General features: G+C 32.6%; 55 protein-coding genes, 4 tRNA genes and 1 pseudogene (1 of these 60 running past the window's edge). 33 read left to right on the top strand and 27 right to left on the bottom strand.

Translation table 11 applies throughout. The features are described from left to right. On the bottom strand, nt 1-466 hold the 5' portion of the coding sequence (locus RT228_RS15385) for an L-threonylcarbamoyladenylate synthase (protein WP_006258856.1). It extends 104 nt beyond the left edge of the window; 466 of the gene's 570 nt are visible here — the first part of the coding sequence; its start codon is at nt 464-466; its stop codon lies beyond the left edge, outside the window. A gap of 348 nt (nt 467-814) precedes the next feature. Here RT228_RS15385 and RT228_RS15380 point away from each other — a divergent pair, with 348 nt between their 5' ends. The 7 genes from RT228_RS15380 to RT228_RS15350 all read left to right on the top strand — a co-directional run bounded on the left by RT228_RS15380 (nt 815) and on the right by RT228_RS15350 (nt 3,613). Continuing rightward, on the top strand, nt 815-1,237 hold the full coding sequence (locus tag RT228_RS15380; protein ID WP_016361618.1) for a PaaI family thioesterase: 423 nt from the start codon (nt 815-817) through the stop codon (nt 1,235-1,237). Nucleotides 1,238-1,353: 116 nt separating this feature from the next. Then, on the top strand, nt 1,354-2,412 hold the full coding sequence (locus tag RT228_RS15375; RefSeq protein ID WP_006258854.1) for a chorismate-binding protein: 1,059 nt from the start codon (nt 1,354-1,356) through the stop codon (nt 2,410-2,412). 34 nt (nt 2,413-2,446) lie between these two features. Further along, nucleotides 2,447-3,163, top strand: a complete 717-nt coding sequence (gene bshB1, locus RT228_RS15370) for a bacillithiol biosynthesis deacetylase BshB1 (protein ID WP_006258853.1) — start codon at nt 2,447-2,449, stop codon at nt 3,161-3,163. A 79-nt stretch (nt 3,164-3,242) separates the two neighbouring features. Beyond that, a tRNA-His gene (locus RT228_RS15365) sits at nt 3,243-3,316 on the top strand. 26 nt (nt 3,317-3,342) lie between these two features. After that, a tRNA-His gene (locus RT228_RS15360) sits at nt 3,343-3,416 on the top strand. 25 nt (nt 3,417-3,441) lie between these two features. Further along, nucleotides 3,442-3,515: transfer RNA gene (locus tag RT228_RS15355), tRNA-His, on the top strand. Nucleotides 3,516-3,539: 24 nt separating this feature from the next. After that, nucleotides 3,540-3,613 (top strand) — tRNA-His (locus RT228_RS15350). A 44-nt stretch (nt 3,614-3,657) separates the two neighbouring features. Here RT228_RS15350 and RT228_RS15345 read toward each other — a convergent pair. Next, complete coding sequence (locus RT228_RS15345; protein ID WP_006258852.1) at nt 3,658-4,833, bottom strand: PDZ domain-containing protein; 1,176 nt, start codon at nt 4,831-4,833, stop codon at nt 3,658-3,660. 188 nt (nt 4,834-5,021) lie between these two features. Between RT228_RS15345 and pncA the strand changes: the two genes are divergently transcribed. The 3 genes from pncA to RT228_RS15330 all read left to right on the top strand — a co-directional run bounded on the left by pncA (nt 5,022) and on the right by RT228_RS15330 (nt 6,850). Next, nucleotides 5,022-5,633, top strand: coding sequence for a bifunctional nicotinamidase/pyrazinamidase (pncA, locus tag RT228_RS15340; RefSeq protein ID WP_006258851.1), 612 nt, complete (start codon nt 5,022-5,024; stop codon nt 5,631-5,633). 3 nt (nt 5,634-5,636) lie between these two features. Further along, nucleotides 5,637-6,179 carry a hypothetical protein gene (locus tag RT228_RS15335; protein ID WP_006258850.1) on the top strand — a complete coding sequence of 181 codons (543 nt, stop codon included), beginning with the start codon at nt 5,637-5,639 and terminating at the stop codon, nt 6,177-6,179. Nucleotides 6,180-6,268: 89 nt separating this feature from the next. After that, on the top strand, nt 6,269-6,850 hold the full coding sequence (locus tag RT228_RS15330; protein ID WP_006258849.1) for an outer membrane beta-barrel protein: 582 nt from the start codon (nt 6,269-6,271) through the stop codon (nt 6,848-6,850). Between the two features lie 64 nt (nt 6,851-6,914). On the opposite strand, the gene RT228_RS15325 is transcribed toward RT228_RS15330, so the two are convergent. Next, on the bottom strand, nt 6,915-7,682 hold the full coding sequence (locus tag RT228_RS15325) for a lysophospholipid acyltransferase family protein (RefSeq protein ID WP_006258848.1): 768 nt from the start codon (nt 7,680-7,682) through the stop codon (nt 6,915-6,917). A gap of 835 nt (nt 7,683-8,517) precedes the next feature. Between RT228_RS15325 and RT228_RS15320 the strand changes: the two genes are divergently transcribed. The 4 genes from RT228_RS15320 (at nt 8,518) to RT228_RS15305 (ending at nt 11,135) form a co-directional block, all read left to right on the top strand. After that, nucleotides 8,518-9,177 (top strand): hypothetical protein, encoded by a 660-nt coding sequence (locus tag RT228_RS15320; RefSeq protein ID WP_039851692.1) that lies wholly within the window; start codon nt 8,518-8,520, stop codon nt 9,175-9,177. 115 nt (nt 9,178-9,292) lie between these two features. Continuing rightward, the gene (locus RT228_RS15315) at nt 9,293-9,520 is read left to right on the top strand and encodes a hypothetical protein (RefSeq protein WP_313138761.1); all 228 of its coding nucleotides are present in this window, start codon (nt 9,293-9,295) and stop codon (nt 9,518-9,520) included. Between the two features lie 25 nt (nt 9,521-9,545). Beyond that, a complete protein-coding gene (tnpA, locus tag RT228_RS15310; RefSeq protein WP_006261444.1) occupies nt 9,546-9,959 on the top strand; it encodes an IS200/IS605 family transposase in 414 nt (137 codons plus the stop codon). Nucleotides 9,960-10,160: 201 nt separating this feature from the next. Beyond that, nucleotides 10,161-11,135 carry a hypothetical protein gene (locus tag RT228_RS15305; protein ID WP_313138760.1) on the top strand — a complete coding sequence of 325 codons (975 nt, stop codon included), beginning with the start codon at nt 10,161-10,163 and terminating at the stop codon, nt 11,133-11,135. Between the two features lie 31 nt (nt 11,136-11,166). On the opposite strand, the gene RT228_RS15300 is transcribed toward RT228_RS15305, so the two are convergent. From RT228_RS15300 to RT228_RS15290, 3 genes are all read right to left on the bottom strand, one after another. After that, complete coding sequence (locus tag RT228_RS15300) at nt 11,167-12,186, bottom strand: threonine aldolase family protein (protein ID WP_006258844.1); 1,020 nt, start codon at nt 12,184-12,186, stop codon at nt 11,167-11,169. Between the two features lie 82 nt (nt 12,187-12,268). Further along, nucleotides 12,269-13,084, bottom strand: a complete 816-nt coding sequence (locus RT228_RS15295) for a helix-turn-helix domain-containing protein (protein ID WP_006258843.1) — start codon at nt 13,082-13,084, stop codon at nt 12,269-12,271. Between the two features lie 92 nt (nt 13,085-13,176). After that, nucleotides 13,177-13,839 (bottom strand): thiamine diphosphokinase, encoded by a 663-nt coding sequence (locus RT228_RS15290; protein ID WP_006258842.1) that lies wholly within the window; start codon nt 13,837-13,839, stop codon nt 13,177-13,179. Nucleotides 13,840-13,962: 123 nt separating this feature from the next. Here RT228_RS15290 and RT228_RS15285 point away from each other — a divergent pair, with 123 nt between their 5' ends. The 11 genes from RT228_RS15285 to ygiD all read left to right on the top strand — a co-directional run bounded on the left by RT228_RS15285 (nt 13,963) and on the right by ygiD (nt 23,407). Further along, complete coding sequence (locus RT228_RS15285) at nt 13,963-14,271, top strand: rhodanese-like domain-containing protein (RefSeq protein WP_006261228.1); 309 nt, start codon at nt 13,963-13,965, stop codon at nt 14,269-14,271. A 357-nt stretch (nt 14,272-14,628) separates the two neighbouring features. Continuing rightward, nucleotides 14,629-15,507, top strand: a complete 879-nt coding sequence (locus RT228_RS15280; protein ID WP_006258840.1) for a diacylglycerol/lipid kinase family protein — start codon at nt 14,629-14,631, stop codon at nt 15,505-15,507. A 113-nt stretch (nt 15,508-15,620) separates the two neighbouring features. Beyond that, complete coding sequence (lpdA, locus tag RT228_RS15275; RefSeq protein WP_006258839.1) at nt 15,621-17,024, top strand: dihydrolipoyl dehydrogenase; 1,404 nt, start codon at nt 15,621-15,623, stop codon at nt 17,022-17,024. Between the two features lie 145 nt (nt 17,025-17,169). Further along, a complete protein-coding gene (locus RT228_RS15270; RefSeq protein ID WP_006258838.1) occupies nt 17,170-17,745 on the top strand; it encodes a hypothetical protein in 576 nt (191 codons plus the stop codon). Between the two features lie 121 nt (nt 17,746-17,866). Next, nucleotides 17,867-18,268: a hypothetical protein gene (locus tag RT228_RS15265; RefSeq protein ID WP_006258837.1), complete on the top strand. Its 402-nt coding sequence runs from the start codon at nt 17,867-17,869 to the stop codon at nt 18,266-18,268. Next, the gene (locus RT228_RS15260; RefSeq protein WP_006258836.1) at nt 18,268-18,819 is read left to right on the top strand and encodes a DNA-3-methyladenine glycosylase I; all 552 of its coding nucleotides are present in this window, start codon (nt 18,268-18,270) and stop codon (nt 18,817-18,819) included. The genes RT228_RS15265 and RT228_RS15260 overlap by 1 nt, the downstream gene beginning before the upstream one ends. 112 nt (nt 18,820-18,931) lie before the next feature. Next, on the top strand, nt 18,932-19,726 hold the full coding sequence (locus RT228_RS15255) for a HipA family kinase (protein WP_006258835.1): 795 nt from the start codon (nt 18,932-18,934) through the stop codon (nt 19,724-19,726). Next, nucleotides 19,713-20,087 carry a DUF3037 domain-containing protein gene (locus RT228_RS15250; protein ID WP_006258834.1) on the top strand — a complete coding sequence of 125 codons (375 nt, stop codon included), beginning with the start codon at nt 19,713-19,715 and terminating at the stop codon, nt 20,085-20,087. Before RT228_RS15255 ends, RT228_RS15250 begins: the two co-directional genes overlap by 14 nt. Nucleotide 20,088: 1 nt before the next feature. After that, on the top strand, nt 20,089-21,870 hold the full coding sequence (locus RT228_RS15245) for a TrkH family potassium uptake protein (RefSeq protein ID WP_006258833.1): 1,782 nt from the start codon (nt 20,089-20,091) through the stop codon (nt 21,868-21,870). Between the two features lie 8 nt (nt 21,871-21,878). Continuing rightward, nucleotides 21,879-22,562 carry a potassium channel family protein gene (locus RT228_RS15240; protein WP_006258832.1) on the top strand — a complete coding sequence of 228 codons (684 nt, stop codon included), beginning with the start codon at nt 21,879-21,881 and terminating at the stop codon, nt 22,560-22,562. A 17-nt stretch (nt 22,563-22,579) separates the two neighbouring features. Beyond that, complete coding sequence (gene ygiD, locus RT228_RS15235; protein WP_006258831.1) at nt 22,580-23,407, top strand: 4,5-DOPA dioxygenase extradiol; 828 nt, start codon at nt 22,580-22,582, stop codon at nt 23,405-23,407. 2 nt (nt 23,408-23,409) lie between these two features. Here the strand turns inward: ygiD and RT228_RS15230 are convergent, their stop codons facing one another. From RT228_RS15230 to RT228_RS15215, 4 genes are all read right to left on the bottom strand, one after another. Then, the gene (locus RT228_RS15230; RefSeq protein ID WP_006258830.1) at nt 23,410-24,264 is read right to left on the bottom strand and encodes a GNAT family N-acetyltransferase; all 855 of its coding nucleotides are present in this window, start codon (nt 24,262-24,264) and stop codon (nt 23,410-23,412) included. Next, the gene (locus RT228_RS15225; protein WP_006258829.1) at nt 24,254-25,297 is read right to left on the bottom strand and encodes an NAD(P)H-dependent flavin oxidoreductase; all 1,044 of its coding nucleotides are present in this window, start codon (nt 25,295-25,297) and stop codon (nt 24,254-24,256) included. The genes RT228_RS15230 and RT228_RS15225 overlap by 11 nt, the downstream gene beginning before the upstream one ends. A gap of 11 nt (nt 25,298-25,308) precedes the next feature. Further along, nucleotides 25,309-26,454 carry a serine hydrolase domain-containing protein gene (locus RT228_RS15220; RefSeq protein WP_006258828.1) on the bottom strand — a complete coding sequence of 382 codons (1,146 nt, stop codon included), beginning with the start codon at nt 26,452-26,454 and terminating at the stop codon, nt 25,309-25,311. A 99-nt stretch (nt 26,455-26,553) separates the two neighbouring features. Next, nucleotides 26,554-27,669, bottom strand: a complete 1,116-nt coding sequence (locus RT228_RS15215) for a C1 family peptidase (protein ID WP_058699580.1) — start codon at nt 27,667-27,669, stop codon at nt 26,554-26,556. Nucleotides 27,670-27,740: 71 nt separating this feature from the next. Between RT228_RS15215 and RT228_RS15210 the strand changes: the two genes are divergently transcribed. The 5 genes from RT228_RS15210 (at nt 27,741) to RT228_RS15190 (ending at nt 32,413) form a co-directional block, all read left to right on the top strand. Continuing rightward, the gene (locus RT228_RS15210; protein WP_006258825.1) at nt 27,741-28,580 is read left to right on the top strand and encodes a 1,4-dihydroxy-2-naphthoyl-CoA synthase; all 840 of its coding nucleotides are present in this window, start codon (nt 27,741-27,743) and stop codon (nt 28,578-28,580) included. 749 nt (nt 28,581-29,329) lie between these two features. Continuing rightward, on the top strand, nt 29,330-29,632 hold the full coding sequence (locus RT228_RS15205; RefSeq protein WP_006258824.1) for a hypothetical protein: 303 nt from the start codon (nt 29,330-29,332) through the stop codon (nt 29,630-29,632). Nucleotides 29,633-29,757: 125 nt separating this feature from the next. Continuing rightward, the gene (gene menA / locus RT228_RS15200) at nt 29,758-30,669 is read left to right on the top strand and encodes a 1,4-dihydroxy-2-naphthoate octaprenyltransferase (protein WP_313138759.1); all 912 of its coding nucleotides are present in this window, start codon (nt 29,758-29,760) and stop codon (nt 30,667-30,669) included. An 11-nt stretch (nt 30,670-30,680) separates the two neighbouring features. Then, a complete protein-coding gene (locus RT228_RS15195; RefSeq protein ID WP_286420904.1) occupies nt 30,681-31,367 on the top strand; it encodes a metal-dependent hydrolase in 687 nt (228 codons plus the stop codon). Nucleotides 31,368-31,369: 2 nt separating this feature from the next. Beyond that, complete coding sequence (locus tag RT228_RS15190) at nt 31,370-32,413, top strand: o-succinylbenzoate synthase (RefSeq protein ID WP_313138758.1); 1,044 nt, start codon at nt 31,370-31,372, stop codon at nt 32,411-32,413. Nucleotides 32,414-32,472: 59 nt separating this feature from the next. Here RT228_RS15190 and RT228_RS15185 read toward each other — a convergent pair whose 3' ends face one another. Then, nucleotides 32,473-33,342, bottom strand: a complete 870-nt coding sequence (locus RT228_RS15185) for a helix-turn-helix domain-containing protein (RefSeq protein WP_006263614.1) — start codon at nt 33,340-33,342, stop codon at nt 32,473-32,475. A gap of 238 nt (nt 33,343-33,580) precedes the next feature. Here RT228_RS15185 and RT228_RS15180 point away from each other — a divergent pair, with 238 nt between their 5' ends. After that, nucleotides 33,581-34,447 (top strand): hypothetical protein, encoded by an 867-nt coding sequence (locus RT228_RS15180; RefSeq protein ID WP_006258817.1) that lies wholly within the window; start codon nt 33,581-33,583, stop codon nt 34,445-34,447. 36 nt (nt 34,448-34,483) lie between these two features. On the opposite strand, the gene RT228_RS15175 is transcribed toward RT228_RS15180, so the two are convergent. The 9 genes and pseudogenes from RT228_RS15175 to aroB all read right to left on the bottom strand — a co-directional run bounded on the left by RT228_RS15175 (nt 34,484) and on the right by aroB (nt 46,741). Continuing rightward, the gene (locus RT228_RS15175) at nt 34,484-35,392 is read right to left on the bottom strand and encodes a phospholipase A (protein ID WP_006258816.1); all 909 of its coding nucleotides are present in this window, start codon (nt 35,390-35,392) and stop codon (nt 34,484-34,486) included. Nucleotides 35,393-35,403: 11 nt separating this feature from the next. Beyond that, the gene (locus RT228_RS15170; RefSeq protein ID WP_006258814.1) at nt 35,404-38,046 is read right to left on the bottom strand and encodes a DNA gyrase/topoisomerase IV subunit A; all 2,643 of its coding nucleotides are present in this window, start codon (nt 38,044-38,046) and stop codon (nt 35,404-35,406) included. A gap of 4 nt (nt 38,047-38,050) precedes the next feature. After that, nucleotides 38,051-39,901: a DNA topoisomerase IV subunit B gene (locus RT228_RS15165; protein WP_006258812.1), complete on the bottom strand. Its 1,851-nt coding sequence runs from the start codon at nt 39,899-39,901 to the stop codon at nt 38,051-38,053. Nucleotides 39,902-39,977: 76 nt separating this feature from the next. Next, a complete protein-coding gene (locus RT228_RS15160; protein WP_006258811.1) occupies nt 39,978-40,898 on the bottom strand; it encodes a YihY/virulence factor BrkB family protein in 921 nt (306 codons plus the stop codon). Between the two features lie 228 nt (nt 40,899-41,126). Further along, nucleotides 41,127-42,221: a redox-regulated ATPase YchF gene (ychF, locus tag RT228_RS15155; protein WP_006258810.1), complete on the bottom strand. Its 1,095-nt coding sequence runs from the start codon at nt 42,219-42,221 to the stop codon at nt 41,127-41,129. A gap of 278 nt (nt 42,222-42,499) precedes the next feature. Further along, nucleotides 42,500-42,793 (bottom strand): annotated as a pseudogene (locus tag RT228_RS15150) (hypothetical protein); the annotation flags it as partial. Between the two features lie 94 nt (nt 42,794-42,887). Beyond that, the gene (locus RT228_RS15145; RefSeq protein WP_006258808.1) at nt 42,888-43,862 is read right to left on the bottom strand and encodes a deoxyhypusine synthase family protein; all 975 of its coding nucleotides are present in this window, start codon (nt 43,860-43,862) and stop codon (nt 42,888-42,890) included. A 39-nt stretch (nt 43,863-43,901) separates the two neighbouring features. Beyond that, nucleotides 43,902-45,299 carry a decarboxylase gene (locus tag RT228_RS15140; protein ID WP_006258807.1) on the bottom strand — a complete coding sequence of 466 codons (1,398 nt, stop codon included), beginning with the start codon at nt 45,297-45,299 and terminating at the stop codon, nt 43,902-43,904. A 374-nt stretch (nt 45,300-45,673) separates the two neighbouring features. Then, entirely contained in the window at nt 45,674-46,741 is a 1,068-nt protein-coding gene (aroB, locus tag RT228_RS15135; protein WP_006258806.1) for a 3-dehydroquinate synthase, read from the bottom strand. Nucleotides 46,742-47,106: 365 nt separating this feature from the next. Here aroB and RT228_RS15130 point away from each other — a divergent pair, with 365 nt between their 5' ends. Both RT228_RS15130 and RT228_RS15125 read left to right on the top strand, forming a co-directional pair. Continuing rightward, nucleotides 47,107-47,337: a hypothetical protein gene (locus RT228_RS15130; protein ID WP_006258805.1), complete on the top strand. Its 231-nt coding sequence runs from the start codon at nt 47,107-47,109 to the stop codon at nt 47,335-47,337. Next, nucleotides 47,327-47,653 carry a type II toxin-antitoxin system RelE family toxin gene (locus tag RT228_RS15125; protein ID WP_313138757.1) on the top strand — a complete coding sequence of 109 codons (327 nt, stop codon included), beginning with the start codon at nt 47,327-47,329 and terminating at the stop codon, nt 47,651-47,653. Before RT228_RS15130 ends, RT228_RS15125 begins: the two co-directional genes overlap by 11 nt. Nucleotides 47,654-47,666: 13 nt before the next feature. Here RT228_RS15125 and RT228_RS15120 read toward each other — a convergent pair whose 3' ends face one another. The 7 genes from RT228_RS15120 to RT228_RS15090 all read right to left on the bottom strand — a co-directional run. Beyond that, nucleotides 47,667-48,077: an arginase family protein gene (locus RT228_RS15120; protein ID WP_080650514.1), complete on the bottom strand. Its 411-nt coding sequence runs from the start codon at nt 48,075-48,077 to the stop codon at nt 47,667-47,669. Nucleotides 48,078-48,967: 890 nt separating this feature from the next. Continuing rightward, nucleotides 48,968-50,926 carry an OmpA family protein gene (locus RT228_RS15115; RefSeq protein ID WP_006258802.1) on the bottom strand — a complete coding sequence of 653 codons (1,959 nt, stop codon included), beginning with the start codon at nt 50,924-50,926 and terminating at the stop codon, nt 48,968-48,970. A 29-nt stretch (nt 50,927-50,955) separates the two neighbouring features. Continuing rightward, on the bottom strand, nt 50,956-51,888 hold the full coding sequence (locus RT228_RS15110; protein ID WP_006258801.1) for a type IX secretion system membrane protein PorP/SprF: 933 nt from the start codon (nt 51,886-51,888) through the stop codon (nt 50,956-50,958). Between the two features lie 8 nt (nt 51,889-51,896). Further along, a complete protein-coding gene (locus tag RT228_RS15105; RefSeq protein WP_016361646.1) occupies nt 51,897-53,189 on the bottom strand; it encodes a gliding motility-associated C-terminal domain-containing protein in 1,293 nt (430 codons plus the stop codon). Between the two features lie 16 nt (nt 53,190-53,205). Then, a complete protein-coding gene (locus RT228_RS15100; protein WP_225582016.1) occupies nt 53,206-55,743 on the bottom strand; it encodes a hypothetical protein in 2,538 nt (845 codons plus the stop codon). Nucleotides 55,744-55,753: 10 nt separating this feature from the next. Next, nucleotides 55,754-56,260, bottom strand: coding sequence for a hypothetical protein (locus RT228_RS15095; RefSeq protein WP_006260399.1), 507 nt, complete (start codon nt 56,258-56,260; stop codon nt 55,754-55,756). Between the two features lie 2 nt (nt 56,261-56,262). Beyond that, the coding region (locus RT228_RS15090) for a hypothetical protein (protein WP_313138756.1) at nt 56,263-57,671 on the bottom strand (1,409 nt) is incomplete at its 5' end.

Below are 57,671 nucleotides of genomic sequence, written 5' to 3'. Positions count from 1 at the left end.
CTCCTTCGATAATCTCTTTGCTAATTTCGCTAAAGTTAGCAGGAGAAGGTTCTCCACTAATATTGGCAGAAGTAGATACCAAAGGTGATTTCATTTTTTCGATTAACCTAAAGCAAAAAGGCTCTTCTACAATACGAACACCTAAAGAGTTATCCGCTGATACTACTTCCTTAGCTACATACTTAGGATTGTCTAAGATTAAAGTAGTAGGTTTTTCACTGCAGTCTAAGATATCCCATGTCACAGCTGGTGGAGCATTGAATACTCTGTGGAATATTCTCTCATTTACTAAGACAATCATACTTTTTGATTCTGCACGCTTTTTAAGTGCATATATTTTTTTGATAGCTTCAGGGTTATTTGCATCACATCCTATTCCCCATACAGTATCAGTAGGGTATAAGATAATCCCGCCATTTTTAATGACTTCGTATGCATTGAAAACTTCTTGTTGGATATCTTCCATTATTTTGTTGTAAATAGTATCGTTATAATCAAGGAGGTAAAATTACTAAAAAAATAGGATAGAACTAACTGATAGAAGTCATTAAAAATGCGGACTGAGCCAATTTCAAAACAATTATAATATTTTTAAGAATTCAAGAGTTATTTTCCTTTAATTTTAAAGCCTCTATAAGAGTCTAAATTATATAGAAAATAGAGGAGACAACTGTAAAGTCAGTGGTTTTAGTTAGTATTCTATAAATTTGATTTAGTATATTTAAACAGCGATTTTTTAAACTCAATTCTTCTAGTTAAACTATCGCTCAATCTATGTTTTTAAAACTTCTAACAAACAATGAGCAAAAAGAATATGAAAGACTTTGATAAAGATAAATTATTAGCAATGTATGCCAAAGTGTGTAAGAATACACTTATGGAGACACTCGACATAGAATATATAGATGCTGGACCTGACTTTTTAGTAGCTAAAATGCCTGTCAATCCAAGAGTACACCAACCTATGGGGCTCTTACATGGAGGAGCATCTGTGGCATTAGCAGAAAGTCTAGGAAGTGGAGCTTCTCTAATGCTAATAGATCCTACTAAACAGGAAATAAGAGGTATTGAGATTTCTGCTAATCACGTAAAGAGTAAGCGATCTGGTTATGTAATCGGAACAGCTAGATTATTACACAGAGGACGCACACTGCACTTATGGGAAATAAGAATAACAGATGAGAATGATGTATTAGTTTCTATCTGTAAAATTACAAATATCGTTATCGATAAATAATTAAAGTGATTTTGTTATTTTGGTCTTTTGTGATGAGGATGATGTAAATTTAAGAGTGTAATTCGTGGAGCAAAAACAAAGTAACAAAAGCACAGAAAAACAAATCAACATAAAAGATGTATTTATTTAAATGCTTAGCGAAGCAGTATGCGGATCAAAAGCCTTTTGCAGTCTATCGCAAACCAAATTCTAAATCAATAGTAGGGTTATTTCAAAAAACGTATGCTCTTCATAAGGTAGAGACATTTGAAGAACAGGGCTTTGTATTTGCACCTTTTGCTGAAGGGACACGCTTTTATATTCCATTAGCAGAGTCTGCTATTATCAAAGAAGCACAAGGAGATCTTGCTTTAGACCTTCATGAGGTTATCCTTAATTATGATGATAAGAAAGCTAAGGAAGACTTTGAAGACTTAGTAAGACGTTGTGTAAGTGCTATTAAAGATAAACAATTTGGAAAAGTAGTTCCTTCTAGAAAAGAAAATGTTCCTTATCAAGTAGAGGATTTAGGACAGTTATTTAATAAATTGTGTAATACTTATCCAACGGCATTTTGTTCTTTAGTATATCATCCAGAAATAGGACTGTGGATGGGAGCAACACCAGAAACATTATTATCTATAAAGAACAATACTTTAAAAACAATGGCACTTGCAGGTACACAAGTAAATCATGGACAAGAAGTAGTAGAGTGGGGGATTAAGGAACAAGAAGAACAATTATTTGTAACTGATTTTATTACAGAAACTTTAAAGCCTTTTGTCCAAGATATTACAACTTCAGAACCCTATTCTAAGCGTGCAGCTAAAGTGATGCATATTTGTACAGATATTACTGCTACATTAAGCAACAACAGCCTTAAACCAATAGTTGAAGCACTTCATCCTACTCCTGCTGTTTGTGGGATGCCAAAGGATGTAGCACGCGATTTTTTGGTTAGAGAAGAAGGATATTATAGAGGGTATTATGCTGGTTATTTAGGAGAATTAAATTGCAATGTAGAACAAGAAAATACAGATGAAACGAATCTATTTGTAAATTTGCGTTGTATGAATATAGAAGAGGATAGTGTTAACCTCTATATTGGCTGTGGGGTAACTATAGATAGTGATCCATCAAGCGAATTTATAGAAACAGTGAATAAGTCTTCTACCATGAAACAGGTATTCATTTAAGAATTGTGAATTACAGAATAATAAAAAACAACAAATGAAATTAGATATATTAGCGTTTGGAGCTCATCCAGACGATGTAGAATTAGGATGTGGAGCAACTATTGCGAAGGAAGTTTCTCTAGGGAAAAAGGTAGGGATTATTGATCTTACCCAAGGAGAATTAGGTACTAGAGGTTCTGCGGAGATTAGAAAAATAGAAGCAACTAACGCTGCTGCTATATTAGGAGTGTCTGCAAGAGAGAATTTAAAGTTTAGAGATGGATTCTTTATTAATGATGAAAAGCATCAGTTAGAAGTTATTAAAATGATTCGTAAGTATCGTCCAGAGATAGTATTGTGTAATGCTATTGACGATAGACATATCGATCATGGAAAAGGGAGTAAATTAGTGTCTGATGCTTGTTTCCTTTCAGGATTGAGAAAGATAGAAACTAGCTTAGATGGAGAAGAACAAGAAGCATGGAGACCTAAGGTAGTATATCATTATATACAATGGAAAAACATAGAGCCAGACTTCGTTGTAGATGTAACTGGCTTCATGGATCAGAAAGTTGATTCTGTTATGGCATATAGCACGCAATTCTTTGATCAAAATTCTAAAGAACCGAGTACTCCAATCACGTCAAAAAACTTCTTAGACAGCATAACTTATCGTGCGCAGGACCTAGGAAGACTAATAAATAAAGATTTTGCTGAAGGTTTTACAGTTGAAAGGTATTTAGCAGTCAATACATTAGAAGATTTGATATAAATTTAGTGTAAAAAATAAGCGAAAAAGCTTGCGAAGTATAGAATAATCGCTAAATTTGCACTCGTTAAACAGAAACATGGTAGCTATAGCTCAGCTGGTTAGAGCGTCGGATTGTGGTTCCGAAGGTCGTGGGTTCGAAACCCATTAGTTACCCTAGTATTTTAATACTGTTTAACATGGTAGCTATAGCTCAGCTGGTTAGAGCGCCGGATTGTGGTTCCGGAGGTCGTGGGTTCGAACCCCATTAGTTACCCTAAGTACTTATATATCATTAAATGGTGACTATAGCTCAGTTGGTTAGAGCGCCGGATTGTGGTTCCGGAGGTCGTGGGTTCGAGACCCATTAGTCACCCTAAGTACTTTACATTATTAAATGGTAGCTATAGCTCAGCTGGTTAGAGCGTCGGATTGTGGTTCCGAAGGTCGTGGGTTCGAAACCCATTAGTTACCCTAAAAAAAAAGGCATTCAATAAATTGAATGCCTTTTTTAGTTTTTAAATACTCAAGATTGTTTCTTTATTTAATTCAATAAAATTACCTTTTGTATTCACTTCTATTTTTACTTTATCTGCCTTAAATGCATTGCGTTGTACTTCTTTAAGTTCCTCTTTAGACATAGCGCTTATCTCTCTATCATTTACTGATAATATTTTATCATCTATTTTTAGGTTATTCTTTCTAATAGCTGGACTGTCCCAAACAAAAGAAATAACTAGTTCATTATTCTTTAGTTTAGTTTTAATCCCTATATTTTCATAAGTTTGAGAAAAGCTTTTATTGTATGGTTTAAAATAAAAGTGATTCTTATATAAGATAGTGCGATAATATTGGAGCCATTTAGATCCTAAGTTACTAGTATCATCTACATCTACAGCAGTGATAAATACAGGAATTTCATAATTATCTATTTTCATCTCTAAAGGAGCAATGTATGTTTTACCTATACTTGGACCAAAAGCACTATAACTAATCACCCCCTCACCAGTAAGTGCTTTAGAAAATACTTTTTTATCATTCAAAGTATTAAACATATCTTCACTTAGGTAAAAGAAATCATTATAACCTGTATCAAAGAAAATATTCTTTTCTTTTAGACCATTAAAATAAGACATTGTTAGGGTAGGAGTACCTGTATCCTCTTTTTTTACTTTAACTTTGTTAAATGAGCTTATTTCTTTTTTATCTAAAGTATTAGAGAGTGTTATCCTATTGTTTTCAAGGTCAAAATCCCAACAACTTTTACTTATCATATTGCCACCTATCAGACCATCTACACCTAATGATTTAAATGCATCCATATCACTTTGAACAGCAGTAAAGTTTTTATATTCTAAGTTTCCGATTTTAATGCTTGGAATACTTACATACTTAACTTTAGATACATTGTTAGAAGCATCATATAATTCGTCTTCATATATAAACTTAAAATCTCCTTTTACATTAAAAGTAATTGATGTCGGTGCACCAGTATCTACAATGAATTTATAGATCTTATTTTCAATAATTACATCCACATAGATATGGTCCTCTTTTAGTGTGTAATTTAAAATTTCATTATAAATACTAGGGGTTATAATTCCTTTTTTAAAAATTCCTTTTTGTGCAAATAAGTTAAAAGAGAACAATAAGACTAATATAGTTATTATGTTTGTTTTGTTGTTAAAAAACATATTTTATTATGTATTGAGAGTTAATTTTATTTGATTACAAATATAAAGTTATTAAATAAAACAAATATATCTGTTTAGTATACTTTTTACTAATAGAAGGGAAGACTAAGTAATATACATAATCACTATCTCTAATGCTACTCTTTTAGTATTTTTGTTCTAGAACACATATATTTATAAATCTCGATATGAAAGCATTATTAGTAGTAGACTTACAATATGATTTTTTGCCAGGGGGTAGCTTAGCTGTAAAAGATGGTGATAAGATTATCCCTGTTATTAATACAATCCAAAAGCAATTTGATTTAATCATAGCAACTCAAGATTGGCATCCTAATAACCATAAGAGTTTTGCCAGCCAACATCCAGATAATAAATTATTTGATGTAATTAATCTTAATGGAATACCACAGGTACTTTGGCCAGATCACTGTGTACAAGGAACTAAAGGAGCTGAGTTTACTGCTGAATGGGATACTACTAAAGTAGCCGCTATTTTTAGAAAAGGAATGAATGTAGAAGTTGACTCCTATAGTGGTTTTTACGACAATGATCACCAATATAGTACAGGCCTTTTAGGGTTTCTAAAGGATAAAGAAGTAACAGAGCTATATGTATGTGGATTAGCAGCAGAATTCTGTGTTTATTTTAGTGCAAAGGATGCACATGAAGCTGGTATCAAAACATTCTTTCTTAATTTTGCTACTAAACCTATCACTGAAGATGGTTTATCTCAAGCAATAAAAGAAATGGAATCCCTAGGAATTACTATCCTGAATAACCAAGTAGCGCTTAATTAAACAATGAAAAAATACAGTAGATTCAATTTTTTTAAACACACTTATTGCGAATGGCAAGAAATACCTATGTCATTTATCGAAGGGAGAAAACCTGACTATAAAAGTAAGACAGGTAGTATGTATTATTATGATGAGAAAGGTGTAGCAAGATATGCAAATCACTGGGGTAGAGCAGCTAACTGTAGGTGGAAGATTACATCAGACGAATATAAGAATAGTGTATACACACTTGCTTATGCCGCTTGGGACAGCTTCTTTCCTAACAATGAACAAGAACCTTTGTATGCTATAATTTTAGATTTAGAAAAAAAATATGTGACTTTTAAGCATAAAGGTTGTCTTAATGATACAAACCATGTGTTAAGAAGTGCTTCTGAGACTGCAAAAAGAATTACGAAGGTTAAAGAAATACTAGAAACAGATGGATGGTATAAGTATCTAGACTTTATTGCAATTGAAGAAGCTAGAACGTTCTTGATAAATGGTTTAGTGAATTCAAATATTGAATTCCTTAAACTAAAACAAGAATTATTAAAAAAACAGTAATAAGTACGTTTATTTTTATTAATTTAGCTTTTATTAAAATAAATACTAATTAGTCTAGTAAAAGGATTACAAATTAAACAGTAAAAATTATGAAAAAGATTACTTTATTGGCAGTATTATTAGTAGCTGGAATTACAACTGCTAATGCACAAATCAATGTAGAAACTCCAAAATTATCTGAAAAAGTAGGTACTACACCTATTAAAAAAGGAAACTGGATGGTAGGAGCTACTATAGGTAATATTGGATATAACTTTGAGGCAGAAAGCTTTAGTTTTGAAGTAAAACCAACAGCTGCATACTTTATTTCTGATGGATTTGCAGTAGGAGCTGAAATTGGTGGTGGTCTTCAGACTGTAAAAGATGGTAAAAACATTTGGAGTTATGTAGTTATGCCTTATGGACGTTACTACTTCCCAGAAGGTGCTAGTGCTACAGGTAGATTCTTTGGACAAGGTGGTATCGGAATTAAAGGCGCATCTCAAGATGGAGATACTAAGAACTCATTTGCATTTGATATCAAAGGAGGTTACTCTCACTTCGTATCTCGTAATGTTGCTTTAGAATTAACTGCAGGGTATAGTTATAGTAAAGCTAACTTTACTGGTGGAGAGAAATTCTCTGGATTAGGTATTGGATTAGGATTCCAAATTTTCTTAGGAAAAAACTAATCATTTAAGATGATTAAAATTGAATAAAGAAAGCCTGAGCATTGCTCAGGCTTTTTTGTATCTATTATTTCCATCGTTTATGAGACCATAACCATAAAGAAGGATTCTTTTGAATACTCTCTTCTAAGTTCTTTGTAAAGTGAGTTGAAATAAAACCTTCATTAGTTTCTCTAGCTTCTTTACAAATTGTACTTATGGAAAGTTGCCATTTCTTTTTACCAAAAGGAGTTGTTTCTCCATATACTACATAAGCATTTACTTTGTGAGCTATCTGTTCAGCTCCTGTATATACATTAGTCTGTTGGTTTAAGAAAGGTACTTCTATTCCCTTATTTTTACCTGGATACTGATCCGCAATGAATACAGTCATATTATTTGATTCTTTCTCCTTAAGTAATATGCGTAGAGCATACTGTGATGGAATAAGGCGGATGCCATATTTTTCTCTTCTATTTTTTATTCTTTGATTCCAGAATTTATTTTTCAGAGGCTTATATAGAGCTTGTATTTGTATATCTGTAGAGAGAGGTAATTGTTTTATTAATTCCCAGTTTCCGTAATGACCAAGTATTAATATCATATTTCTATTTTCTTTTTTTATCTCTTCTAAACTGTCTTTTGTTCTTTGTGTTAGATATAGTAATTGTCTCTTAAAAAATAGCGTTTCAACTAGTACACGACTAAGGTTTCTATAAAATTGTTTATGATAGTGTGCCACCTCTTGATAAGAAGCACATGGAAAAGCTCTAGCTATATTCTGAAGTGAAACATTGAATCTATAATGGAATACTTTACTTAAAAGAAATCCAATAGAATTATAAATATATTGCATAACTGTTTTTTAGAAGAGCAAATATAATTGCTCTCTTTTATGCCATTAAAAGTCTTTGACCATCGGTGATACTGATGTGATTAATGGTTATTATTCCATCGTACTTCTTTAAGTATAAAAGTAGTAAAGGTTAATTCTGATTGCTATATAAAGAAATTCAAATCCAAAGATCATCATATAAGTATACTATTTTATTGTTGTTGCCTAATGTAATTCACTTCGTGAAGTATCTATTGAAACACTTGGTTTATCAGGAAAAATCAAAGGATTCCAATTAAATCATATTTATCTTCCTGATTACATGGCAAAAATACGATCGAAAAGAACAAGTTTTTAGAATCGCTTCCACTTCCTTCCAAAAACTTCCATTTTATTCCAAAAGCTTCTCTTTATTTCCAAAAAGTTCCACTTTTTTCCTATATTTAATTTTCAATTAGTTGATTTTCAGTAATAAAAGATATTGACGCTATGCGTTTCTTCGGAACCTCTTCGGAATAATTCAGTGTTTCTTCGGAAGGAAGGCCAGTTTTCCGAAGAACTCCAAAAGACTCTCTAATCAACGCCCGAAGAAAACCCTGTTTAATGTTTAGTTTTAGTAGTGCTAATCAGTTTCTTTTGTACAAATATTAAAAGATAAAACAAGTCTCTCTGTTTTGACAGCCTTTTAGGTTTAGTATGAAATAAAAAAGTATTATCGGACACTAATGATATTTTTATACTAACTCTAAATACAATACTACATTTTTTTTAACCAAAATATAATGTTAATTTCGGTATCCTTTATTAAAAGTCCTTACTACACATTATTAGAATATTAATTAAAATCAGATTAAAATTGAAAAAAATTAGTGTAATCATCATGATGATAGCATTATCTATTTCTTCTTGTAGTAGTGATAATGGAAGTGTAGAAGCAGGTCCTGGAGAAACAGATCCTATAGAAGAAATCCCTAGTTCTAAAAACTCTTATGGTTCTTTCTCTGTAAATATGAGAATAGATAATAAGAACGTAACTTATAAATATTGGAATTACCTACCTCGTCATAGAGAAGGCAAGAGTTATAACGATACTTTTATAACAATGACTGATACTGACTTTTTTCCATCAAAAGATGATGCTAAGTATGGCGATTTTCCAGGAGGTCTTTTGACGATTAATATTAATAAACCTGAGCCAGGACTATATACAGTAGTAAGGCCTAGAACTTTTGTTTTAGCCAATGGTAAATTTCCTATTGGTCATGATAGATTAGCTACCGTAGCAATGAGAATAGGAGCTAATAAGAAAAACTACCAAGATGCTAAATATGAGTACATCGGTGATGATTATCTTGTAGACGCTGTAGAAGTAACCCAAGATGAAAAAGGAGTGTTACACTATACGATTAAAAAAGCTATTCCTGTTTCATTTATAGGAGGTGAGCACGGTGAAGGAAATATCGCTGCTCCAAAAGTAGTGACTATCACAGTTGATAATGGGCATTATAAAAAATAAATAGTTTAGTTATACAAAAGGATATTAGATAATATCCTTTTGTATTTTATATAAATATTTCTTAGCAAATCAGATAATTTGATATATTCGTTTCTAAACACCTTTAACTAGAAATATGAAACGAAAACTAATCGCGTTCTCTCTTTTTTTACTTACCCAAAGTATCTTCAGTCAGAATGAACAGCGTATGTTAGAGCAAGCGAATGTTTGTTTTGATGAATTTAAGCATGCAGCAGAACAGCACAAATCTCTATGGGATATTGATTTATATGGGCCTTTATTTAAGTATAGAAAACCACCGCCTTTGGCGGTGGTGATGTTTTATAGGCTATGCCTTTTATAGGTTTGTACTATAAAACATTTAAACAGTGAGTAAATATAGAAAATTAACGCATGTATATTACAAATGTGATTATCACATAGTTTTTACACCCAAGTATCGCTTCCAAATTTTGGAAGGAATGGTAAAAAGTTTGATAGAATATGATATTCAATTGATTAGTAGTTGGAAAGGTGTTCAAATACAAGAAATGAATATTCAGAAAGATCATATTCATTTAGTATGTTCGATTCCCCCCAAAGTATCTATCAGTGAATTTATGGGAATTCTTAAAGGTAAACTAGCTATAAAACTCTTCAAAACATATCCAACATTAAAACAGAAGCCATATTGGGGTAATCATTTTTGGTCTCGTGGATATTTTGTTAGTACAGTAGGATTGGACGAAGATATGATAAAACGATATGTCAAGTATCAAGAACATAACGATAATCAATCGTAATGCCCCTTTGGGGCTAATCTGAAAAACAAAGCCACCATTTTTAATGGTGGTTTTTTACTATTAGTTGATCCAGAGACTAGAAATATCTATGCAAATGAAGGAGATAGATTTAAAAAAGAGGGAAATATTTATACAGGTATCTTACCTAAAAATATTAATATAGCTAATACAGCTATTGAATGGGAAGGCAAGCGATGGGCGATGATTATGTTACCCCTATCTGATAATGTACAAAATAGAATTAACCTATTGGGGCATGAGTCTTTTCATCGTGTTCAACCAACATTAGGTTTTAAATTAAATAACACAGATAACAACCATTTAGATCAAAAGGAGGGGAGAGTATATCTTCGTTTAGAATTAGAGGCTTTAAAACAAGCTATTCAGGCTAATTCAATAAAAGAAAGAAACCAACATCTTACAGCTGCTCTTTCGTTTAGAAAATATAGGCAGAGTCTTTACAATGAGTCGTATACAACAGAAAACAATCTAGAATTAAACGAAGGAATTGCAGAGTTTACAGGATTAATAGTTAGTAATCGTACAAAAAAAGAAACAGTAGACTATGTCTCAAAAGGGATAGATGATTTCTTTAAAAATTCTACCTATATAAGATCATTCGCCTATCACACTATTCCTGTCTATGGCTATCTGCTTTCACAACAGGATAAAGAGTGGAATAAGAAGATTAATACAACTACTAATCTTACTGATTACTTTATCAAGGTTTGGAATATCCAAATTCCCAACAATCTAGAAGGCACTGTTAATCAATTAAAAAGTAAATATAATGGAGCTTTCATTATAGAACAAGAAGTAGAAAGAGAGAATAAGGTTAAAAAGATAATAGCGGCGTATAAAGCTCAATTCGTAGAAAATCCTCATTTTGAAATCAAATTTGAAAAGATGAATATTTCTTTTAATCCTTCTAATCTTGTAGCGTTAGAAGATAAGGGAACAGTGTATCCAACTATGAGAATAAGTGATAAATGGGGTATTCTTACTGTAGAAAAAGGAGCTCTGATGAGTCCTAATTGGGATCGACTATCTATAACTAACCCTACTAAGGTAGAAGAGAATAAAGTATTCGGAGATGGATGGATATTGGAATTAACTGAACACTATAAGATAGAACAGAATAAAGATGATTTAAATTATAGATTAGTAAAAAAATAATACATAAAAAGCTCCTTTATTGGAGCTTTTATTACTTTATCTTCTCTATAAATTGATTGATCATCTCTTCATCTGTAGCCCATGAAGTGATTAGTCTAATAGCAGCATATTCTTGATCTATTGCTTTCCATATATAGAAATCATAATCTTTGTTCAACTCTTCTATCAGTGCTAAAGGAAGAATAGGGAATAACTGATTCGTAGTAGAATCTCCTAAGAAATGATATCCTTTTGCTTTAAATGCTTCTGTTAGTTTGGTAGCCATTCTATTAGCGTGGCTGGCTAAGTCAAAATATAGATTATCTGTAAATAAAGTTTCAAATTGTAACCCTAATAATCTTCCCTTCGCCAGTAAGGCCCCTTTTTGTTTTAGATTATAATCAAAATAAGTAGCTAATTCAGTATTATTAAACACAATAGCCTCACCTAATAATCCGCCATTTTTAGTTGCTCCTATATAGAATACATCAGTTAGACCAGCGATATCTTTTAAGGTAAGGTCGTTATTATCAGCTGTCAATGCGTGTCCTAATCTAGCTCCATCTATAAAAAGGTATAACCCTAATTGTTTACAAATAGAAGAGATGGCAGTTAGTTCTTCCTTAGTATAGATAGTTCCCAGCTCTGTAGAATTAGAAATATACACCATCTTAGGTTCTACCACATGAGGTCTTAATCCATATTCACCTACTGTACGTTCTATATCTTGAGCCGTTAGCTTACCATTAGTAGTCACTACTGGGATTACTTTATGTCCTGTAGCTTCTATAGCTCCTGTCTCATTCGCAAAGATATGCCCTGTCTGAGGTGCAATGACTGCTTGATGTGTACGTAGGATAGAAGAAATAACTAATAAGTTCGCTTGAGTTCCTCCAGATACGAAGTAGATCTGTGCTTGAGGATTCTCTGTTTTAGCTTGGATTAATTCTTTTGCTCTTAAAGTATAGTCATCATCACCATATCCTGCTTGTTGGATTAGATTAGTCTCTATTATTCTATTTAGTATATTAGGATGCATGCCTTCTGCATAATCATTTTTAAAACTGTACATAATCACTTAGTATTAATTGATACACAAAAATACAGTAGAAATAAATAAAATAATAGAATGTTCTAAACCTAATAGAATACACTTAACCTCTGTGTTGATTTTTAAACACAGCAGGAGTCACACCATATTTTAATTTAAAGATGCGTATAAAATGACTCTCATCGGAGAAGCCACATTGATAAGCTACTTCAGCTTGACTAATAGGGTGGTATAACAATAAATCAATTGCTTTCTTTAATTTTTGCTCTCTTACGTATTCTCCAAAACTCATTTTAAAATAAACAGGAAACTTCCTCGATAAATAAACAGGATGCAATTGTAATTCGGTAGCAAGGTAATTTAAGCTTAATACTTCCCAACGCTCTTCATTGACTAGTTCTATCAATTTATTTACCCATAGCGGTTTATGAATATCTAGGTCCTGAGCTTGAAGACGTGTAATCTGACCAAAAGTCTGTAATAATAAGCCATCTATAGCAAGATTAGTAGCCTGATCAGCTAATTGAGATTCGACATGTATTTTATGAAATAGCGTTTGTAGGCTAGGATCTTTTAAGAGTAAGTCTCCTTCTATAAGGCTAGGAGACAAATCGTATTTTAAAAACCAAGCTGAAGGTAATTCTACATGTAAGAAATCAAACTCTTTCTGGATATCTTTATTGTAATGAGGTTCTTGGCTATGATGGTATAAGAGTGTATTAGGCAGTAGTTCTAAAGTACCTTTTTTAGTTACCTCATTTAAATAGCCATTTATATTGTATAAGAAATAAGCATGTTTGTGATAATGCCATGGAATATGATCAGTAGGAGAGGCATTTGCCTTGCTTAGAATAACATCTTTCACAACGAGTTGTTGTTTCTTTTCTCCAAAGTGTTCTCCTTCTTTTAAATAGTCCATATTTATCTACTTAAGATCTTAAACAAAGATAATAATACTTCTTAAACCTAGTTTATATCATAGGCATATAAACGAAAAGTAATTAAGTATCACTAATCATGACATTCCATCATCAAAAGATTCCCATTTAGATAATCGATTGTCACTAGTCCATCTTCAGCTACTGTATTGCTACTTCCTGTGCGCTCACCTAGTACGAGAGATTCGTTTTGAAGAGGGTAGAGGAGATTCGTTGTTGTAATATTACTTACTTCACCTACTGGGATAAGAGAAATAATTGTATCCTTTTCGTACCACTTTTTGAAGTGATTAGGTAGAGGGTATATACGTGAGTAGTCATCATACATCGTTATCTTCAGTCTATCTTTATATTTACAGATATTCGTAATATTTGTGATAGTGTGATCTGCTCGTTTACCAGTAGCCCAGATTACATTGGCAGCAGGTATACCACGATTTATAAGGTAGTCAAATGCTTTTTCTAAGTCAGTTGAGTTCTGATCAGCGATATGTACGATCTCTATAGGATACTGCTTTTCTCTATACGCATCTGCATCAAAGTCTCTATCAAAATCACCAAGTAACACATCCACTTTTACACCTAAATCAATTACTCTCTCGATAGCTGAGTCTAGTACAACAACTAGGGGAGACCATTCAAGTAATTGTCCCATAAGTTCTTGGCTACAGGCAGCACCATTAGCAATGATTAAAGCAGGCTCTTGGTCATCTCTGACGATATGATGTGAAGACATATTAGTGAGTTTTAATAAGGCAAATTAAGGTATAATGTAGGATATAGACTCAATTTATTTTAAAAAAATTTCATTTGAAATAGAATAACTTTATATTTGACCCAATTACTAAAAGAACAAACAATGACAAATTTATCACAAGAACAATGGTGGGAAAAAGCGCAAGCTGATTCTAATGCTATTATACTAGACGTACGTACAGAAGAAGAAGTAGAAGAGAAGGCTATCCCAGGTTCTATCAATATAGATATCTATAAAGGACAAGGTTTTTTAGATGAAATAGCTAATCTAGACAAAACTAAAGCTTACTATATCTATTGTAAATCAGGTGGAAGAAGTAGCCAAGCATGTCATGTAATGGAGTCTTTAGGTTTCGAAGAGACACATAACCTTTTAGGAGGGATTACAGAATGGGAAGGTCCTATTAAATAAAGTATATTAAAGCCAATTCATTAGAGTTGGCTTTTTTGTATCTATATGGTTATTTTACCTTATCTCTAATCTATTTATAGATGAATATACTTGCACTATGCTAGGGGTATTCTTGCACATTCCTTGGAGAAAGAGGTGCTCTGGGCAAGGAAACTGCAAGAAAACCGCAAGCAATCCCCTAGAATCAGCAAGCGAGACGCTATATCTATGATGTACAGTATGCCTATAAAAAGATACTGTAACCTAAATTTTAAGGATATCATAAGTATTATGCGATATCATTATTAGAATAGTTTTGTATATTTGTATGCCCATAGTGTACATAATGTACAGACTATGATATATTCAAATCTTATTATGAAAAAAATCTTTTTTATCGTTAATCCAATTTCTGGAAAAGGAAAGCACAATATTACTGCAGATTATATTAAAACATTCTTCGATGAAAAAGCATTTGATATACACGTACTATATTCTACTTATAAGAGACATGCTATCGAATTAACACAGCAGGCACTATCAGCAGGTGCAGATGTTATCGTAGCTTGTGGAGGGGATGGGACCATTCATGAAGTAGCTACACAGGTAGTAGGTAAGGATGTTGTATTTGGTGTAGTACCTGTAGGTTCAGGTAATGGATTAGCTTCTAATCTATCTATTCCTAAAGATATAGAGCAGGCGATAATACGTGTACGCGATGGAAAAGTAATGAATATGGATGTCGGTAGTATTAATGGAGAATATTTCTTTAGTAATATGGGATTCGGTATAGATGCTACTATTATAGATAACTATGAAAAATCAGGTAAGCGCAAATTAGGTGCTTATATCAAAGCAGCATTAAACTCTGCTCAACAGTATAAAGCGAAGAGAATGCTCGTTACGTATAAAGGGCAAACCAAAGAAGTAAATCCGCTACTATTATTTATCTCTAACTCTAATGAGATGGGATATAATATGTCTCTAACTCCGAAAGCAAGTCTGACAGATGGACTATTAGATTATCTAATGGTGCCAAAAATCAATTTATTAAAGCAATTAACTTTTGGGCTCTATGTAATCTTAAAGAAAACAGAGAAATTCAGAAAGACAGATTATGTTCAGTCTGATCATATTACAGTAGAGATCATAGGGCAAGAAAGAAATGGTTTTCAGATGGATGGAGAATATTATGAGTACGATACTAATCAGTTTGAGATCCGAGTTATTAAAGGAGGACTAAGAGTATTGTGCTAGTAGTGATTATTATTGATAAAATTAAGAAACTTTAAAGTTCTCTTTTTAGACTAAATTATATAAAAAGTGTAACTTTGTAAGATATATAAAAACAACAAATAAGATAATATATTATGAATTCATTTGACGTAGTTGTAATTGGTTCAGGACCTGGAGGATATGTAGCAGCAATTCGTTGTGCTCAATTAGGATTTAAAACTGCTATAGTAGAGAAATACTCTAACTTAGGAGGAACTTGTCTTAATGTAGGGTGTATTCCTTCTAAGGCATTGTTAGCATCATCTCATCACATGGAAGAGATTGCTCATTTTGCTGATCACGGAATAGAAATCACTGGAGAAGTAAAGTTCGATTTATCAAAAATGATCGAAAGAAAACAAGCAGTAGTTGATCAAACATCTTCAGGTGTTAAATATCTAATGGACAAGAACAAGATTACTGTTTTTGAAGGAGTTGGATCATTTGAGAACGCAACTACTATCAATGTAACTAAAGCAGACGGAAGTGTAGAAACATTCGAAGCTAAACATAGTATTATTGCTACAGGATCTAAACCATCTACTTTACCATTTATTACTTTAGATAAAGAAAGAGTAATTACTTCAACAGAAGCTTTAAAACTTCCTGAAGTACCTAAACACTTAATCGTAATCGGTGGTGGTGTTATCGGTCTTGAATTAGGTCAAGTATACATGAGATTAGGATCTAAAGTATCTGTAGTAGAGTATGCTGATAGAGTATTACCTACAATGGATAGTGCTGTATCTAAAGAATTAACTAAAGTGCTTAAAAAAGCAGGTATGAAGTTCTATACTTCTCACAAAGTACAAGGAGTAGTGCGTGAAGGAGATGTAGTAACAGTAACTGCAGAAGATAAAAAAGGAGAATTAGTGACTCTAGAAGGAGATTACACTTTAGTAGCTGTAGGTCGTCGTCCATATACTGATGGATTAAACGCTGACAAAGCTGGAGTTAAATTAACAGAAAGAGGACAAGTAGAGGTAAATGATCATTTACAAACTTCTGCTTCTAATATCTACGCTATCGGTGACGTAGTACGTGGTGCTATGTTAGCTCATAAAGCTGAAGAAGAAGGAGTAATGGTAGCTGAGTTCTTAGCAGGACAAAGACCTCATATTGACTATAACTTAATCCCTGGTGTAGTTTACACTTGGCCAGAAGTTGCAGCTGTTGGAAAAACAGAAGAGCAATTAAAAGCTGAAGGAATTGAGTACAAAGCTGGTAGCTTCCCATTCAAAGCTTTAGGACGTGCAAGAGCAAGTGCTGAAACAGATGGATTAGTTAAAATATTAGCTGATAAAAATACTGACGAAGTATTAGGAATACACATGGTAGGAGCTCGTGCTGCAGACTTAATCGCTGAAGCAGTAGTAGCTATGGAGTACAGAGCATCTGCAGAGGATATCTCTAGAATGTCTCACGCTCACCCTACTTTCGCAGAAGCTATTAAAGAAGCTGCGTTAGCTGCAACTGATAACAGAGCATTACACGTATAATCTGATTATACTGAAATACATAGAAAAGCCTAGATATATTCTAGGCTTTTTTTATTTTTAATAACGAGCTTAAGACCATAGAATAATATTTGTTTCTATTGTTAATTTAATTATGTTTGCATTAACTGTACGTTAACAATTGAACATGAAAAAATACTTAATTCTTTGTTTTGCTGCATTAGCTTTATCTTGTAGTAAGAGTGATGATAATACTCCTAAAGGAGATCCTATATTTGATGCCCCTTATAGTGGCTTAAAAAGTCTAGACGAATTGCCTGTAGGTACTTTAAAATATGCAGGTAATAAGATAGGAAGTCAACCAGTAGGATTAATAGGAAAAGATAATAAAACCTGTAAACAATCTGATTATCTGCTTCTAGACATGAAAAGAGAAGTATTGACGTATCACTTATTCGAAAAGAAAGTAGGAAATATTTGCGCTTTATTTTGGGATTTTCCAGAAGAGATTATTCTTAGTGAGTTAAAAGAAACAGGAAAATTACCCGTTCAGATTTATACCAAAATAAAAAGGGCTCCTACTAAAGAAGAATTAGAAATAAATCCAGATAAAACTTATTATATTGAAACAAAATTAAAATATAATGGTGAATTAGAAGTTGGTTTTCAAGCAGGATATTTAAGAATAGAAGATAAGCTATCTAATGTTTCTGAAGGGAGTCTAAATAAAGGAAAAAGCTATTTGTATTTCCATATTAAATAATAGTATAAGGGGTATTACGTTCGTTTAATACCCCTTTATTATTATCTGTAATACTAACATTATATTAGCTTTTAGATTTATTTTTTATTAGTAGATTTGTTATTATAAATACTTGAAATAAATGATCAAATTCAATAAAGAAACTAAAAAGCTTGAAATAACAGATAATCAAAAAGGACGTTTAACATCTTCTAGGATTATGTCTTCTGCTATCCTAATCTTAGGAGCGGCTAGGCTGTATACTGCTAACTGGCAACAACCTAAAGAGATGGACTATGTATTCTGTATTATTGTAGCTACCTTCTTATATATTACAGTAAAGAACTTCTTAATGCAGACAGCTGTTGACTCTATCGACAAGTATGATATTAAGTATGTGAAGATGCCAAAAGCATTAGGTACTAAAGCGGTGATAAAACTGAATAATAGAAAGACTAGAGACGTGTTTGGACTTAAAACTCCTGATGCTAAGAATGCATTCAGAAAGGTCTTAAACGATGCTAAAATAAAAATGATTAATTAATGGCTGTTGTTAAAAAGCATTACTGTGATTTTTGTAATGAGCTACCTGTAGATTCTGACAATCCGAATAAGTACTATCACGATTATGAATATGGCTTCGAATTAACGGATGACAATGCGCTGTTTGAACGATTTGTTTTAGAAATAAACCAAGCAGGGCTGAGCTGGAATACTATTCTTCAAAAAAGGAAAAACTTCCAAAAAGCTTATCTAGGGTTTGATATAGATAAGGTAGCTAACTTTACGCAGGCTGATGTTGATCGATTATTACAAGACAGCGGGATTATTCGCAATAAACTAAAGGTTAATGCTGCCATCTATAATGCTAATCAAATCATCCTGTTACAAAAAGAATTCGGAAGCTTTAAAAATTGGCTAGACCTACATAAAGAGCATACACTAGAAGAATGGCTAAAGTTGTTTAAAAAACACTTTAAGTTTGTAGGAGGAGAGATCGTAAATGAGTTTTTAATGAGTACAGCTTATTTACCTGGATCACATCGAGTAGACTGTCCTATCCATAAAAATACAAGATTTTACTTAGACAAGTAAAATAGAGATACAATCACTGGAATGCAGTAGTTTAAAATTTAACTCTCAAAGTAAGTTACTTTGGGGGTTTTTTGGTTAATATTGCATGATCATTTCATTATAAAATAGCCAAATGGAGAATCAATTGGGGTTAAGAACAGTTACTGTTACTAGGTATATTATGCCACTGCGAGAAGGAGGTTCACTTCCTGCACTTGCAGATGCTGATGACGACTTTAAATATGTATTAAAATTTAGAGGAGCTGGTCATGGTATCAAAGCATTAATTGCTGAATTATTAGGTGGTTTAATCGCTAAGAAATTAGGATTGAATGTACCTGAATTAGTCTTTGCTGAGCTAGATGAGGCTTTTGGTAGAACAGAAGCAGATGAAGAAATACAAGATCTACTACAGTTTAGTAAAGGTTTAAATCTAGGTCTTCACTTCTTATCTGGAGCTTTGACTTACGATCCTTCTGCTTTAGAGATAGAAAGTAAATTAGCTTCTCAAATTGTGTGGCTAGATGCTTTTATCACCAATGTAGACCGTACATTTAGAAATACGAATATGCTAATCTGGCATAAAGAGTTGTGGCTAATAGATCATGGCGCTTCTTTTTACTTCCATCATTCCTTTACGAATTGGGAAAAAAGTGCGTTGACTCCTTTCTCATTTATAAAGGATCACGTATTATTACCTGTGGCAAAAGAGCTAGATATAGTGGATAAAGAGTTTAAAGTATTACTTCAAGAAGAAGACCTTAAATGTATTACAGATCAGATACCTACTGATTGGTTAGAATGGGAAGAAAGCGATTTGACCCCTGAAGAGATAAGAAGTGTTTATTTCTCTTTTTTAAAGAACAGATTAGCGAATTCTGATCTATTTGTTAACGAAGCAAAAAAACATCAAGATGCAGGTATATGAGTATGCAATAATAAGGTACACTCCTAAAGTAGAACGAGAAGAGTTTATCAATATTGGGGTATTAGTATTCTGTAAGGCTAAGCGAATGTTGATCTCTTCATTTCATTTAGACAAGAAGAAGATTGAATGCTTCGAAAGCGAGTTAGACTTTGACACTTTAAAAGACCACGTAGATGCTTTTGAGCGCATCGCAAAGGGACAGTGTAAAATATCACCTATAGGAACTTTAGATGCGGCAGAACGCTTTAGATGGCTAACCGCTGTAAAGAGCTCTTGTATACAATCTTCTCGTCCACATCCTGGTATGTCTGAAGATATGGAGGAAGTGTTAACTAGACTTTTTAAAGAATTAGTATTATAAGATGCCACTGTACTACCTTAAAGATAAAATAATAAAGCAAACTACGTTCATCCTTAAAAGATTGCCTTTTTGGGTTAGTTTCATAGCGTTGTTTTTAATGATATACGATTTAGGTTTTAATACACTTAACGATTATCATTACCACTTAAATGTTTTTTACAATATTTGTTTGAGTATTGGAATGCTTGCTATCGTTAGACGTTATTTTAATAAAGATAACCACGAGACTTTAGGAGTGAAGATATTTGACTGTTTTAGTATTGTATTGTTTCTAATCTTGATTATAGCCAGATGGCAGCCTGAGCATACTATAAGGTTCTTTGACAGCAATGCTGTTATTTCGTTTGGTCTATTCCTAATGTTAGTAAGGGAGTTTTCTGTCTTACAGTTAAACTTAAAACAGACTAGAATGAACCCTGCTCAGCTATTTGTTGTCAGTTTTCTATTAATCATTTTTATAGGAGCATTCATGCTTTCTTTCCCTAAAGCTACGAATACACCAGGTAGTATGCGTTATATAGATGCTCTATTTACGGCTACGAGCGCTGTGTGTGTAACGGGGTTATCTACAGTAGATATCGGTGCGCAGTTCACTATATTTGGAAAGACTGTGATGATCTTTTTAATGGAATGTGGGGGACTTGGAATCATGACCTTAGCGAGTTACTTTAGTTTTTTCTTTAGAGGAAAAGCCTCTTATGGAAATCAATTAGTACTTAAGGATATGTCTTATATCGATAAACTAGGAGACGTATTCGCTACGTTGAAACGAATTATTATTATATCTGGTATTATACAGTTTATAGGGATGATTGCGATATTTATCAGTATACGCCATCAGCATTTTGAATCTTTGTTTGACAGAGTGTTTTTCTCTATTTTTCATGCTGTATCAGCCTTCTGTAATGCGGGATTCTCTACTTTACCAGAGAACTTGTACACTTTTGAATACCGCTTTAATTACCCGTTGCATTTAATTATAGCAGGGTTATTCATTATGGGAGGATTAGGATTCCCGATTGTATTTAATGTATACAAGTATGTAAAACACCTGATTATCAATAAGATTCTCCCTTTTAGCATGAAGGAAGCGAAGATTCATATTCCTCGTGTTATTAATTTAAGTACTCGTATTATCTTAATCACTACAGCTGTATTAATCGTAGGAGGTACTGCAGTAGTCTATATCTCAGAATATAATAATACGCTAGCAGAGCACAGTGGCTTCGGAAAGTTAGTCACAGCATTCTTTACAGCTACTTCACCACGTACTGCGGGTTTTGCGACAGTAGATAATAATCTATTTACTACTTCTACATTCTTAGTCGTGATTCTCTTAATGTGGATCGGGGCATCGCCAGTATCAACAGGAGGGGGGATTAAGACAAGTACTTTTGCTATCGCTGTCTTAAATATCTGGGCCTTAATGAAAGGTAGATCTAGAATAGAAGTATACAGAAGAGAAGTGGATCAGCTGTCTGTACAACGTGCTTTTGCGATTATATTCTTATCTTTATTTGTGATAGGAATAGCTATTTTTGCGCTCTCGTTTTTTGAGCCCAAGACAGATTTATTAAGATTAGCATATGAGGCATTCTCTGCTTATAGTACATCAGGATTAAGTACAGGGATTACAGCTCAGCTGACAGATCCTAGTAAAGTAACTTTGATTATGCTTATGTTTATTGGACGAGTAAGTATGCTTACCATCCTAATAGCGATAAGTAAAAAAGAAAAATTAACGAATTATAGATATCCAACAGAAGAGATTCTGATTAACTAATATAGGACATGAAATATATTATTATTGGTTTAGGAAATTTTGGTGCATCATTAGCACAAAAACTTACAGAACAAGGAAATGAAGTAATAGGTGTAGACAAAAGTATGGTTAGGGTAGATGCTTATAAGGATATGATATCTCATACTATCTGTCTAGACTCTACTGATCAATATATGATGTCTGGACTACCTCTAGCGAATACAGATATCGTTATCGTAGCTATCGGGGAAGACCAAGGAGCTAATATTATGACTACTGCTGTTCTAAAAAACCTAAATGTAAAAAGACTGATCAGTAGAGCTATTAGTCCTGTGCATGAGAATGTCTTACAAGCCATAGGAGTAGATGAAATCGTACACCCTGAAGAAGAAACAGCAGAGAGATGGGCGAAGAAATTATGTATAAAAGGGGTAGTAGATTCTTATGAGATTAACGGACGATACAGTATCGTAGAAATCACGGTGTCTGATCGTTTTGCTGGAAGAACATTAGGAGAGATAGGTTTTAGAACTAATTATAACTTAGTCGTTCTTACAACACTTAAAGTCAAAGAAGAAAAGAGCTTTATCGGGATGCATAAGAAAATACATGAAGTACAAGGTATTGCTTCTTATGAAACAGTATTGAATAAAGAAGATATCATGGTTATTTATGGTGATAACAGAGATATTAAAAAAATATTAGCAGAATAATCTAAAACTATAAAGAAATGGGAGAGCAAGTTTTAAACGATCTGTTTTGGTTAAAAGATAGAGCAGAGGAGATGCCAGTACTATTTGTGGGGCATGGCTCTCCTATGAATGCTATAGAGGACAATGAGTTCTCTCAATATTGGAAGAACTTAGGGAGACAATTGCCTAAGCCAGAAGCGATCTTAGTAGTCTCTGCCCATTGGTTAACAAAGGGAACACTAGTTACTGCTAATTCTACTTTAGAAACAATTCACGATTTTAGAGGTTTTCCAAAAGTGTTATTTGATGTTGAATACAATGTAAAAGGAAATCCTATTCTGGCAAATGAGATAACTCTTCTAAGCGAACATCAAGATATACACGAAGATTTAACTTGGGGATTAGATCATGGGGCATGGTCTATACTGTGTCATTTATTTCCTGAGGCAAATATTCCTGTATTGCAATTAAGCATAGATTATTACAAAGGTCCTGAATATCATCTAGAAATAGGAAAACAATTAAAAGCCCTTAGAAAAAAAGGAGTATTAATAATAGGTAGTGGAAATATCGTACACAATCTATCTGCTCTAGACTGGCATAATATGAATAAAGACAATTATGCATTTGATTGGGCAATAGAGAGTAATGAATTAGTAAAACAGGCAATCCTCGATAGATCTTTTACAGACCTATTAGATTATAAAAATAAAGGTGTAAGTATGCAATATGCAGTACCTACACCTGATCATTATTATCCGTTATTATATATTCTAGGTCTGACAAATAGTAGTGATAACATCCACATCTTTAATGATAAATATGTAGGTGGATCCTTAAGTATGACTTCTTACTTGTTTGGGTAAGTTTAGTATAAGTACATTTCCATTTCTACTTGTTCTAGATAAGGTTCTCCACCTATAGATTTAAAGAAAGAATGAATACCAAAGTTTTGTCCATCTATATTTGTGATATAGAAGTTTCTATCATTACCTATTAATTCTTTAATAAGATAAGAAGCTATTCCTTTACGTCTATATCCTTCTTTTACCCATACCTGAAGCACCTTGTTTATGCGTTGGTCATATATTAAATATCCTACAGTAGTAGTGCCATTAATAGTTGCTTTGCGCATAATTAGGGTAGTCTCGAAGTTGTGTACGCAGAACTCATTATTCTCCCATGTAGGGATAATATCTTTCTCTGCAAAGTAAATAAGATACTCATAATATGGTAAATTATTGATTTGCAAACCTTCTATTTCTTCAAACTTAGAGCTCTTAACATTAGTTATTCCCTTAATAGAATTAACTACTCTCCATTTTTTAAAACCAATCTTGCGATATGACTTACAAGCAGTCTCATTAGAACTGATTACTTCTAAGTTAATTTTACGCATATTAAAACTCTTAAATAAAGGGATAGCATAATCATACATCTTAGTAGTAAGATTATTACCTCTAAAAGAAGGCAATACTCCTGTACCAGCATTATATAGATAGTCATTATTCTTACCGTGAAGAATAAATCCTACTAATTCTTTATTACAAAAAGCCCCTACAGAAATTGTTAAATCGATTCCCTCAGCTTTAATTTTGTCTTTTAATTGTTCCAATGTTAATCGCATAGGAACAGTATAATCTGAAAAAGACTTGTTAAAAACAGATAAAAGCTCCTCTAAGTTTATATTCTTTAAAAAACGATATTGAAAACTATAAGTCATACACTTCCTTAATCAATTTATTTATAATATTTGACGATGAGTCTCTTCTGGCATAATGGGAATTAGTTCCGCACCAAAGAGAATTAAAATTATGAATTTTTTTTTGTTTTGCAAAACTTCTTAATTTTTGTGTTAAAATATTTTGAATAGGATACAAAGGTATGTTTTTATTATCATAATCTATCATTTTCACAAATTTATTAAGAATACCTCTAGCAAATTTACCAGAAAAAGACTTGGTCAAAACAGTTTCAACTGCCTCTCCTTTGTGTAAAAGATCTTTTTGATAGTCCATAGCAGTGCTTTCGTCCGCTGTAATAAATAGAGAACCATAACATACCATAGCAGCTCCCTTATCTAAATAATTTCGACCAATTAGTCCATCGTATAAACCACCTGCTACAAATAAGGGTTTCTGTACGATAGGTAATACGCTATTAAACAATTCTTCTAATGGGAGGTTATCTTCTAAAGAATCTTTCAGAAAAGTACCTCTATGACCTCCTGCTTCGATACCTTGAAGAATAATAGCATCGATACCCTTGTTATCTAAATAAATAGCTTCTTCTACTGTAGTGGCTGTACCTATTAAATATATATCTAGGTCGTGTAGTTCTTTTATCTCTTGATCTGTAAAACAGCCAAAAGTAAAAGCAAGATAGGGAAGGCCTAGTTCTTTTACTACTTCTAGATTACCTTGATACGTCTCTTGATCAAAGTCGGTAATTGTAGTATGAGAATATCCTATTTCCTTGCCTATCTCACTTAATGTATGTTGCATATCATCAATCTCTCTTTGATCAATATCAACTATAGGATTAAGAAACATATTAACGATAAAAGGCTTGTCTGTTAAAGACTGCGTTTTTTTGATTAACTCTCTGCTTAAGCCAGGAGGGAAGCCACCTAATGGAAGTGTACCTATACAACCTGAGTTACTTACTGCTGCTACCATCTCTGGTGTAGCTACTCCTAACATAGGAGCTTGGCAAATAGCATAATCTGTACCGAAAATAATGTTCGCTTTTTTCATAATCTATATTTTTAGAGTTCCATATCTCCTACGGGATAATCTCCAAAATGATGAGATAAATGAATAGTCTTATAGGTCAATGTAGAATATTTATTAGAGAACAAGATGATACATACATTATCTTTAGCTAATCTTATATATGAAGAAGTATTTCCTCTCCACCAGCCATTGTGATACGTATACATATCGCCATTGTCCATCTCTAATAATCTTATTCCTAACCCATAATTTCTATTTCCTTTTTTCTCAAAACTATATCCTTTAAACATTTCTTGTTTAAGATCAGCACTTAGGAAATTATCAGAATATAAAGCAGTATCAAACTTCAGAAAATCTCTAGGAGTGGTATAGATGTTTTTATCTCCATAAGTTCCATCCATATAGTCCCATCTCATTAGTTTTTTCCCTCCAGAGAAAGATTGTGTTACTTCATTTTTTCTCGTTAGATCATCAAATACAAAACTGTGGTTCATCTCTAACGGATCAAAGATTAACTCTCTTACAGCCTCTCTAAATGTCTTCTGAGTGATTCTCTCTACAATAGACGCTAATAATACATAGTTAGTATTACTATACGTAAATCGAGTATTAGGAGTGAAGTCTAGTGATACTCTCTTTTTATTAATTACTTTTATTACATCTTCATTTGTAACAGTGGTTTTATTATCCCAGATATTCTTATAATATCCATAATACCCCAAACCACTTCTGTGACTTAACAAGGTTCTTACCGTTATCTCAGGATAAGGAAATCCTTCTATAATCTCAGATACGCTCTGGTTAAGGTCTAATCTACCACTGTCTACTAATCTTAGAATAGTAACGGCTGTGATAACCTTACCAACAGAAGCAACATGCATAGAGGTCTCGCTTCCTATAGAGTCGTTACCACTTCTATCTGATACTCCAGAATAGTTCTCATAAATAACCTGACCATTCTTAGCCACTAGGAAACTACCTGTATATCCGTTTTTATTAATATTATCGTTATAAAAATTCTCTATAATATGAGCCTTCTCTAAAATATAATCTGTAGTAACTTCTGGAAACTCCACTTTATAAGGGTTATCCACACGTACATTATGTTCTTTTATGATAGGAATATTTGTAGCTAATTCTTTATTCTCTTGGCATGCATATAGAGATAATGCCGCCATTATTGTTATTGCAAAATATCTTTTATTAATCATTCGTTCTTCTAAGTAAAAGACCAGTTAGAGTGATTTTATAACTGGTCTTATTTTAATATCTTATAACTACTGTATTCTCAATTGTTCTTTCGTTTTTTTAAGTAATCCATCTTTGTGTAAAAGCACTGAAATAGACTTTAATTTCATGTATGGAATACTCATGTAAATATAACCATCATTTCCTACACGATCACTATTTGGCCCCCATGAATTTTTTACTTTATAGTAAATATTTCCTTTTTGATCCTTTACTTTACCTACGATGTGCATGAGGTGATCATCTTGGGTATTAAAGTTATAAAACTCTTGTAATCTGTAATCAGCAGTAATATCTTTCTCTTTAATAATCTCTGTTAAGCCTTTTTCTATATCAGCATTGTCATTAGGAATAAAAGCGATTCCGTATTTACCAGAGAACGTTTTTTCTGAAACATCACAGTCTAAAGAGAGCGTATAGCCATTATCCAAAGCATAATCAATATTAGCAATATACTCATCTAAAGGAAGATTATACATACTACCATTAGAGAAATTATCTGGAATATTAAGAATAAACGAAGAATAATTCTTTTTATTTTGGAAAGAAGAAATTGTTATATACTCATCAGGATTAAGGGTAGTCATTTTCAAGAAACTTTCAGGAGTATACTTTATACCTTGATAAGTAAACTCTTTAATATTACTTCCCATATACATATCTAATACGTGCTCAGTTAGTTCTTTCCAATTACTAGAAATAGGAGAGTCACTCTTAGCATAAGCATCTATAAGACTCTTTAATACCTTAAAAAGCTCTTTATGATCATAGGTTTCTTGTCCTACTAGCCCAGAATACGCTTCTACAGGAACTAATCCATAATCTCTCATACTGTTAATCACATCGTGAGCTAAACCACCTTCACCGAATTGAGTTTTACCTTGTCTTAGAATGTAGTTTTCTATTTTTTTAGGGTATGTATTTCTAACGTTATACATCTCAGAAAGATCAATGTGTTTGTTCGTTTTTCTAATTATTTCAGATTCTAAGAATGAAGAAGTACTAAAGCTCCAACAAGTTCCTGTTTTTCCTTGACTGATAACAGGTGTACCTTGAATATCTACAATGTTTTGAAAATCATACTTTTGGGCATGTACTCCTAATCCTAAAAATAGGACAGATAGGGATAATAGTGTTTTTTTCATGGATTATAATGTTTTGGAATGGCAATATAATGCAAAAAATAGGTTATTTTTACCCTAAATTAAAAAACATTATGAGTAAGATTCAATGGGAAACAGCTATCGAGTTTGAGGATATTACATACAAAAAGTGTGATGGAGTAGCTCGTATTGCTTTTAATAGACCGGAGGTTCGCAATGCTTTTAGACCAAAAACAACTAGTGAACTATATCGTGCATTCTATGATGCACAAGAAGATACATCTATCGGAGTAGTATTATTATCTGCAGAAGGGCCATCACCTAAAGATGGAGTTTATTCGTTCTGTAGTGGAGGAGATCAAAAGGCTAGAGGGCATCAAGGATATGTAGGAGATGATGGTATGCATCGTCTAAATATCTTAGAAGTACAACGTCTTATCAGATTTATGCCTAAGGTAGTAATCGCTGTAGTTCCAGGATGGGCTGTAGGAGGAGGGCATAGCTTACATGTAGTATGTGATATGACTCTAGCGAGTAAAGAACACGCTATCTTTAAACAAACTGATGCTGATGTAACAAGTTTTGATGGTGGATATGGTTCTGCATATTTAGCTAAAATGGTGGGTCAGAAAAAAGCAAGAGAGATCTTCTTCTTAGGTAGAAACTATTCTGCTCAAGAAGCTTTCGAAATGGGAATGGTAAATGCTGTTATTCCTCATGCAGAATTAGAAGATACTGCTTATGAATGGGCACAAGAGGTATTGGCTAAATCACCTACTTCTATCAAGATGCTTAAGTTCGCGATGAACTTAACAGACGATGGAATGGTAGGTCAACAGGTATTCGCAGGTGAGGCAACTCGTCTAGCTTATATGACTGATGAAGCTATAGAAGGAAGAAATGCATTCTTAGAAAAGAGAAAGCCTAACTTCCCTAAAAAATGGATTCCATAGTAGTTTATATCTAATAAACTCTAGAGATATAGAAGCCATCCAAATATTTGGATGGCTTTTTTATATAAGCTAAGGAGGGAAGTATACTAAAATTTAATTATAGGTTAAGTCTATAGGACATATTTTGGCATTTTTTCCAAAAAAGTCCAAAAACTTCCACTTTTTTCCTAAAAAGGGCATTTTAAAAAATATAACTAATTGATTTTTAGTAATATAATGTATTTCAATATCCTCTTTGTTCGGAAGGTATTCGGTAGAGTTCAGTGTTTGTTCGGAACAGAGGCCTTTTTTCCGAAGAACCCCCAAAGAGTGCCCAATGACTCTCCGAAGAAACTTTATTTAGATAGTTATTAGATCAGTATCTATAAGTACCTAACTTACTTATCAAAAACCTATTTCTTTTTTCTAAAGAACCTCATTCTTATTAAAAAAAAGAAGTGTTTATCAGCTAATTCTACTCTCTTATCTTATTCAAATCCTCTATATTAGCAATCCTATAAACTAGATTCAAGGCTTCATATTTACTTAAATTATTACTTTACATAATATGTAATATATGCTGAAAATAAATAAGTTACAAATAATAATAAATGGTTATAACTTATTGTTATGGGGTAGAATAAAGGAATTTAAAAGAAAATAAATAGGGCAGAATACTGTTCTAAAAAGTTTTTAAATAACTTCTGACTTTATACCCTTAATTCTTGAATAACTTTTTAACTTTACTACAAACCAGGAGACAGTAGAAAATGGCAAAATTAATATTAAGAAGAAAAAAAGCATTTGTAGAGCGATTTAGAAATTATACTATTTTCTTAGATGGAGAGAAAATAGGGTCTATAGCTAATGGAACAGAAATGACTTTTGATATCTCAGAAGGAAAACATATTCTTAGTACCAAAATAGACTGGAATACATCTAATGCTATTATTTTTGAAATAGCAGAAGATCAAACTTTGACTTTCTCTGTAAAAGGAGCTAATCCACTTTATGCTTTATATTATACCTTCGCCAAACCACATAAATATCTCAAGCTAAAACTTATTGGTTAAGCTATCGTATAAATATTAGTAGATAGACTCATAGAAACGTTATCGTATCTCATAAATTCTATTTAATTTTGGCTTCTAATACCTTTCTAAATGCAATAAGCTTTTAGTATTACTTAAATATATAGATGATAAAAATTAAAGCATGGGTAGGTGCTGCAAGATTGCGTACTTTACCTCTTTCTGTTTCTGGAATAATCGTTGGTAGTGCGTGTGCATATCCTTATTTTTCTACAAATACTTCTTTTCTAAGTATCTTTTCCTTTGCAATATTGACAACTTTATTACTTCAGATTCTTTCAAATTTTGCAAATGATTATGGAGATGGAGTAAAAGGGACAGATAATGAAACTCGTATAGGCCCACAGAGAGCTTTACAGAGCGGTTTAATCACTCCTAAGGAAATGAAAAAAGGAGTAATCATTACTTCGTTATTATCGCTTATTTCTGCTTTGGTTCTAATTTATATTTCTTTTGGTAAGGATAATTTTTTCACTTCTATCTTTTTCTTTATTTTAGGAGTAGCCTGTGTTGCAGCAGCTATTAAATATACAGTAGGATCAGGAGCATACGGATATAAAGGATTAGGAGATTTATTTGTGTTTATCTTCTTTGGTTTAGTGAGTGTGTTGGGATCTTTCTATCTATATGGTCAAGTATTTGATTATTGGGTAATCTTACCTGCTATAGCTGTAGGAAATCTAAGTATAGCTGTATTAAATATTAATAATATGCGAGATTTAGAATCTGACAAATTAGTTGGTAAAAACACATTAGCTGTAAAGTTAGGTAGACAGGGCGCTAAACAGTATCATTATTTTATTGTTCTGTTTGCTTTAATAGCTTTCATCGTTTATGGAATACATGCTAATTTCTCAATAGTAAAATATTTCTTTGTAATCGCTTATATTCCTTTATTAAAACACTTAATTTTTGTAAAGAAAAACAGAGAACCTAGAGAATTAGATTCACAAATGAAAATAGTAGCATTAAGTACTTTTTTACTTTCTGTATTATTTTCAATAGCTTTAATACTTTAAAAATTAGAATTATGGAAATTACGTATTATGGACATGCCTGTTTAGGTATTAAAATAGAAGATATTAATATCATAGTGGATCCTTTTATATCAGGAAACCCACTACCTGCTGCTAAAGGAATAGATGTAGATGCTATAAAAGTAGACTATATTCTTATCACTCATGCTCATGGAGATCACATAGCTGATGTAGAACGTATAGCTAAGAATAATCCAGAGGCAGTTATAGTATCTAATGCAGAAATAGCAGGACATTATGAAGCAAAAGACTTTCAGGCTCACCCTATGAATCACGGAGGATCATGGATGTTTGACTTTGGAAAATTAAAATATACCCCAGCTATCCACTCTAGTTCTTTTCCTGATGGAAGTTATGGAGGACAACCTGGTGGGTTCGTAATAGAAAGTAAAAATAAGAATATCTATATAGCTGGTGATACATCTCTTACTATGGATATGAAGTTAATACCTATGTTTACGAATCTAGACTTGGCTATTTTGCCAATAGGAAGTAACTTCACTATGGATATAGATGAGGCTGTTATCGCTTCAGACTTTGTTAAATGTGATAAAGTCTTAGGATATCACTTTGATACATTTGGTTATATAGAGATAGATCATGAAGAAGCTAAGCGTAAGTTCTTTGAGAAAGGAAAAGACCTAATGCTTTTAAATATTGGAGAAAGCTTGACTTTATAGTTATGATTGCTAGATATAAAAGACATAATTTAATATTCAAGAGACCTTCAGGAACCTCTAGAGGAATTCTTACAGAGAAAGAAACTTGGTATATTATATTAGAAGATAATAATAAGATAGGAATAGGAGAGTGCGGTATACTGCGCTCTCTTAGTTTTGATGATAGACCTGATTATGAAGAAAAGCTACAGTGGACAGTAAAAAACATTCACTTAGGTAAGGAGAAACTTTGGGAAGAACTAAGAAATTGGCCATCTATACAGTTTGGTATAGAACAAGCTTTTCTTTCTTTAGAAAGTGAGAATCCTTTTATCTTGTTTCCTTCTAACTTTACAGAACATAAAGATGCTATAGCCATTAATGGTTTAGTATGGATGGGAGAGGAGGCCTTCATGAAAGAACAGATAGATGAAAAACTAAAAGAAGGCTTTAATTGTGTTAAGTTAAAGATTGGCGCTATTGATTTTGATAAAGAGCTTGGTTTACTTCAGTATATAAGAAAACATTTCTCTGCAGAACAAATAGAGTTAAGAGTAGATGCTAATGGAGGCTTTCATCCTGAAGAGGCTCTATTTAAACTAGAACAGTTAAGTACATTAAATCTTCACAGTATAGAGCAACCTATAAAACAACATCAAGAATATCAAATGGAAGAGTTATGTAAAATAACTCCGCTTCCTATAGCTTTAGATGAAGAATTAATAGGCGTTACTAGTTATACTGATAAGGCAGCTCTTTTAGATAAAATTATGCCTCAATACATTATCTTAAAGCCAAGTCTAGTAGGAGGGTTTAAAGGTAGTCTTGAATGGATAAAATTAGCTAAAGAAAGAAATATTGGTTGGTGGATAACTTCTGCATTAGAAAGTAATATCGGTCTTAATGCTATAGCTCAATGGACTTATACACTTGAGTCTAATATGCCTCAAGGACTAGGAACAGGATCACTTTATATAAATAATATAAACGCTCCATTAGTAGTTAAAAATGGGGCATTGTGGTATGATAATCAAATTCAATGGGATCATTCAATCTTAGATAATTAAGAAATAAAAAAACAGCAACAAATATATTTGTTGCTGTTTTTTTATTTAATTTTTAATGATTATGATTTTCTATATTCATCAGGTGATACTCCTACATATTTTTTGAAAAATCTTGAGAAATAGGAATTGTCCTTAAAACTTAGTTTATATGCTATTTCTCCAGCAGATAGGTTAGTATTAACTAAGAGTCTTTTACTTTCTAATAAAATACGACTTCTTATAATTTCGCCTGCAGACTGCCCTTTAATCTTTTGACATATCGCATTTAGATAGTTAGGAGTAACGTATAATAGCTTAGCATATTCTTTAGGGAACCTGAGTTCATAGAAGTTTTTCTCAACTAAGTGTTCAAATTGTTTGATAAGGTTAGTAGGCTGTAACTGTGTATATGAAAAATTGTATTCTTCGTTTACTTGCTTCTTTATTAGAAGCAATAATTCAAGGATGTATATGCGAATTAGATTAAGATCTATACTTTCTTTTATTTGAAATTCAAAAGTTATTTTGTCAAATATGTTAACTATAGTTGAGTATTGCTTTAAGATGTTAAGTTTAGTATGTTCAGAGTTATACTCAAAAAAAGGTAATAACTGAATAAAATCTTTATTTAATAGAAAGGATGAAAAGAAGTCTGCTGTAAAATTAATAATAAACCCTTGAGTTGTTTCATTAAAATCCCATCTGTGAACTTGCCCTGGAGCCAAAAAGAAAATATCACCTTTAGTTACAGAATAAGTTCGATTATCTATATGATGAATTCCTGTACCATTGGTTATAAGTAGTATTTGATAAAAAGCATGTTGGTGTGCAATTGAAACAACATTATTCCTCATTTGAATAATTCGATGCAAGTCAAAAATCACACAATCTTTTAAAACATTATTTTGGTCTAATAGATCACAACTATTATATCTAGGTATCTTTTTCATATTACTTATAAAAGTTATCAAAACTTAAAATATTAAATATACTATAATATTTTGTACAAAATTAATAAATTTTAAACAATATAAGAACAATTAGATATACTTAGCTATTAGTTATATCTATATTAGATACTGTATTTGTATAATACATATTATGTAAAATAGATTATTTTAATGTTAATTCTACTTCCTATTCTAAGTTATTATAAAGTATATTTGTATCAATTATAAATTACATCTAATGCTCTATCTTATACTTAGTATTTTAAGTAGTATTTCTGTTGGAGTTCTGTTTAAGCTTTTAAAAAAAGAAAAAACTAATATATTTCAGATAATTATCTTAAACTATATTACTACAGTACTTCTATCATTCTTCATTTTTAAACCTTCAGCTGTATCTATTACAGATTTTCCATTATTTCTAATTATTGGTTTAGGTCTTTTATTACCTAGTATATTTTTAATTCAATACCTAAGTATTAAAAATACAGGAATTATAAAAACTGATATAGCTCAAAGAATGTCTTTGTTTATTCCAATATTAGCATCAGTCTTTATTTTTAAAGAAAATATTTCTAATTTAAAATATCTTGCCTTGTTAATAGGTTTTGTCTCTATAGGTTTGATCTTAAATAAAAACGATAATAATGAAGTAAAGAGCAAAAACAATTATTTGTATTTACTTTTTGTTTTTATTGGTTTTGGAGTAATTGACGTATGTTTTAAGCAAGTAGCGTTACATAGTTCAATCCCCTACACTTCTACTCTATTTTACATATTTTCTTGTTCTCTAATTCTTTCTTTAATTTCTTATAGTGCTTACTTACTTATTAAAAGAATTAATTTTAAAGTTAATACAAAGACTTTAGTCTTCGGAGGTTTAGTTGGTTTATTAAACTTTATGAATATCTACTTCTATTTAAATGCGCATAAAGCTTTTTCTGATAATCCTACAGTAGTTTTTGCAGGAATGAATTATGGAGTTATTCTTTTAGGTACGCTTATAGGATATTTTGCTTTTAAAGAAAAGTTATCTAAGCTTAATATTATTGGGCTATCATTAGCTGTTGTTTCAATAGCATTACTGATTTATAGTCAGCTCAACTAAAAAAGGAGGAAAACAGTTAACTGTTTTCCTCCTTTTTTATAACCATTCAATAAGGGAAATCCCTAATCCTATATTGGTTTGTTTCCAATTATAATCTATCATTGTTTCTCCATATCCTCTATTAACAACTAAAAAGGCTTTTAGATTATTCTTTATTGGATATGCCCAAGTAAACTCAGCAAAGCTCTTATAATGATTATTAAACTTTAAATTATTTCTAAGCATTAAAGTAAAAAGCTGTCCATTCTTTTCTCTATAACCTATAGTGAACTCAGCTCTTCCTATATAATCAGATATTCTTGGATTATCATCTGATTTTCTTTTTTCTGGTAATCTAATCCATGGTTTAGCAAGAAAGGTCCAATTCTTATATTCAGCAGCTACATGCATCGTGATTCTATTCCAACTTCTAGAATAAGGCAAACTCTTACCATTAGATTGATGATTAAACCCTACACCTACCATTTTAAACTTAAACTCGTTAATAGCGTAATTTAAAGGATAGTTAAATATAATCTCAGGTTCGTAATTTAACTCTCTAAAAGGTCTCGATTCTTTATCATTATAAGCTTGCCAATTAGCTGTTTGGGTAAAACCTAACCAAATATCTCCCTTTCCTAAAATTAAACCAGTAGCGATTTTGGTCTTAAAGCTGATCTGAAATCTTATCTCTGTTTTGTTATAATCTATTGGCTCTGTAGCTGAATTATTACTATTAAAACTAGTAGGCATTTCATTAGGACGACTAGACCATCTAGCAGGTAATAAATACATCTGCTTATAAGGAGTGATGGTAAATGTTTTATTTTTAGTCTCGGGATCTAACTCCCATCTCTCACTAATCCCTTTAACTCTTCTATCTTTTTCAAATAAAAGATCATCTCCTTCTTGAGCAAACCCTATCTGTAAGAAGCATAAACTAGCAATAATAACTTTATAATTCATAAGAAAATTATTTAAAAAAGTAATGTTTGTTGTCCATCATCATCTACTTCAGTATTTGGACCTTCTCCCAAAATAATTTCCTCTTCCTCCTCCTCTTCTTCCTCCTCTTCAATATAAGGTAAAGACTCTAGAATATTAACTTGTTTTATTTTATCTATAGAAACTTGATTACCTAAAGCTTTAATTCCTTTAATAGTTATAAATTGCTCTACATCAATTGTTTGGTTTTCTTTTTGTATTCCTTTTATTTTAGAGAATACAACTTCAAACACAGGTCTAAAATCAGTTGATATTATTTCTAATCTTGAATTAGGGTGTTCTGTAATAAATAACTCTTCTCTATTTTCGTTTTCAATAATAAAGCGTTTTAAGTAGTAACGAGCTTTTTCCCCATCAAAATATAAAGCAGAAATAGGTTTGTTTTCTTTCCATTTTTCAAGAACTATCATATCTTCCTCAAAGTGAGTTGTTAGTTCAGGAACAATAGTTTTCACTTTACCACTCTGATTTATAATCAATAAACGGTCTTCAGGCTTAAATTCACCTAGTAACTCTCCTCTGCCATCTACATTTAATCTTTTAACAGTTTCATCAAACCATATTTTGCGAGGACGTAACGTAGAAATACCTTTTTCTTTTAATTCTATCTTTTTAATTGCATATTTAGTAACCACGTTACCTTTTGCAGCTCTTCCTTTAATTAATAATTCTGCGAAGTCCAAGTCAAACTTCAGTTTCTTAACATTAGTCAACTGTCTTAATAAGATAGTAACTACTTCTGCTTCTCCATTGGGATTTGCAGAGAAATAAAGTACTTGTGAACCAGGTTTATCTTGTGTCAGAGGATACATCTTGTCACGAGTTACTCCTGTTACATTAAAACGTTTGATATAAGAAGATCCTGACTTACCATCTCTATAAATCAAATTATAGATAGTACGCTTATCGTTTTTATCCCAAACAGCAATGTGTATAATATCCTTTCCGACGAATTTCTTCTCGTCTACGCGAGATACCATCATAGATCCATCTCTTAAGAATACAATAACATCATCTATATCAGAACAGTCACATACATACTCATCTTTTCGAAGACCAGTACCAAAGAAACCTTCCTCTCTATTTACATAAAGCTTAGTATTTCTAAGAACTACCTTAGTTGCCTCAATGGTATCAAAGCTTCTTAATTCTGTAAGACGCTCTTTACCTTTACCATATTTCTCTTTAAGAGTAGTAAAGTATTTTATAGCGAAATCTATTAAGTGTTCTAAATTGTATTTTACAGCTTCTATTTCACCTTCAAGAGCTTCGATATTTTGATTTGCTTTATCAATATCAAAACGAGAAATACGCTTAATACGTATCTCTGTTAATCTAATGATATCTTCTTGAGTAATAGCACGTTTAAGGTTAACAACAAAAGGCTTTAATCCTTCATCAATAGCTGTTAATACTCCTTCCCAAGTTTCTTCTTCCTCAATCGCACGGTAAATACGATTCTCAATAAAGATTCTTTCAAGAGAAAGGAAGTGCCACTTCTCTTCTAATTCATTAAGCTCTATTTCTAATTCTCTTCTTAATAATTCTACTGTCTGGTGAGTAGAATTCTTAAGCATCTCCGAAACTCCTGTAAACAGAGGTTTATTATTCTGGATAACACAACCTAATGGTGCTATAGATGTCTCACATGCTGTAAAAGCATATAATGCATCTATTGTTTTATCTGGAGAAGTTCCTGCAGGTAAGTGAATTAATATTTCAACTTGTGCTGCAGTATTATCTTCTATTTTCTTAATCTTAATTTTACCCTTCTCATTCGCTTTTAAAATACTATCTATTAAGCTGGTAGTAGTAGTAGAAAAAGGAATCTCCGTAATAATTAAAGTATTCTTATCTAGTGGAGCAATTTTTGCACGTACACGAACACGCCCTCCACGAGCCCCATCATTATAATTAGACACATCAGCAATTCCTTCTGTTGGGAAGTCTGGGTAAATAGTAAAAGGTTTTCCTTTTAAGATTTTAATAGATGCATCTATTAACTCATTAAAGTTGTGTGGTAATATTTTTGTAGATAGACCTACTGCAATACCTTCACCTCCTTGAGCCAATAATAAAGGGAATTTTACAGGTAGATTAATAGGTTCATTCTTTCTACCATCATATGATGCCTGCCAGCTTGTTATTTTAGGAGAATATAATACTTCTAAAGCGAACTTGCTCAAACGTGCCTCAATATAACGAGAAGCTGCCGCACCATCCCCTGTTAGGATATTACCCCAGTTACCTTGCATATCAATAAGAAGATCCTTCTGTCCTATTTGAACCAAAGCATCACCAATACTTGCGTCACCGTGAGGGTGATACTGCATAGTATGTCCTACGATATTAGCAACCTTGTTATAACGACCATCATCCAACTCTTTCATAGAGTGCATAATACGTCGCTGAACAGGTTTAAAACCGTCTTCTATAGCAGGTACAGCACGTTCTAAGATAACATAAGAAGCATAGTCAAGGAACCAGTCCTTGTACATACCAGTTACCTTAGTGATAGTCTCCGTTACTTCTTCTTGAACATCAGAAAAATCTTCTATAGGATGTTCATTATTTATATTGTTTAACTCTTGATCTAAATTCTCTTCTTGGCTCATAATATTATTCTACAACATCAAGTTCTACTTTAAGATTATCTATGATAAATTCTTGTCTATCTGGAGTATTTTTACCCATATAGAACTCTAACATTTTATCTATAGACATTGACTTATCTAACATTACAGGATCTAATCGTATATCTTCCCCTATAAAATACTGGAATTCATCAGGAGAAATCTCTCCTAACCCTTTGAATCGAGTAATCTCTGGTTTAGGTTTTAATTTCTCAATAGCGTTTATACGTTCTTCTTCACTATAACAGTAAATAGTTTCTTTCTTATTTCTCACCCTAAATAAAGGTGTCTGCAAGATGTATAAATGCCCTTCTTTAATTAATTCTGGGAAGAACTGTAAAAAGAAAGTAATTAATAACAATCGAATATGCATACCATCCACATCGGCATCAGTAGCTATCACGATATTGTTATATCTTAAGTTCTCAAAGTCATCTTCTATATCTAATGCTGCCTGTAGTAAGTTAAACTCTTCATTCTCATACACGATTTTCTTCGTCATTCCATAAGAGTTCAGAGGCTTACCTCTTAAACTAAATACAGCCTGTGTATTAACATTTCTTGATTTGGTAATAGAACCAGAAGCAGAGTCTCCCTCTGTAATAAACAAAGTACTGTCTAAATACAATGGATTCTTTATATCTGTTAAGTGAACTCTACAGTCTCTTAGTTTTCTATTGTGTAAACTAGCTTTTTTAGCGCGCTCTTTAGCTATCTTTCTAATTCCAGATAACTCTTTGCGCTCTTTTTCTGCTTGTAGTATTTTCTTTAATAGTGCATCTGCTATCTCTGGATTTTTGTGTAAATAGTTGTCTAACTGTGTTTTTACAAAATCATTGACAAAAGTACGTACCGTAGGTAGATCTGGTCCCATATCAGTAGATCCTAGCTTTGTCTTCGTTTGAGATTCAAATACTGGCTCTTCTACTTTTACAGCTACTGCAGCTACGATAGACTTTCTAATATCAGAAGCATCGAAGTTTTTATTATAAAACTCTTTAAGTGTTCTTACTAACGCCTCTCTAAATGCAGCTAAGTGAGTACCTCCTTGAGTAGTATTCTGCCCGTTTACGAAAGAGTAATATTCCTCAGAATATTGACTTCTACTATGTGTTAATGCTACCTCGATATCATCACCTGATAAGTGAATAATCGGATATACTTGATCTTCTTCAGTAATATTTTCTAAAAGAAGGTCTTTAAGCCCATTTTCAGAAAAGAATTTTTCGCCATTAAACATTACTGTCAATCCTTTATTAAGATAACAGTAGTTCTTTAGCATACGCTCTATGTACTCTTTACGGTATTTATAGTTCTTAAAGATGGCTTCATCAGCTATGAAAGAAACTTTAGTTCCTTTACGTCTCGTAGTTTCTACTAATTCCTCTTCTGTTACTAAATCTCCAGCAGAGAATTCAGCCCCTTTTAATTGTCCATCACGTACAGACTCTACGCGGAAGTAGTTAGATAAAGCATTTACTGCTTTGGTACCCACCCCGTTTAGACCTACTGATTTCTTGAATGCCTTAGAATCGTATTTACCCCCAGTGTTCATTTTAGATACTACATCTACTACTTTACCTAAGGGAATACCACGTCCGTAATCACGTACAGTGACAAGCTTATCTTTGAGTGTAACCTCAATAGTCTTACCTGTCCCCATCACGAATTCATCTATACTGTTGTCTATAACCTCTTTAATTAGAATGTAGATACCATCGTCAGGAGAAGAACCATCTCCTAATTTTCCGATATACATACCAGGACGCATACGAATATGTTCCTTCCAGTCTAACGAACGAATATTATCTTCGGTATATTGATTTTGATCTTGCATAAAAACGTAGGAATTTGCGCTAATTTACTACTAATTAGCTTAAAATAAAAATTGTGAAATAACAGTTTTTTAGGATTTAATCCTCTGATGACTTTTTGATAACATTCTTCTCTATCTCAATGGAATAAGGCCCTGGTACTATTTTTCTGCCATATAAGATAGCATAATTTTTTGTAAACTCAGCACCGAAATAGAGGATCATCGCCGAATAGTATACCCATATCAACATAACTGTCACAGAACCAGCTGCTCCATAAAGTGATGATGAGGCCGTATTACCTAAATACCAACCTATTCCGAACTTCCCTATCATAAATAATACAGCTGTAAAACCTGCTCCTATAAAGGCATCTTTCCATCTCAACTTACCATTAGGTAAAGTCATGAAGATAAGCACAAATAGAATAGTTATTATTAAAAAGACCACCGCATTATTAAGTAATTTTACTAAACTAAGTGTCTCTTCGCCAAAGAAATTACCTAAATAACTATACAGAAGACTTACAATTGAATTGATCATTAGACTCACTAATAAGACAAATCCAACAGATCCTATCATAGCGAAAGAAAGCAACCTGTTTTTAACCAATCTAGCGATATTTTTGTCAGGTTTGGCTGCTAAGCCCCAGATATAGTTTATAGAGCTCTGTATCTCTGCAAAAACCCCTGAAGCACTAAATAATAAAATACCTACACCAATAATAGTAGTGATATAACCACTTTTTCTATTTAGCTGAACATTACTCATTGCATTCTGTATCTCAGTTGTTGTATTGGGACCTACTAGATCTCTTAATTGATCATAAAAGAAGTTAGCTACCTCTTGTTCCTCAAAAATAAATCCACTAGCAGATATAATCAATAACATTAAGGGAGGTAAAGCAAAAATGGTATAATAAGACAATGCTGCACTAAACTTCATAGCATTATCATCTAAGAAGTCAAATACGGATTGTTTAAACAATAAGATTACTTTTTTAAAACCACTATTCTGCATAGTTAGACTATTATTAATAGATTAAGATACTAATATTTTTTAAACTTAAAGACTATTTAACTTCTAAACCACTGATTTTAAAGTCAAATGTAACAATAAGACTAATTACCTTATTGCTACTACAAAATTCTATAAAATTTTAACAATTCCTAATTTACTTTTACTAAAAATAGTAGCAAAAAAAAGAGAAGCTAATTAGCTTCTCTTTTTTCTTTCCTATTTGATAGATTACACGTTAAAACGGAAGTGCATTACATCACCATCTTTTACGATATATTCTTTTCCTTCTACTCTTAGTTTTCCAGCTTCTTTTACTTTAGCCTCAGAACCATAAGTTACATAATCATCGTATCCTATTACTTCTGCACGGATAAATCCTTTTTCGAAGTCACTGTGGATTACTCCAGCTGCTTTAGGAGCAGTATCTCCAACTTTAATAGTCCAAGCTCTTACTTCTTTTACTCCAGCTGTGAAGTATGTTTGTAAGTTTAATAATTTATATGCTGAACGAATTAATTTAGATACACCTGGCTCGTCTAATCCTAAGTCTTCTAAGAACATTTGTCTTTCTTCGAAAGTCTCTAGTTCCATAATGTCAGCCTCAGTTCCTACAGCTAATACGATTACTTCAGCATTTTCGTCTTTTACTAGCTCTTTTACTTTTACCACATAATCATTTCCTGATACAGCAGCTCCCTCATCTACGTTACACACGTATAATACAGGTTTTGTAGTGATTAATTGGAAGTCTTCTAATAACTCTTCCTCATCTGCATTTTTAGGCTCTACTACACGAGCAGATTTACCTTCTAATAGCGTTACTCTAATTCTTTCTAATAAATCAGCTTCTACTTGAGCTTCTTTATTTCCAGTCTTAGCTGCTTTTTTTACTTTCTCTAATCTCTTCTCTACAGTCTCAAGGTCTTTTAACTGTAATTCGATATCGATAGTTTCTTTATCTCTGATAGGATTTACATTCCCATCTACGTGAATGATATTATCATTGTCAAAACAACGTAAAACGTGAATAATAGCATTACACTCTCTAATATTTCCTAAGAATTGGTTTCCTAAACCTTCTCCTTTACTTGCTCCTTTTACTAACCCAGCAATATCTACAATCTCAACAGTAGCAGGTAATACACGTTCTGGTACTACTAACTCTTCTAATTTAGACAACCTTGGATCTGGTACATTCACAACCCCAATATTCGGTTCTATTGTACAAAATGGGAAGTTAGCACTCTGCGCCTTTGCATTAGATAAACAATTGAATAATGTTGATTTACCTACATTTGGCAATCCTACTATACCTGCTTTCATATTTTAAAATATATTGTGAATTTTTAATCGTTTGCAAAGATATTGAAAATTATAGAAGTTCATAGTCTTTAGGGAAGTTTACATAAAATTAAAACCCAAATACAACATATTTAGAATAATAAAAGTTATAAGAATAGAAAGCTTTAGATAATCATAAACAAAAACATCTTTTAGATCATAGATTATTGATGTTTTTAAACTAAATTGAAAAGTGGATATAGTACAATAAAAAAGCCACTCGCTAGGAGTGGCTTTTCTATATTTAGATTATTTTGTTAATCTTCATCGTCAGCAATTTCTAAGTCTTTTAGTGCATCTAATGAATCTTCTGGAGCTTCTACGAAATCCTCTTCATCCTCATCGAAGTTTTCAATTCTATCTGCTAACTTAGTACTTACTTTTACCAGGTATATAGTATCCTCAGTTCTAACTTCCACTGCTTCTACAGTTTCGTTCTTTACGTTTTTAAAACGTATAATGTCTGCATCATCATACCCGTCAGGAAATTTTTCAACCAATAATGTCAAAATTTCGTTCGTTAACTTTGCGTAATCAACAATTACTCTTTTCATTCTTTGTTCTTGCTTTATTTCAGTTTCAAATGTAATAGCTAAATTGTAAACTACAAATAAAATATCACATTTATTTACTGCGAAAAATTAAAAATTAATTACCAAGAATATATGCAAAAATTAATGGCGCAACAATCGTAGCATCTGACTCAACAATGAACTTAGGTGTGTCGATATCTAATTTACCCCATGTAATTTTTTCGTTAGGAACTGCTCCTGAATATGATCCGTAAGATGTAGTAGAATCAGAGATTTGGCAGAAGTATGACCAGAAAGGTACATCTTCCCACTCTAAGTCTTGGTACATCATTGGAACTACACAGATAGGGAAATCTCCAGAGATACCTCCTCCGATTTGGAAGAATCCTACTCCGTGTCCTCCTGAGTTAGCTCTATACCACTCTGTTAAGTAGATCATGTACTCGATACCTGTTTTTACAGTGTGTACATTTAATTTTCCTTTGATTACGTTTGAAGTAAAGATGTTACCACAAGTTGAATCTTCCCATCCTGGACATACGATTGGAATATTCTTCTCTGCTGCTGCAACAATCCAAGAATCTTTAGGATCAATCTCGTAGTATTGCTCTAATACACCTGAGTTAACGATTTGGTATAAGAATTCGTGTGGGAAATAACGTTTTCCTTCAGCTTCAGCTGCATGCCATACGTCTTCTAAGTGTTTTTGTAGACGACGGAATGCTTCCTCTTCTGGAATACAAGTGTCAGTTACACGGTTATAGTGGTTATCTAATAACTCTCTCTCTTGCTCTGGAGTCAAATCTCTATAATTTGGTACTCTTTTGTAGTGAGAGTGAGCAACCAAGTTCATCACGTCCTCTTCTAAGTTAGCTCCTGTACAAGAAATGATTTGTACTTTATCTTGACGAATCATCTCTGCTAAAGAAATTCCTAACTCAGCAGTACTCATCGCACCACCCATAGAGATTAACATTTTTCCTCCAGCGTCTAAGTGTGCTTCATATCCTTTTGCAGCATCCACTAACGCAGCAGCGTTAAAGTGTCTATAGTTATGCTCAATAAACTGACTAATTGGTCCTTTACTCATTTTATTTTTACTTTTTATATTAATAATTTCTTTTAATTCTTATTTGTTATATCCTAAGATATCTAATACTTGCTCTGCAGTCTGTTGTTCAGAGAATAACTCTGTAGCAATAATTCCATTCTCATCCTTATCGATTAAGATATGTTTTGGTTGTGGAATTAAGCAGTGGTGAATACCTCCAAATCCTCCGATCTGATCTTGATAAGCACCTGTATTAAAGAACCCAATATACAAAGGTTTTTCTTTATTAAACTTAGGCAAATAGATTGCGTTTAAGTTTTGCTCTGAGTTATAGTAATCATCACTATCACAAGTCAATCCCCCTAACAATATACGCTCATAAGTATCATTCCATCTATTGATAGGCAACATGATAAAACGTTTATTGATAGCCCAAGAATCTGGTAGAGTAGTAATGAATGATGAGTCGATCATATTCCATTTCTCTCTATCATTTTGTTGCTTTTGGTATAAGATTTCATAGATAGCTCCTCCACTCTCACCTACAGTATATGAACCGAATTCTGTAAAGATATTAGGTACATCCACTTCAGCTTCCTCACATACTATCTTGATTTGATTGATGATTTCGTCTACCATATATTGGTAATCAAATTCAAAAGCTAATGAATCTTTAATAGGGAATCCTCCTCCGATATTTAAACTATCTAATGTAGGACATTCTTTCTTTAAAGTGATATAAACTTTCAAACATTTTACTAATTCATTCCAGTAATACGCAGTATCTCTAATACCTGTATTGATGAAAAAGTGAAGCATCTTAAGTTCTACCTTAGGATTTTCAGCAATTTGTTTTCTGTAGAATGGTAAGATACTCTTGTACCCTATTCCTAAACGTGAAGTATAGAATTCAAACTTTGGAGATTCTTCAGAAGCAATACGAATACCGATTTTAAACTTCTTGTTGATTTGTTCTTGTAATAGATCAAGCTCCTCATAGTTATCAATAATAGGAATAGTATTCTCGTGTTTATTATTGATTAGATTTGCGATATTATCAATGTATTGCGCACGTTTAAATCCGTTACATAATACGAATGTATCTTTGTTGATCTTACCAGTCTCTAATAAATTCTCTACAATGTTTACGTCAAAAGCAGAAGATGTCTCTACGTGGATATCATTCTTGAATGCTTCATTAAGTACATAAGAGAAGTGAGAACTTTTAGTACAGTAGCAGTAGTAATAGTTTGCTTTGTACTTATTCTTTTCCATCGCTTTTCTAAAGATAGTCTTTACATTGCTAATGTTCTCAGAGATTTTAGGTAAGTAAGTGAATTTTAATGGTGTTCCGTATTTTTCAACTAACCCCATTAAATCAATATTGTGAAATTGAAGATTATCTTTGTTTAATTTGAATTCTTCTTGAGGAAAATAAAAAGTTTGGTTGATTAAGTCAACATATTTTGTGTTCATGTCTTTTTCTTTTAATAATGGTTAAAAAAATTCTTTCTCAATTAACTTGATTGTCTTGCATCTAAATTAGTCAATTATTATCGGACTAGATAGTTATGCCTTCATAAAAACAATCAAAATTAAACTACATTGATTTTCAAACTCGAATATTGGCAAATACTATTGGCAACTTATCTCTGAATCTAAACGAATTAAGAGCCTCCTTAGAATACTTGATAATGCCATATACATAATTGGCCTTTTGTCTGATGACAAAACGCCTTACTTTGTGTCTTGCAGACACACAGAATCTAATATATAAAACATCTATTTTCACGACCGCAAATGTAACAAAATATTGGAATGAAAAAGGAAAAAGTAATTGTTTTTGAACCTTAATTCAAATAAGCCTCTAACCCCTTTACTACTAACTCTTTGCTCACTTCTATATCATAGATAGCAGAGCCTATTTTATCTAATAATACACAACGTATATTACCACCGTAGTTCTTTTTATCAAACTTCAACCACTCTAACGAGTTTTCGATGTCTTCACTTGACAGTTCTACAACGCCATATATAGTGTGTGTAGTTTCTTTTATATCTAAATATTCTACCTCTGTTAAATAGCCCAATTCTTTAGAAATATAAGCCTCCGCTACCATACCTAGTGCAACAGCTTCTCCATGAAGTAACGTCTCTTTATCTTCATTCATTAAGTAATAACTCTCTACGGCATGACCTACCGTATGTCCAAAGTTTAAAATCTTGCGAAGACCATGTTCCTTTGGATCCTGTGTCACCACAGTATTCTTAATGGTTACTGAATGATGAATAAGCGTTTCTAAATCATTAAAATCAACATTCGCAATATCCTTAAGATACGCATAATATTTGGCATCAAATATCAAGCCGTGCTTTAACATTTCAGCATATCCAGCCTTAATTTGTCTAGCCTCTAAAGTTTCTAAGTAATTTACATCGATGATCAGCATCTTAGGCATAGCGAATGCACCTATACAGTTCTTGATACCATTTAAGTCCACTCCAGTCTTTCCTCCCACAGAAGCATCTACCATGGCTAATAATGAAGTAGGAATGTTGATAAAGTCTATTCCACGCATAAATATAGAAGCGATAAAACCTCCCATATCTGTAATCACCCCACCTCCTACAGTGATAATGATACTCTTGCGATCTCCTCCTAGTTCTAACATAGTCTGGATCACACCAGCACAAGTATCTAATACTTTATTCTCCTCACCTGCTTCTACCTCTATTATTTCGAAGGGCACATCTGTAGGCAAGTTACTTAAAAAATAAGGCAAACAGTGTTCATAACAATTAGAATCCGTCAAGATAAAAAGCTTACTATAGCCATTGTTATTTAAATATGAACCTAAATGTTCGTATCCTTCTTGTCCGAATAAAATATCGTAATGCTCTGTTGTTATGTTTTCCATTTTATATTATTTATGCTATACAAAATAAAGTATAAATATTTGAAATATGAGTGCTAATATGTTTTTTTAACGATTTAATAGTAGAGCAAGAAAATGCTTGTGTTTTAAAGCTATTATAAATACTATTTTTTTTAAAATCACTTAAAATGTATAGTATTTATTTCTAGATATTAATAAGGATAGAGGCAAATGATAAATTAGTTTTTTTACAGCCAAATTTGTAATTTTGTCTGTATATTTAATATTATAAATTTGATTTTTTACTATAAAAATAGTTGAGTCAAAATTAAAGATCCGTTAGTGACTTTTCTTCTTAAAAGAATTCACATAAATAACTAATAGTATAATTTTTAAAACATTAAGCCATGATAACTAATGATGTATATATCGTAGAGCCTTCTACACCTGAAGAAGCTAAAGCTCTTAAGGCTTTTGCTAAGGCTTTAAAAATAAAAATTACAAAACAAAATACTGAGGACACAGATTCAAAAGAAGATATTAAAACAAATTTAAAACAAGCTGTAACAGAACTTAATTTAATAAAAGAGGGAAAACTTAAAGGGATCTCTGCCAAAGATTTATTGGATGAGTTATAATATTATAGCAACTCCTAAGTTTCTAAAAGAAGCTAAAAAGCTTGGAAAGAAATACTATTCATTGAAAGAAGATCTTTCTCTTTTAATTGAAGAATTACAACAAAATCCCATGCTCGGAACTGCAATAGCTAATAATTGTTATAAAGTACGCATAGCTATAAAGTCTAAAGGTAAAGGTAAAAGTGGCGGAGCTAGAGTTATTACACATCTTGTAATCGAAAATGATAATATCTATTTGCTTTCTATTTATGACAAAAGTGAATACGACTCAATAAGTGATAGTGAGATTAAAGAGTTACTTAAACTAATAAAATAACAGCCCCCCTTTCTTAAAGAAACGTTTCTATAATATCTCTTACATTCTCAATAAACTCATTAGTATAAACACCTAAAGGATCTAAGTCTGGATCAAGTATCGCGATCTCCAATCCCACACATCTTTTATCCTGAACCAAAGGTTTAAGTATTTCTTTTAACTCCCTATAGCTCAACCCGTCTTCTTGTATACAGTCTACCACAGGCATTATCTTATCGTTTAGGACATCCACATCTAAATGAATAAAGTACCCGTCTAAATCATACTCTTCAGCGCGCATCAAAAAATCTGACACAACTCTCTTTATACCATAATTTCTTAATTTAGACAAAGGATAATAAACAACCTTAGACTCTTTTATAGGCTTTTCATATTCTTCGTCATACTCTCTATTCCCAACACAAAACACGTATTTTTCTTCAATATAAGGCTTGTTGTTTTGAATATTAGTAAGACGTTCATGACCAGTATAATACCAATTCTACCTCCTACACCCTCTTTTGTCCTATCTGTTTTTTTACTACCTTTGCCTACAGTAAAGGCTTTGACTCAATGGCTATTATTGAGAATATTCTTCTATTCAAAGTCTGGTACATCTCACTAAAAAGAAAGCACAAATCACAGCTTTCAAAATCTCAACTTTAAAATTTTAACAAGTTTTTTAACATCGTAAATTCACTGCGAATCGAGTATTCATGCGGTCTCCGTTGTGGTTTGTTCGGAAGGTGTTCGGAAAACACCCCCTCTTTCCGAACACTTTGCAAAGAACTTCCGAACAACGTCCAAACAACCTTCCCGAAAGCCTTGCTGTCACTAGCTTTACCACGTGCTTAGATACGCTAAAAAAAGCTTAAATGTTAATATTTTTAACAACTGTGATTTGTCCTGTTTTTAGAATTTATAGTGGTTGCAATATTCTCACAATGAGATAATTATGGCCTATTAATTTTACTAGGCATACCTAATTAAAACTAATATGTAGGCTTCCTTGGATCTTTATTGATAAATATGTTTGATTTTTTAGAGATTCTCTTCACAGATATACTAACAAAAACATGTTCTATTTCATGTCCTAAAGTTTATTTCCTAATTCTTTAGATGTATATTATTTTTCCTTAATCATTATAACCATAATATACACTTGATGTATTTTAATTTTTTGATAATAGTTTATTAAATAAAAAAGCTCCCTTCACAGGGAGCTTCTTAGGCTAGTACTGTTGTTTTAGATCCAACAGTGGGGATCGGTCGAAAAAAAAAATTGATTTGTTGTTTTATTAAACTACGTATTCAAAAATTGATATTTTAAAAAGTCTAGAGTTCGATAATTATAAACTCGCTACGTCTATTTAACTGATGTTCCTCTACAGAACATGGCACTCCATTGCTACACTTATTCTGTAGCTGTGTCTCTCCATATCCTTCTCCTGTAATTCTACTTCTCTCAATGCCTTGATTCACCATCCACTCTACTGTAGACTTAGCTCTGCGATCTGATAACTTAAGGTTGTAGTCATCATTTCCTCTACTGTCAGTATGTGAGCGAACATCTATCTTCATCGTTGGGTATTCTTTTAATACCTCTACTACTTTGATTAGCTCTGCCGCTGCATCTGGGCGAATATTAGATTTGTCAAAGTCGAAGTAAATAGGATTTAGCTTAAGCTTCTTAAATAAGTCATCGTTTACTGTCACTGGTTCTAAAGTCTTCTCTAGTCCGATATCTACTCGTTTTACTCCTTGTTGACGTTCTACGATAAATACAACTTCAACTGTATTATACTCCTCTTTCTCAGCTTTAATACGGTATTTCCCTCCACAATCTAATAAATTAGACAGATAATATCCTTTTGCATCTGTGATTATCGTATCTGTCTGCTGATAAAGAGCATCTGATAAAATCACTCTAGCATTAACTAATGGCTCTTTAGTCACCTTGTCATACACTATTCCTTCAAGGGCTTGCTTACAAGGTTTTTCTTTAAAGAAATAGATATCATCTCCTCCACTAGCCCCTGGTCTATTAGAACTTATAAATCCCTTGTGAGATTTGCTGTCTATATACAAACCGAAATCGTCAGATGGACTGTTAATTGGCGTTCCCATATTAGCAACTTGACCAATGCTTCCATCTACATTAATCTTAGCTACAAACATATCTAATCCTCCTAATCCAGGATGACCATCTGATGCAAAAAACAAGAAGTAGTCTTCTGATATAAATGGAAAAGTTTCTCTACCTGCTGTATTTACTTTAGCACCGATATTCTCTACATTGCCATACTCCCCTGTAGGATAAATAGCTACTCTAAAGATATCTGATTGCCCCAATGTTCCTTTTCTGTCTGAAGAAAAATAAAGCCACTTACCATCCGGTGTCAAACTAGGATGGGCTGTATTGAAATAATCCGAGTTAAACGGAAGTTCCAATACTTGTCCCCACAAGCCATCCGCGCCTTTAGTGGCTTTATATATTTTTAATAAAGATGATTTGTCCTTATTGTTTCTTCTCTTTCCCTTTTCACTAGAGTTATTTCTAGTAAAGTACATCGTATTACCATCCTTTGTAAAGACAGCTGTTGCATCATTTACTCTAGAACTTATCTCTTTAGCGAACTGCTTAGGCTCTGAGAAAGTCCCATCAACGTTAATCGTACTACTGTACAAGGCTGTAAAACTCTCATTAGTCCACTCATGAATAGCCTTATCTACTTCTTGATTACGAGCTGATGTAAAAATTAATTCATTGCCTAATATAGCAGCTCCATAATCCGAAAACTCTGTATTAATACTCAAAGCCTTTATATTATACAAATCTTGTTTGTCTTCTATCTTTTGCAAGTAATCCTTATTCTCTTGAAAAAGTTGTGCTCTAGAATCGTTTGCCTCTAATTTAGAGAATTCCTCCATTTTTTGCTTAGACTTGTCATAACTCTCAACAGATTTAAGCGTCTGTGCATAACGATAGTAATATTCTGATGGAATTGGCTCTTTTCCTTTATCGCCATACTCTCCATCAAATAGTGTTTCATACCACTTATTAGCCTCAGGTAACTTTCCATTAAAATAATAAGCATCGGCTAACTTCTTTAGCATATCTGCATTAGTATATCCCTTGTTTGCGATGCGCTCATAAATCTTAATTGCATCTACATAAGCCTGAGTTTGATATTCCTTATTCGCTTTCTTCTCTGCTACTTTCTGTCCATAAGTACTAATACCTACGAAAAGCAACATTGTCAATAAGCTTATTTTTAATAGCTGTTTTTTCATAGTTTCTCTTTCTTTATAGCTAATTTTCCTTAGAAGAATCGCGGTGCATTAATTGTACTACGACGATTAAATAGTTCAAATCTTAAGAAGATTTCGTGTGATCCTGAGTTATAACGTTGAAGAGCAGTAGTCTCAAAGTCATAAGAATATCCTACAAATAGATTTTCATTGACTTGGAATCCTGCCAAGGCGCTCACTGAAGCATCCCAACGATAAGCTCCTCCTAAAGTAAATTTATCATAGAATAAAAAGTTAGCTGTTAAATCAACCTGTAATGGTGCTCCACTTACTGCCTTAACTAAAGCTGCTGGCTTAATTAACAAGTTCTCACTCACATCGAATACATATCCTCCCATTAAGTAGAAGTGCATCTTCTGACGCATCGTCGTGATGTCGTTATCATCATAGCGATCCGTAGTTAAGAAGTTCGGAACTGATAACCCTACATAAGCTTTATCAGAGTATAAATAAACCCCTGCTCCAATATTAGGATTAAACTTATTATTAATATTCTCTTGACTTACAGGATCAGTAGGATTATGTATGTTAAGCTTTGTATAATCAACACTTAATAGATTAGCAGTCGCTTTTAACCCGAATGCTAATTTATAATCAGCGTTTAAGTCAATAGCATAAGCTAAATCTACAGAGATATTATTCTCATCCATCGCTCCTAGACGATCATTGGTAAAGTTCACTCCTAGTCCTAATCCACTTTCTCCAAGAGGTGTAGACACAGACACATTTGCTGTCTTAGGTGCTCCATCTAGCCCTACCCACTGTGTTCTATACATCCCAAACACGTTTAATGTCCCACGACTTCCTGCATAAGCTGGGTTGATCATATTAGTATTATACATATATTGGGTATACTGTGGATCTTGCTGAGCTTGCATAGTTTGGAAGCAGCCTATTAGCAATAGACTGATTCCAAATTTCTTTATATTTTGTTGAATACTCATAACTCTTTTTACTTATTACTTTCTAAATGTAGATAACCCGATTTCTTAATCATACGAGAGCCACTAGCGTCTTTATACTCATAACTTACGATGTAGAAATAAGTACCTGTAGGTAATTTCTCCCCTTTATTTACAGTAACACGTCCATCAGAGTATCCTCTAAACACATTACCTGCACTGTCATAACTCTTCGTATCATATACCTTAACTCCCCAACGGTTGTAAATCTCTACTGTATTATTAGGGAATCTGTTAATATTATCTATAATAAAGTAATCATTCTTACCGTCTCCATCAGGAGAAACAAGGTTATAAATAACGATATCTCCGTCTAAGATTAGATCTGTATTCACAGTAGCTAATGTAAAGAATCCGTACCCTTTAACACTAGTAGGTGTAGTGATCTCTTTTTTCTCTAGATCCACTACTCCTCCTTCGTCTACCCAAAGCTGTTGCTTAGCATCCCATCGTACGATGTGTAATTCTTTCTCTGGGTTCACTAATAACTCTTTTGGTGTAGTACGCTCATCCCAACTTAACGTCAGCATGATATCTCCTTTGCTGTTATCACTTCCTTTATCTACTGTCCAGTACTCGCGCTCATCTAATAAATTAATCACTCCTGACTTTGCACTACGCGCTCTAAAGAAGTTCTTATCGTCTAAATTATACTTCCCTTCATACGCATCCTTTACATGCTCAGGAGCAGTGATTCTAGCATAACGGTATAGTCCTTTATCTCCTTTAGGGTATTGGAATTCCTCATTACCTATCTTCTCTACATAGCCTTCTGCATGGCTTTTATCTGTTGGATGAAGTGCTTTTGCTCCTTGGTGGAAGGTTAGCATCCCTGCTAGTGAATCTACCTTAATAATACCATCTTTAAAGTCTACACTACCTCTTACGTTAGCCTCGTTCTTTAGGTCAAAGGCCATGTCTTTAGTTGAATTGTCTAGTACTACATTAAAGAAATTAGAAGGTTGGCTTCCTGTGATATGTTGAGCTCCTTTTGCTTCTTCAAAAGGAGTGAACACAGCTTTAGAACCTTTGGCGTTCGTGCTGTGATCGTAAATATTGTCATTGTTAAAGTTGCTGTAGTAATAAACCGTTCCATCATTCTTTACATACCCTTCTTTTGTATTGTCAAAATCATAGATAGTAGACATGACTCCTCCTTCGGCTATCGAAATCTTTCCTTGGTTTACCATTACTTGGTCTTTCTTAGCTTGCTGGGCTACTACTGTAGCTGGCAATGCTAAACCTAATAAAGCAACTGATTTATATAATTTTCTTGATTTCATAGTTTTTATTTTATAATTAATTAGCTACTGCTTGATTTAACAACATCGGATTAGTAACAGCAGAACAATCATTTACTTTGATCTCAAACTCATTTGATGTGTCTGAACATTGATTGTTAGTTACATTTAATCGAATGCGTAAACCATTTAATTCTTTACTAGCATGACTAACTTTAATTGTTTTTCCCTCAAGAATAATTCTATTTGAAAAAGTAGTATTATCTAATTCTTTCCAATTTGTTGTTCCAGTTGTAGTGTATTCCCATTTATAATTTGAAACATTTGTAGTTATAGATACTTTAGCAGAGTCAAAGTTTTCACAAATCACAATATTGTCAATATCCTTACTTACCTCTGGCAAGGCATTAATCACAATAGTAAATTCTTTTTTAGGACCTATACATCCATCTTTTCCCTCTGCTACAAAATATTTATAAGTACCTACAGCAGTTGGACTAGGAACATCTGATAATTCAACTTGATTACTATCAAAATAAACCAATTCATAACCTTTATCTTTTCCTGTAGCAGATAACTCATTTTCTAATACTAAAGGCTCTCCAAAACATAACTCTGTATTCTTAGCAATAGGTGAAGTAGTTACTTTTTCAATACTGATTTCTAACCTAGCATAACAACCATCCTCCATATCTGGTACCATCACATAATACATTTTTCTACTGCCATCACTGTTAACTGAAAAATCTCCAGTTACTAAACCATCATTAGATGTATAACTTGTCGGTACTTTACTATAAAACTTAGCTCCAGGAGGATATATATTTATAATTTCACTTCTATCAAATCCTGTTGTTGGTACAGAACAAAAAGCCTTAAATTGCATAATTCCATCTTCTACAGGAGGGTTACAGTTTTGCAAGAAGTCTGTTGTAACACTTATCTTAGAAATAAAATCATCATAAACAGGACCTGCACAAACTCCGTTTCCATAATCTCTCACTAAGTCTGAGTTTACCTTTGATTTTGATGTAGCTCCTTCTCCTGATATTTTACCATTGATCTTTACATCTAATCCACACACATTGGTAGATAACAATACACAATTATCAGATACTCTAAATCTATATTTTAATTGCGCTAACAGCTTTTCTTTTGTTGTATCTAAAGGTAAATTTCCAATATCCCAAACAATTTTACCCCCTGCTGTAACACTTGGATCATTTGTACCTCCAGTAGGGGGTACCCAAGTAACACTTCCTGATGCATCTAGATCTGGCACTATCTCCGCATCTAAGAAATGTAGATTAAAAGGTACAGGTATTTCAATTTTAGAATTATTAACTGCTTCTGTTCCTTTGTTATAAACATCTAGCTCAAATTCAAACTCTTGCCCAGGAGTGATTGTTCCATTATTTAATGGTTTTACACCTCCATAATTAGTTGCTTTATTCTCTCCTACTACATCAGGAACATAAGCATCTACAGCAAACACTATATTAAATATGATGTATGTATCTTGATTTGATCCATATGAAAATGAAGTTGATGACTGATTATTTCCTATGATTTGATTACTAGTATTATTTAACTCAAACATAGAAATATCCATTCCTGTATTATTGATTAAGTTTGGATTTCTTGGGTTTCCTCCTGTATGAATTGAAGAATTAAAAAAGTTATTAGTAGAGTTACCTCCATGGCTTAAGTCTTGATAGCTATTAGAATTTCTTTTTTGAATCTTAAAATAGTCCCCAGAGATATCCTCATCTCCTTCACCCGCCATCATTCCAATTTTTACATTTACATCTCCATTTTGGGTAGCTCTAAAACCACTCACTGGTAAAATAGCTGCACCTGTTCTTTTAACCATATAACCATAACCATCAAAAACAGTAATATCTCTCCACTTCATCGAAGTGTTTTTATAAATAACAACCATTCCCCATCCTCCATAGAATCCAGTTCCTCCTCCTTTCCCTTCTTTTAAGGCAATGTCAGCCACAAAATAATTTGAAGCCCCATGTTCACGAACATAATCAGTTACATCAGCATAAGCCGCATACATAGCTCCTTCTGATGTAGAGGGGTAATATATATCAGTATCTTTTGCTGTTATTTGTATATATGATTGGTTTTTAGCTTTTAACTTAACTTTACGTTTATCCAATCCGTCGAAAGTCAATGGACTATTTGTATTCCTAACATCTATATCATGAGCACGTCCCGTCCAATATAAGCCTGCATATACAATTTCAGTACATTCACCACCTGGTAGAATTAGTTCTGCAGAAGATGAATTTATCGTATTTCGATCATTGTCAATGTCTACATAGATCATCTCATTATTATTTCCCCCTTGCTTTCCACTATTTGCATAATTTTTTAAAGTAAGGTTAGTATTACCAATCATGGTAAAATCTCCTTGCAGATTATAATTCTTTACATTAGTATAAGGCATTGGAGCCTTCGGTGACTCACGTGGTTTAAAATCTTTTACAACTTGTGCATACCCCAAGTTACTTCCTAGTACTAAAAAACTTAATAATAAGAGAGTTGATAGATAAGCACTTATTTTTTTTGAATATTTTTTCATAGCTTTTCCATTAACTTGGTTGATCCATTGTTGAATACAGAATTTCAACATCTTGTTTTTCGTTTAACTTTTGTAATAAATCAATAAACTCTGTTTTAATTAACTCTTTATCTAATTCTCGATATGATCTAATGTAGATGTATTTAAGACTTTCTAATTGAATAATTAAATCTTTGGGAACAACAATTTGCTGCTTTCCATCCCATTTAATATTTATTAAAATAACCTCTTTTAATTTATCTTTATAAACATTGCTTAAACCAATAAAGTCACTAGTGTCTTCAATAGACATTTCAACTATCTCTTTAGAGTTTCCTTGGTGAATTTTAGCTTGCTTATCAAATGCTATAAACATAGAGGTTGGTGCACCATTAGCTAGGTAATTAAGATCATTAGCTTGTGAATCAGTTAATTTAATAAGTTTCTGATTGTATTCGAAAATAGCACTTTGTGCTTGTGCTTTGATTCCAAAGCACAAGCCAAAAGCTATTATTATATATAAAATATTATTTTTCATAATTAATTATCTTCATTAACAGAGAATACAATGTTTATAAAGCTTCCTATATTTACATTAGCGGTATCATTTACTTTATATGTCATTAATCCTTCTGCATTAATACTTACAATAGTAAATACTCCTTCTGTTGCATAAGTCACATGAAAACCTAGCTCTGATGCAGGTAAAACTGGTAAAGCTGATGCTCCAGTACTACTCATTACAGGGCTTCCAAATTGTTTCTTATAAATAGCATACATATCTATTGTACCTGTACGAGTTGTATTATTATATGTAACGCCTTCTTGTTGGGCTTGACTCTCTGCTGTAGGAACCATTACTGAAGGCATATAGAAGAACTTAGGCATCGCTGCTTTTAAAGCTTTTATAACGTCTCCGTTTTTATCTACTGCTAATAAATGCTGAGTAACCCCTTCACTTTCATTAACTGCTTGCGTTTTTTTCTTATCAAGCCCCGTTAAAGCAAGCGTATTATCAGTAGTAGTATTAATAGCTGTTTTTTTAGTTAATAAACCTCCTAATTGGATATTAGTATCTGCTTTAGTAAGTCCATTATTAGCTGTAACTATCTCCCCTACATCAGTCTGGTTTTTCCAAGTAGGAACTCCTGTATTATCTGTAACCAATACTTGATTATTACCTGCATTAGCTATGTCTTCTGGTTTTATCGTTCCGTTTTGGATATGATCTGTTGTAATTTTATTATTAGCAATATTTAGTTTGACATCAGTTAATAATGATTTAGTAGCTGTTGTTGCTATTGCATTACTATCAGTACCTATAACAATTACACCATCTGTTGTTAATGTTTTAGCATCAACTACCTTATCAACTGTTACATCTGGTGTGCCTGGAATCCAAGCTTGTGTTGTTTGGTCATAAATTAAGGTTTGTGCATTAGAAGGTTTAGTATCACTAACTGGCGTACCTTGGATAGCTTGTACTACTGTTTTACCTTCTTTTAGTACAGCATCTCCTTCTAAAATTAACTCTGCCTCTTCTCCATTAACAGAACTTACTATAGCTGTTTCCCTAGTTACAAGGGTATTAGAAGTAGCAGACTTTTTATTAACCCACTTAGTTGTAGCTGTATCTCCTGTTCCTTCTGTTACTAAAATTTGTCCATCTGTTCCTGGTTTAATTTTGTCAGTCGTAATTCCTTTATCTGCAATTTGGATACCGGCATCAGCTAATAACTTATCAGTTCCATTTGCTCCTGTTACAAACTCAAGTCCTCCTGCTAACGATAAATCACCTTTTGTATTATCTACTGTAGTTTTTAACTCTTCTAATGCCTCTTGTACATTTGTTGATGTAAAACCGTTATTACTGTTATCAAAGACAATAGCCTTAGCATTGGTATCAATACTTGTGATTGTATCTCCTTTAGCATTTTTAAAAGTATACA

Origin of the sequence: Myroides sp., assembly GCF_032073645.1 — a bacterium.
GTDB classification, from domain to species: Bacteria; Bacteroidota; Bacteroidia; order Flavobacteriales; family Flavobacteriaceae; genus Flavobacterium; species Flavobacterium odoratimimum.
The sequence above is the reverse complement of the archived record's forward strand: the minus strand, read 5'-3'. Positions and strand labels throughout refer to the sequence as shown.

What these genes read in the sequence shown, in the direction of transcription:
- RT228_RS15285 (WP_006261228.1), top strand. Translation starts at nt 13,963, where the DNA reads ATGACAAATTTATCACAAGAACAATGGTGGGAAAAAGCGCAAGCTGAT.
- RT228_RS15110 (WP_006258801.1), bottom strand. Translation starts at nt 51,888, where the DNA reads ATGAGTATTCAACAAAATATAAAGAAATTTGGAATCAGTCTATTGCTA.
- RT228_RS15300 (WP_006258844.1), bottom strand. Translation starts at nt 12,186, where the DNA reads ATGTACAGTTTTAAAAATGATTATGCAGAAGGCATGCATCCTAATATA.
- RT228_RS15295 (WP_006258843.1), bottom strand. Translation starts at nt 13,084, where the DNA reads ATGGACTATTTAAAAGAAGGAGAACACTTTGGAGAAAAGAAACAACAA.
- RT228_RS15160 (WP_006258811.1), bottom strand. Translation starts at nt 40,898, where the DNA reads ATGCAGAATAGTGGTTTTAAAAAAGTAATCTTATTGTTTAAACAATCC.
- RT228_RS15170 (WP_006258814.1), bottom strand. Translation starts at nt 38,046, where the DNA reads ATGAGCCAAGAAGAGAATTTAGATCAAGAGTTAAACAATATAAATAAT.
- RT228_RS15220 (WP_006258828.1), bottom strand. Translation starts at nt 26,454, where the DNA reads ATGGCGGCATTATCTCTATATGCATGCCAAGAGAATAAAGAATTAGCT.
- RT228_RS15335 (WP_006258850.1), top strand. Translation starts at nt 5,637, where the DNA reads ATGAAAAAATACAGTAGATTCAATTTTTTTAAACACACTTATTGCGAA.
- RT228_RS15165 (WP_006258812.1), bottom strand. Translation starts at nt 39,901, where the DNA reads ATGCAAGATCAAAATCAATATACCGAAGATAATATTCGTTCGTTAGAC.
- RT228_RS15270 (WP_006258838.1), top strand. Translation starts at nt 17,170, where the DNA reads ATGAAAAAATACTTAATTCTTTGTTTTGCTGCATTAGCTTTATCTTGT.
- RT228_RS15240 (WP_006258832.1), top strand. Translation starts at nt 21,879, where the DNA reads ATGAAATATATTATTATTGGTTTAGGAAATTTTGGTGCATCATTAGCA.
- RT228_RS15215 (WP_058699580.1), bottom strand. Translation starts at nt 27,669, where the DNA reads ATGAAAAAAACACTATTATCCCTATCTGTCCTATTTTTAGGATTAGGA.
- RT228_RS15380 (WP_016361618.1), top strand. Translation starts at nt 815, where the DNA reads ATGAAAGACTTTGATAAAGATAAATTATTAGCAATGTATGCCAAAGTG.
- RT228_RS15140 (WP_006258807.1), bottom strand. Translation starts at nt 45,299, where the DNA reads ATGAACACAAAATATGTTGACTTAATCAACCAAACTTTTTATTTTCCT.
- RT228_RS15260 (WP_006258836.1), top strand. Translation starts at nt 18,268, where the DNA reads ATGGCTGTTGTTAAAAAGCATTACTGTGATTTTTGTAATGAGCTACCT.
- RT228_RS15280 (WP_006258840.1), top strand. Translation starts at nt 14,629, where the DNA reads ATGAAAAAAATCTTTTTTATCGTTAATCCAATTTCTGGAAAAGGAAAG.
- ychF (WP_006258810.1), bottom strand. Translation starts at nt 42,221, where the DNA reads ATGAAAGCAGGTATAGTAGGATTGCCAAATGTAGGTAAATCAACATTA.
- ygiD (WP_006258831.1), top strand. Translation starts at nt 22,580, where the DNA reads ATGGGAGAGCAAGTTTTAAACGATCTGTTTTGGTTAAAAGATAGAGCA.
- RT228_RS15245 (WP_006258833.1), top strand. Translation starts at nt 20,089, where the DNA reads ATGCCACTGTACTACCTTAAAGATAAAATAATAAAGCAAACTACGTTC.
- RT228_RS15095 (WP_006260399.1), bottom strand. Translation starts at nt 56,260, where the DNA reads ATGAAAAATAATATTTTATATATAATAATAGCTTTTGGCTTGTGCTTT.
- aroB (WP_006258806.1), bottom strand. Translation starts at nt 46,741, where the DNA reads ATGGAAAACATAACAACAGAGCATTACGATATTTTATTCGGACAAGAA.
- lpdA (WP_006258839.1), top strand. Translation starts at nt 15,621, where the DNA reads ATGAATTCATTTGACGTAGTTGTAATTGGTTCAGGACCTGGAGGATAT.
- bshB1 (WP_006258853.1), top strand. Translation starts at nt 2,447, where the DNA reads ATGAAATTAGATATATTAGCGTTTGGAGCTCATCCAGACGATGTAGAA.
- RT228_RS15115 (WP_006258802.1), bottom strand. Translation starts at nt 50,926, where the DNA reads ATGAAAAAACAGCTATTAAAAATAAGCTTATTGACAATGTTGCTTTTC.
- RT228_RS15185 (WP_006263614.1), bottom strand. Translation starts at nt 33,342, where the DNA reads ATGAAAAAGATACCTAGATATAATAGTTGTGATCTATTAGACCAAAAT.
- RT228_RS15210 (WP_006258825.1), top strand. Translation starts at nt 27,741, where the DNA reads ATGAGTAAGATTCAATGGGAAACAGCTATCGAGTTTGAGGATATTACA.
- RT228_RS15315 (WP_313138761.1), top strand. Translation starts at nt 9,293, where the DNA reads ATGAAACGAAAACTAATCGCGTTCTCTCTTTTTTTACTTACCCAAAGT.
- RT228_RS15345 (WP_006258852.1), bottom strand. Translation starts at nt 4,833, where the DNA reads ATGTTTTTTAACAACAAAACAAACATAATAACTATATTAGTCTTATTG.
- RT228_RS15175 (WP_006258816.1), bottom strand. Translation starts at nt 35,392, where the DNA reads ATGAATTATAAAGTTATTATTGCTAGTTTATGCTTCTTACAGATAGGG.
- RT228_RS15145 (WP_006258808.1), bottom strand. Translation starts at nt 43,862, where the DNA reads ATGAGTAAAGGACCAATTAGTCAGTTTATTGAGCATAACTATAGACAC.
- RT228_RS15190 (WP_313138758.1), top strand. Translation starts at nt 31,370, where the DNA reads ATGATTGCTAGATATAAAAGACATAATTTAATATTCAAGAGACCTTCA.
- RT228_RS15100 (WP_225582016.1), bottom strand. Translation starts at nt 55,743, where the DNA reads ATGAAAAAATATTCAAAAAAAATAAGTGCTTATCTATCAACTCTCTTA.
- RT228_RS15125 (WP_313138757.1), top strand. Translation starts at nt 47,327, where the DNA reads ATGAGTTATAATATTATAGCAACTCCTAAGTTTCTAAAAGAAGCTAAA.
- RT228_RS15330 (WP_006258849.1), top strand. Translation starts at nt 6,269, where the DNA reads ATGAAAAAGATTACTTTATTGGCAGTATTATTAGTAGCTGGAATTACA.
- RT228_RS15180 (WP_006258817.1), top strand. Translation starts at nt 33,581, where the DNA reads ATGCTCTATCTTATACTTAGTATTTTAAGTAGTATTTCTGTTGGAGTT.
- RT228_RS15290 (WP_006258842.1), bottom strand. Translation starts at nt 13,839, where the DNA reads ATGTCTTCACATCATATCGTCAGAGATGACCAAGAGCCTGCTTTAATC.
- RT228_RS15325 (WP_006258848.1), bottom strand. Translation starts at nt 7,682, where the DNA reads ATGCAATATATTTATAATTCTATTGGATTTCTTTTAAGTAAAGTATTC.
- menA (WP_313138759.1), top strand. Translation starts at nt 29,758, where the DNA reads ATGATAAAAATTAAAGCATGGGTAGGTGCTGCAAGATTGCGTACTTTA.
- RT228_RS15230 (WP_006258830.1), bottom strand. Translation starts at nt 24,264, where the DNA reads ATGACTTATAGTTTTCAATATCGTTTTTTAAAGAATATAAACTTAGAG.
- RT228_RS15255 (WP_006258835.1), top strand. Translation starts at nt 18,932, where the DNA reads ATGGAGAATCAATTGGGGTTAAGAACAGTTACTGTTACTAGGTATATT.
- RT228_RS15250 (WP_006258834.1), top strand. Translation starts at nt 19,713, where the DNA reads ATGCAGGTATATGAGTATGCAATAATAAGGTACACTCCTAAAGTAGAA.
- RT228_RS15195 (WP_286420904.1), top strand. Translation starts at nt 30,681, where the DNA reads ATGGAAATTACGTATTATGGACATGCCTGTTTAGGTATTAAAATAGAA.
- pncA (WP_006258851.1), top strand. Translation starts at nt 5,022, where the DNA reads ATGAAAGCATTATTAGTAGTAGACTTACAATATGATTTTTTGCCAGGG.
- RT228_RS15225 (WP_006258829.1), bottom strand. Translation starts at nt 25,297, where the DNA reads ATGAAAAAAGCGAACATTATTTTCGGTACAGATTATGCTATTTGCCAA.
- RT228_RS15375 (WP_006258854.1), top strand. Translation starts at nt 1,354, where the DNA reads ATGTATTTATTTAAATGCTTAGCGAAGCAGTATGCGGATCAAAAGCCT.
- RT228_RS15305 (WP_313138760.1), top strand. Translation starts at nt 10,161, where the DNA reads ATGATTATGTTACCCCTATCTGATAATGTACAAAATAGAATTAACCTA.
- RT228_RS15105 (WP_016361646.1), bottom strand. Translation starts at nt 53,189, where the DNA reads ATGAAATCAAGAAAATTATATAAATCAGTTGCTTTATTAGGTTTAGCA.
- RT228_RS15205 (WP_006258824.1), top strand. Translation starts at nt 29,330, where the DNA reads ATGGCAAAATTAATATTAAGAAGAAAAAAAGCATTTGTAGAGCGATTT.
- RT228_RS15130 (WP_006258805.1), top strand. Translation starts at nt 47,107, where the DNA reads ATGATAACTAATGATGTATATATCGTAGAGCCTTCTACACCTGAAGAA.
- RT228_RS15265 (WP_006258837.1), top strand. Translation starts at nt 17,867, where the DNA reads ATGATCAAATTCAATAAAGAAACTAAAAAGCTTGAAATAACAGATAAT.